The following is a 51,089-nucleotide window of genomic DNA, read 5'->3' as shown; positions in this document are numbered from 1 at the left end:
GCGATCGATGGTGCTTGCAGGTGGCTGCGCAGGGCTTCGGTGAAACCAGCCAGCTCCTCGGCACTTTCCTCCTTGTGCCGCAGCAGCATCAGGAAGGCGCCCAGTTGGGTGTCTTCGACTTTCCCTTCGAGCAGCAGTGTCATCGCCGCGCGCGCTTCCTCGCGGGTCAAGCCCCGTGCCCCTCGCTTGCCCTTGCCAAGAATGCGCACGAATTCGGCGAAGGGGTGTTCGGCCGGGGTTTCCAGGGTCAGGGGGGTTAGGCTGTCGGTCATCGGCTCGGTCATATGCAGTTGGTCGGCTTGGGCAGGCCCGCCAGCTTGGCGGCCAGTTTGGCGGGGGTGCCGTTGAACAGACGATTCAGGTGCGGGCTGTTGCCCTTGTCCGGGCCCAGCTTCAGGGCGGTGTACTTGATCAGCGGACGAGTCGCTGGCGAAAGTTGATATTCGTCGTAGAACTGACGCAGCAGTTCGAGGACTTCCCAGTGGTCCGGGGTCAAGGCGATCGCTTCACGGGCGGCCAGGGCTTGGGCGACCTCGTGGGACCAGTCCTGCAAGTCGACCAGGAAGCCGTCCTTGTCCAGGGCGATCGAGCGATCGCCGACAGTCAGGTTGCTCATAGCCAGGTGTTGACCTTGTCGTAGTGCAGCGAGAGCTCGACGAAGGCGGGATAGTCCACGGCCTTTGCCAACTCGCTGGGGATTGCGCGGGCCTGTAGGTCTTCTTCGAGGGCGAACAGGCGTTGCTCCAGGCCAGCAGCCTGCAACACCCGGTAAGGTTCGCTGCCAGGCTTGAGGGCGTAGGTTGCATCGCCGCACAGCAGCAGCGCGTCCTGGGTGCCCAGCAAACGCAGGCAACTGGCCAGGCGGTCGTCGCCGAAGGGCGAATGGCTGATTACATGCAGGGTCGTCATCAGAGGGTCACCACCTGGTCGAAACGGGCGATCAGTGCGCGCAGCGCTGCATCGTCGAGAACCTGTACCGACAGTTCCAGCGTGCTGCCGTCCAGCCCGCGTTGCTGGAGGCTGCGCGCGCAGGCGAACAGTTCCTCGACTCCGAACATCGGGAGCGCCTGCAGGTTGGCGGCAAGGTTCTTCTGCTGCAGCAGCGCCGGTTGTTGGCTGCTGGCGAGCTGGAAGACACCGTCGTCGAGAAACAGCATGCCCAGCGGCAGGTCGAAGGCGCCACCGGCAAGCGCGATATCCAGCGCTTCGCGGGCGGGTGGCCCATTCCAAGGCGCCTGACGGCTGATGATCAACAAGGATCTGGCCATTTCAATCGCCTCCGAAGCAGACCAGGCGGTCTGCCGTTTGCGCAGCTTCGTGCAGTTGCCCAAGGCCGGACAGTTCCCAGGGTTTGGGCAGGTTCACGGCAGGGCGCTGGTAACGGTTGGCTTCGGCCTCGTCGAGCACGCCCCGGCGCAATGCTGCGGCGATGCAGACCACGGCATCGAGCTGATGGTCGCTGATGAAGCTGCGCCATTGCGCCGCCACATCCTGTTCATCCTGCGGCGCGACGACGTTGGCCGAGGCGCTGTGCACCCCGTCCTGATAGAAGAACAGTCGGGTAATCTCGTGTCCGCCGGCCAGGGCCGCCTCGGCGAAGCGCAGCGCGCGGCGCGAGGAGGGCGCATGGGCCGGAGAAAACACCGCGATGGCGAATTTCATGGAAGGCTCGTGCAAAGAAATGCCGTCATGATAAAGCAAAAAGCCCGCACCTGTAGGCGCGGGCTTTTGTCTGCCTGCAACGGTGGTCAGGCGCGTTCCTGGCTCTCTGGCAGGAACCAGTTCAGCACCAGGGCGCAGATGCCGCCGGTGGCAACGCCCGACTCCAGTACGTTACGCAGCGCCGCCGGCATGTGCGCCAGGAACTCCGGCACCTGCGCCACGCCCAGCCCCAGGGCCAGCGACACGGCGATGATCAGCAGCGCCCGACGGTCCAGGCGGGTGCTGGCCAGGATATTGATCCCTGATGCCGCTACCGCACCGAACATCACCATCGCAGCGCCACCCAGTACAGGCTCCGGCACGGCCTGGATCACCCCGGCTACGCTCGGGAAAAGCCCCAGCAGTACCAGCATGAGCGCGATCCAGACACCGATATGACGGCTGGCGATGCCCGTCAGCTGGATCACACCATTGTTCTGCGCAAAGATCGAGCTGGGGAAGGTGTTGAACAGGCCCGCCAGCAGCGAGTTGGCACCATTGACCAGCACCCCGCCCTTGATCCGTTGCATCCACACCGGCCCCTCGACCGGCTGGCGCGACACTTTGCTGGTGGCTGTCACATCGCCGATGGCTTCCAGCGAGGTCACCAGATAGATCACCAGCATCGGAATGAACAGCGCCCAGGAGAAGCCGAGGCCGAAGTGCAGCGGGACCGGCACCTGGAACAGCGCGGCCTCGTGCATGCCAGTGAAGTCCAGGCGCCCCAGGTAGCCTGCCAGCGCATAGCCCACCGCCAGCGCGATGACGATGGCGCAACTGCGCATCCACACCACCGGAATCCGGTTGAGGACCACGATGATGGCCAGCACCACGCCCGACAGCAGCAGGTTCTCGCCATTGGCGAAGGTGCCGTTGCCCATGGCCGTAAAGCCACCACCCATGCTGATCAGGCCAACCTTGATCAGCGTGAGGCCGATCATCAGCACCACGATGCCGGTCACCAGCGGGGTGATCAGGCGCTTGATGAATGGCAGGATGCGCGAAACGCCCATCTCTACGAACGAGCCGGCGATCACTACCCCGAAGATCGCCCCCATCACGCCTTCGACCGGCGTGCCCTGCTTGACCATCAGCGCACCACCGGCAATCAGCGGCCCGACGAAGTTGAAGCTGGTGCCCTGGACGATCAGCAATCCCGCGCCGAATGGCCCGAAGCGCTTGCACTGGACGAAGGTGGCGATGCCCGAGATTACCAACGACATCGACACGATCAGGTTGGTGTCCCGCGGCGAAACGCCCAGCGCCTGGCAGATCAGCAGGCCAGGCGTGACGATCGGCACGATGATCGCCAACAAGTGCTGCAGTGCCGCCAGCAGGCCGATCAATGGCCGCGGCTTGTCCTCGAGGCCAAGGACCAGTTCGTTGACAGGCGCCGTCGCGCCCGGCTCGTGTTCGAGTGAACTCATGGGAAACCGCCCCGAAGAAAAAAAGGAGCGCATTCTACGGGGCCCGGCGGCTAAGGGGTAGAGGTACGTCCTGGCTGGGCTGCTCTTTGTTTCTTTATGGCGGGGAGGGGCGTGCAACCCCAAAAGCATCCGTCCACAAAAAAGCCCGCCGAAGCGGGCTTTCCTTAATCGTCCAATCGCTGACGATCAGTCGTCACGACCCATGATGCCGAACAGTTGCAGCAGGCTGACGAACAGGTTGTAGATCGATACATACAGGCTGATGGTCGCCATGATGTAGTTGCGCTCGCCGCCGTGGATGATGGCGCTGGTCTGGAACAGGATGCAGACCGACGAGAACAGCACGAAGCCAGCGCTGATCGCCAGTTGCAGGCCGCTGATCTGGAAGAAGAAGCTCGCGACCACGGCGCCCAGCAACACGAAGAAGCCCGCGGTGATGAAGCCGCTGAGGAAGCTCATGTCGCGGCGGGTGATCAGCACGTAGGCCGACAGGCCACCGAATACCAGTGCGGTCATGGCGAAGGCCGAGCTGACCACTTCAGCGCCACCGGCCATGCCGAGGTAGCGGTTGAGGATCGGGCCGAGGATGAAGCCCATGAAGCCGGTGAGGGCGAAGGTAGAAACCAGGCCCCAGACCGAATCACGCAGCTTGGCGGTGAGGAAGAACAGCCCGTAGAAGCCGATCAGCACCACGAAGATGTTCGGGTAACCGACTCGCATCTGTTGAGCGACGAAAGCCATCACGCCGCTGAAGGCAAGCGTGAGCGCCAGCAGGCTGTACGTGTTGCGCAGGACCTTGCTGACCTCCTGCTGCTCGACCTGCTGGCCGTGTTGTACGGCGTAATCCTGTTCGCGCATGGCGACACTCCTGTGGGTTTGAAACGTTCAGATGCAAAGATCATAACAGAGCCTCTGCAACGGGCGACAGAGAGAGTTTGACAGCGTGTTTCATTACGGTATGATTGCCGCCGCAAAACAAGCTGGAAGCGTGGCCGAGTGGTTTAAGGCAACGGTCTTGAAAACCGTCGATGGGCAACTATCCTAGAGTTCGAATCTCTACGCTTCCGCCATATTCAAAGCCCTGATTATTCAGGGCTTTTTGCGTTATGGGACCGTGGAAAATCCACCCGTGGGAATGCCCTTGGGAAGGGTATCGGTGCAATGGTATTAGGACGCGTCCTAAAACTTTGCTCATTTGGTCGGTTTTGCGAGTGCCCCGACGCGTCGGTAGACTCGCTCGGTAATGTCTCCTTTCGTGTGTCCGAGCAGCAGGCTGGCATGGTCGACGTCGGCAATTTCCGAAGCCGCCTTGGGTCGAATGTCGCGGAATTGGAATTGACTGATGCGGCTCGCCAGTACCTGGTCCCCGGCGGCGGCCGCTTCCTTCACTGCCTCCTCCCGAGCGTCGTCCCAACGGTGTCTGAGCATCGCCGCAGTAACCCGTTTACCGGTGTCGGTGAGTATCAAGTAAGGCGATCCGTGCGCCGCATTGCGCTTCAGGATCTCCTCGATGAGGACGCCAAGGCCGCTGGCCAGTCCGTCCACCTCCAGCAGGATCCGCAGCTTCTTGTGGGTCTTCTTCTGCTTCACGCCGAGGGCTTTGTCCTCGATGTCGTCCTTCCTCATCACCAGCACGTCCGCAGGACGCTGGCCCGTCAAGTACGCCAAATCCATGGCGACCTTCAACTCCTCAACCGCTTTTGCGTAAACCGCCTTCCATACCGCGTCATTGGCGTAGAAGTCTCGCGGCGTCTCCTTGTTCTTCCGCACACCCTGGCAGGGGTTTTCCTTTGTCGTTAGACCCCACTCTCGGGCCAGGTTGTAGACGTGTGAAAGGAGTGCGATCTCCCTGTTTGCCCGAACTGGTGCTGACCGGGCGTCGCGGTACTGAGCAACCAGCGCCGGTGTAATTGCATCAATGGGGGCTTCCTCGAAGAACGGGCGCAGCTGACGCAGTTCGGCGAGGTTGTCTTTCTGGGTGCGGGGTGCCTTCTTGGGGATGATGTCCCGCGCATAGCGGTCGAAGATCGACCTCATGAGCAACAGATCGCGCGGTTTGTCCTTCGCTTCCAGTTCGGCCCATTTCAACCTGGCCACGTTCAGGTCTGCTCCAAGGGCGATTTCCTTGCCTGACTTGTCAAGGTAGTAGTAGCTGACCCAGACCTTGCCACTCTTGCGCGTGCGCTTGCGTTCGTACAACCGGGGAGGAAGGTGGCGGTTTTCAGTCTTGCGTGGGCGCATATCACCTCACCTTTGAAAAGTCCGGCGTCCAGGCCGGTGCTTGCGCTGGTGGGGGCGGTGCCAGTGGCATCACCTCCAAAGTCACACCCAGCTTCATGCGGGCGTACTGACGGCCTACCAGAGGGCGACCGCCGCGGCTCTCTACGAAGTGCCAGCCGCGATCGTTGAGCCAACGGCGCTGCCAGCCCCTGGCTTTGTAGCCGGTCAGATCGGCCAGCTCTTCGTCCGAAAGGATCTCGGTTTCCATGGGATGGTCTCCACGCCGCCGGTGGCGGCAGTTTGGTGGTCAGGCGGGGATTTTTGTGAGCACCGCATCAGCCACCTTGATAGCGGCTTGGGCATTGTCGACGTAGGCAGGCGTGAAGCCTCCGGCGTAGTGGATTATGCGTTGGCAGGAATCCAGCTCCTTGCGCAGCAGGCGCACCGCCTGCACCAGTTCTTCCTGCAGTGCGCCCTCGGCGCGCCCGATATCCCAGAACTCCAGGCCCCAGTGATCGGCAGGCGGCGGGTTGTTGTTCTGTTTGCCCGTGGCAAGGGCGCCGATGATGACGTCGCAGATCCCGCGCTTGTAGGCGTTGTCGCCATCGAGGCTGAGGCCTCCGCGCCGGCGCAACGTGTTCACGGCCTCATCGACTACGAGGCCGCTGTCCTTCAGGACGATATCCAGCTCTGGCTTGCCTGCCGTGTAGATCACCAGCGCCAATTTGGCGCCTGGCTGCAGGTTCTCGCTGATCATCACCAGCGCATCGTTGGCGACCTGGTGGAATCGGTTGGTTGCGGACATAGGACATCCTCGCCCGCGCAGTCGGCGGGCTTGAGTTGTTGGGGGAGGGGTTAGGCTGAAGCTGGGCGCTTCATGAAGGTGATCCAGTGCGTCTTTTCGCGCTTGCCGGACTTGTGGCCAAACAGGGGCTTCTCATCTGTCAGGGCAAGCAGCTCGCTCACCAGCACCTGAGTTTCGTTCCACTTGAAGATCAGGATTCCCTCTGGCTCCAGCACGCGGAAGCACTCGGCGAATCCCTGGCGGATGTCCTCGCGCCAGTCGCTGGTGAGAACGCCGTACTTTGCCCTCATCCAGCTATCGACGCCTGCGCGGGTGAGGTGCGGTGGGTCGAATACGACCAGGCGGAAGGTCGAGGCCTCGAAGGGCAATTTCCGGAAATCCATCAGCACGTCTGGCTCAACCTTCAGCACCCTGCCATCGCAGAGCAGATGCTCCTCGTCACGAATGTCGCCGAACAGGGCGCGTTGGTCCTGCTTGTCGAACCACATCATGCGACTGGCGCTGCATGGATCGAGCACCTTGGCTACTGCGCTCATCGCGGCCCCCGATAGATCAGGTAGGCCATGTAGGCGAGGGCGATCATGGCGCCACCTGCTTGCGGTAGCCGGCGTCGTAGAGCTTGATACCCATACTGATCTGCCCGGGCGTTGGCGATTCATGCCCGGCATCCAGGCACATTTGTCGCGCAGCCCGCTGACGCTCTTCGGCGGCTCTCTGCTCTGGAGAGCTGAGTGGGCGAAAGTCGTATTCGCTGAGGTGGCCGCAGTTCTCGTCGCCGCCATCGCTGTACGTGACGAGGAACAGTTGCGTGCCCATGGCGGTGATGGTCACCTCATGGAATGCAGGCCGGGCCCATTCTTCCGTGGAGCGCTTGTGCTTCATCTCTATCTTCTGGCCGACTGGCGGTAGACCTTCACCATTCCACTGCACACCAGTCACACGACGCTCGATGGCTGCCCAGGTCGATTCATACTCTGGCCAGTCGGCCTCAACAACCACAGCGTCTGCGGTGGGAATGTCGTTCAGCCTGATAACGTCGCGAACCCAACCGAGCTTGTGCTCGCTCAGGTCATTCACCTTGAAGACGATGTAGCGCTCTTCGCGCTCGAATTTTTCGCTCACAGCTGGTACCTCTCATCAATCCAGCGCCCAGGCGCCAGTGCGGGTGTAGGTTCGGGTTGGGTTTCGTGCGGGGAGAGCTGGCGCTCGTTGCCGGCCTGCAGCTGTCTGTCGGGGATGCAGCTGATGCCGACGTGGTTGAGGATGTAGCAGGTGACGCCGCGCTGGCTGTCGTGCTGCACGTCGATGACGTTATCGGTTGCGCTGGCGCCGGTGGCCAGCAGCAGGAGGCAGAGGGCGAGGCGGGTCATTCCTTCACCTCAATCGTCACGTCGTCATGAATCCACTCGATGCCGAGTAGGTCGTCTTCGGTGATCTGGTCTTCCCGGGTGTCGTTCATGCTCACCAGGTCCTGCACCTCATCGTCAGGCACGTCTTTCATGACCTTGCGGAAGTTCACGACCGCCATGCCGGTCAGGATGATTGTTTTGCTCACGGCAGATCCTTGGCCGCTTGCTCGCGGCAGTGAATAGAGTGGAGAGGGGTTACATCTGGGTGGAATACAAATGTGCTCTTGCGGCGCTTCAGTCATCGGTGCCGGTGTAGGTGCGCCACGGCACCTTCACGCCATTGACCAGGAATCCCCAGTCGCCACGCCATTTGCTGGTGATGAAGAGGGTGTACACGCCGCCGGGTGATACCTGGTCGATTCGGTGATACTCGCCGTGCCGAAGCTGCGCGGTGTCACCCTGATCTCGTTTGATCCACTCGCAGGCGCCTCGTGTGATCCATTCAACTAACTTCGGGTCCGGATTTGGTACCAGGCATGACATGACCGACTCTTTCCATTCATCGCTCGCAGGCCGCTGCTCGTTGTACCAGCCACGCAAGATGATCGTTCTCGCATCCCATGGGTGGTCGTGCAGATCACGATCTTCATCCGGTCGCATTATGTGGTGAACCCGGATGGACCATGGGAACCACCACAGCGCTGGTTTATGGGTCTTTCGACAGTACGGGTTGAACAACCACCAGCGGCCCATGTACACGTCCTGGCCGTCGGCGGAGGTGATGTGCTGGTACGGCGTGCGCTGGGCGCGCTCGATGATCCAGGTGGCAATTGCGGGCTTGGCCAGAATCATGGCGGCCAGGTGCCAGAGCAGCGCGACGATGCGTGGCTCGGATCGGTTTTCTGTGGGCATGGGATACCTCGGCAGTAGTGGCCTATTGATACTTTTATAGAGGGCTGTTAGATTTGCTCTCGCTCAGCCTTCTGTGGAAAGCAACAGCTTTCCAGAGGTGGCAGAGCGGTCTATTGCACCGACCTGATAAGTCGGCGGTCAGGAAACTGGCCCACGGGTTCGAATCCCGTCCTCTCCGCAAAGCCCCCTCCAGCAATGGAGGGGGTTTTCTGGTTTAAGGGCCGCAGATTTAAGCGGCAATGGTCTGTTTTTCGGCAATCTTCCACGGATCGTTTGCTTTGGCCAGGGCGGCCATCGGCGGCGGGCTGACGCTGTTGCCGCACATGTGCACCTGCTGGGTCTTTGTAAACGGCTTACCATCGGCCCCCTTGTCGATGATGTAGCTGGCCGGGAAGCCCTGAGCGCGGTAGAGCTCGTGCGGTTTCAGCATGCGCAGGCAGATATCGACGATCACGTATGGGGTGCCCTTCACGAACACAGTGACGAGCCCCAGGCGATCCTTGGTGGTGATTGTCGGGGCTGGCGAGTCTGCTGCGCTGGTGTTCTCTGTGCCGTAGTAGCTGATCAGGAAGGCTGCAACGCGCAGGGCGCCGGCCTCGTGCTCGGGCGACAGCTTGTACTCGACCAGGCCGTGGTGGGTGCCGCCAGCGCTGATGGTATGCAGCGGCTCGTCAATAGCACGTGCATCGCAGTTGCCGCGAAGGTGAAGAAGATTCGCCCCCACCAGCGCATGGTGATCACCGGTCGTTACCGTGCGCAGTGGGTCTTCTGCCTGTTGCCCGATGCTGCCGTTGCGCAGGGTTGCCAGGTGCGCTGTCACCAGGCGCTGCTGGCTGCCCGTGTTTGTGACCGTGCTCATGGGGTCATCCATGCTGCGAGCCGGCGTCTCGTTGAATCCTCCGTTGGCCTGCTCAATGAGGGCGGTGCATACGCCCATGGCGTGGGCTGCACCGGCTGGACGCTTGTAGTTTCCGCCGCTGGTGATGGTCGGTACCGGATCGGTGATGGGCGCGCCTTCGCTGTTGAAACGGAACTTGACCAAGTGCGCAGCCGCCAAAGCGTGCTTCACTCCGCCAGCGACTATGGTTCCCAGCGGCTGATCCAGGCCAGGTACCCGTGGCTGTTGGCCTTCGCGCTCGCCGTATCCGCTCTGCACCAGGGTAGGGCTGATCAAGGTCAGCTCCCCGCGGTTTGCACAAGTGATGGTTGGCAACGGATCCAGTGCGTCGTTGATACGATCGCTGCCCTGATGGGTGGCTGGCGCAATGATGGGGCTTGCCATAGCGAACGATCCACCGCGGGGCCAGCTTGTGACTGTGCGCAGCGGCTCCTGCGCCGACTGGGCCAATTCGCCCGACCAGTTGGCGATCGGTACGATGAAGGGTTGCGGGTTGTCCAGTACGAATTTCTTCATGCCCTTGGCCACCCGGCGCAACGTTGCGGCCGCCAGGTCTTTCTTGCGCCCGAAGATGCTCTTGCTCGGTACGCTCCAATCGATACAGTCGGCGGCGGTGCGCCACTTCTGCTGGCCCTTGGCTGGGTTCTTGGCGTGGGTCGGTTCTGGCCAAACGATGGGCTGACCGTCGCAGCGAGCGATCATGAACAGGCGCTCGCGGCTGGTCGGCGCGCCGAAGTCGCAGGCCTTGATGATGCGCCACTCCACTTGGTAGCCCATGCCTTCGAGCAGATGCACGAAACGGCGCCAGGTGATGCCGCGGCGTTTCGGGTCTGGCACCAGGAACTGCTGCTGCACCGGTACGCGCTCACCAATAGCTGCCACGGTGCCGTCAAGCTTCATCACCCTGCCGGTAGCCTTATCGCGCTTGGCTATCAGCGGCCCCCACTGCAGGATCTGCTTCACGTTCTCCAGGCTGATCACCCGGGGCTTCTTCTTTCCGGCCCACTTGAGGCCGATCCACGACAGGTTGCGAATCTCGCGTTTGCGCGGCTGACCGCCGGCGGCCTGGCTGTGGTGGGTGCAGTCCGGGCTCATGTGGAACCAGCCCACGGCCCGGCCCTGGCATTCTTCGTCGGGATCGCCCTCGAATACGTCCGTGGTGAAGTGGCGCGCTGCTGGGTGGTTGGCGGTGTGCATGCTGATGGCCGCCGGGCTGTGGTTCTTGGCCACGGTCACCGGCCGGCCCAGGCCCATCTCCAGCCCGGTACCGGCACCACCGCCACCACAGAAGAAGTCGACCACGATCTCGTCGTCTTGAGGATCGAAGCCAAGGCCGTACTGGATTTTGAAGTCGAGGTGGTTCTTTTTCTGAAACGCAGACATGGGCGGTCCTCGCCTGGTTGGCGTTATTCGTTATCGTTTGAGAGGGGAAGGCGCTGGCGGGCAGCGCCGGGGTGGCGTGTTTTTGAGAAGTGGTTGATAGTGAAAGGCCATATCCAGCTTGGAGAAAGCCGTGACCTATCATCGGAACTTCCCTGATGCAGAACTTTTTGTGGAGCCTGTCGGAAGCAGCGACAGCTGTTTTGAGTGCGGAAAGCCCATCTCGGGCGCTGGCGTCGAATACCATGGGCACAATGCAAAAGGCTACATAGCAGCTATCTACCTGCACCCACAGTGCGCAACCGAAGTTGGGCAGCGGCTAATCTGTGATGGGTTCCCCAACCGCCGTGAAGTCTGACGATAACCCTCCGGCGCTTAGGGAAGCGCCGGAGGGTCAGGCGGAGTAGAGGCGATCGAGGTCGTTGGCCGGCATCTTGGGTTTGGCGCGGAATTCCTTGAGTGCCGCCTTGTAGCTCGCCTTGGCTTCCTTCAGGGTCGGAGCCCATTCACCCACGACCTCGAGCGTTTCGTAGGGTGACCACCGTGCGAAGTCGTAGTGCCGGCGGTACTGCCGGTACGCGCTCCCTCGGGGGTAGCGCACCATCCTGTACTCCCGTGCACCCCAATCGCCGCGCTGCTGGTACTGCGGCATGTTGATGCCGAGGAAGTGAGCGAAGCCGTCGTAGCACTCGCACTCGTCTAGGTACTCGTCGAACCTGGTGCGCTTGGCAGGTGGAGGGGGCGGTGGCAGCTTGTTCAGGGCGAACTGCTTGCCCTCGTCCGTTGCGCGATACACCACCTCGTCTGCGGAGCAGAAGGCCGGAGCCTTGCCGCGAGTCATAAGGCCGGCAGCCACCAGCACGTCCAGGTTGTTCGAGTCGTCGTAGCCTGGGCTGGTGAGGAAGTGGTTGCGGGTGATGCTGCGGCGGTCCGAGCGCTCAGCGCACAGGCCCAGGGTGTGCCAGAGCAGGCCGAGCTGCTTGTCGGTGGCTTCGATCATGGCTTTCTCCAAGCATGCGCCGCCCTCCGTGCTGGTGGCGGCATGGTGGCAATTTGAGGTGGGATGGAGTATTACGGGGACTGGCAGATGGCCAAACAAGGGAGATAGTTGCGCATGCTAATGTGGATTGGGTGGCCAGTAACGGCCATTTATATAATAGCTATACTCTATTTTTTCGGTGATGGGCTGTTAAACCTGCAAGAAAAACCAATTAACGAAGTTGGTGACTTTCTAGCTGGCGCGTTCAGCCCACTAGCCTTCCTATGGCTTGTGCTGGGGTTTATACAGCAAGGTAGAGAACTGAGTCTAAGCTCTCGTGCCTTGCAGCTGCAGGCAGAAGAGCTGAGATCTTCAGTTTACCAGCAAAGTCTCAGTGCTAAAGCTCTTGCTCTTCAGACTGAGGAATTGCGGAACTCAGTACAGCAACAGGTACACATTGTCGAAGCCCACAATGCGGAGCTTGAAAACTATGAACGTTCCCTTGAACCGTTGCTACTGATTGAAAGGGTTGCGGTAGAAGAGGTAGAAGGTTGCAGCTATAATGTATTCCAGATATTAAATTCTGGTGAGTATTGTGAGGATGTATCAGTAGTGCTGGATGGAGTGCTTGGTAGAGAACAGATTGCATTGCAACCCCTGTCTCGAGGAGCACACCAAAAATTTCGGGTTAGCCTGGGTATGGGGCAGCGGATAGATGTAATTGTTGAGTACACTCGGCGGAGCGGGAAAAGAGGAAGGCAAACTTTTTGTATGGATGCCCGTTATGAAGGAGTATCCCACTGGTACAAGGTTTCTAAGAATAACTTTATCTAAAATTGGCTAAGGGGCTCTTTGAATCCACGCTCCAGCCGATTGGAAGATGTCTGCCGCCAGAGCTTCATCAAGCGTTGTGTCGGTAGGGATGGCGATCCAGCCGGACGCCACCAGGTGCTTTGGATTTGCGGTGGCGCGCAACTCGGTGTAGGTGGCTTCGATCACATCGGTGAGGTGATCGGCTCGGTAGTTGCCTTGGGGCGAGACCTCAACCGATTTGTGGTAACGCTCGCCGAACTCCGTCCGACACAAGACGCTGAGGTAGATGGTCCACCGGTGCGGGATATCGCAAACCGCGTCGACGACCTGTCGCACGCGGATCTGCTTGAGGTTCTTCCAGTTGACCAGCACCTGCTGGCCGCTGGGGTCGATATTGACCACGGCCGCATGGTTGGCCGATACCAGGGCCCGACAAGTCCGCTCCACGCGCGCCCGCATGTTGTGGGGTTTGCGCTTGCTCATTGCCGCACGCCTTTGGTGGCGGCACCGGCCTCCATCGCATCAACAAATCGCATGGCCGCCTGGTGACTGAAGCAGAAGCCTTTGGTCTTGCCGGTGCCGATCTCAATGATGTGCCAGGCCTTGCCCTTGGCGACCGCCTGGTACAGAGGGCGAGCGGTAGGAGGGGGTAGGCCAACCAGCCCGTAGAACTCGGCAGTAGCCATGAGCGAGCGTGCACGCAGGGCGGCCAGGCCGTCCACGCGCTGTTGCATGGATTGGTGCATGGGATGTTCCTCGTGGGAATCAAGCGTGGTAGTCGAATGACTCTGCTTTGCGGAGAACGCGAACCTGGGCGATTCGGCGTTCGGGTACTCGGCGATCGCGGCGCACCGGGTCGCTGTCGCCGATTGCGGCGTGAGTGGCGACCAGAGCGGCGAGCAGGAAGCACATCGGGCTGATGATGTTGCGGCGCATGGCCTTGGTGACCGCCTCGATGCGGCGCCCGGCCTCAAGCTTGAAAAGCGCGTTCTCGATGCGGTTGGCCACGGTGCCGGGGCTTACCGCCATCTGGCGGGCGATTTCTTTGGTGGTGAGGCCTTGGGCCACCCACAGCAATGCTTCAAGCTCGCGGGGAGCCAGCGCCTTGCCGAGCTGGCCAATCCATGAGCCGCAGGTGATCGTTTCCATGATGGGTCCTGGGTAAGGCGGAGTTGTTTGATGGCCTGCGGCCAGCTCACCACTGCCCAGGTGACGGGCTTTGCGCTAGGCTGAGCGCTCTCACACAACACAGCCAGCAAAGGAGGGCGCAACCTTGGCAGTTTCCGTGGTTGCAAAATTCATCGCGGATGAATGGTTCAAAATCATGGCGGTTCTTTCTTTTGTGGCGCTCGTACTTTCAATGACCGTGGATTTGAAGGTCGACAACGGGGTCGTCGGGCTCTTCTCCCTGGCCGGCCTGCTTTGGGGTATTGGTGAGATGGCCAGCCGGCCGTTTATTTCAGGGATTGCACCTCACCCTTACCAGCTTGGGTCAGTGATCATCAGCGGAAGGCCTCGTCGGGTCACCAAGTCTGGCATCGCCTTCTTCATCCTCTCGGCGCTCGCCTCTCTGCTTGGGTGCCTCAAGGCATATCCCTTAATTGCAGAGGTTGTTCGAGCCGTTCAGCTCTGATTTCCCGTCTGGCCCTCGTTAGAAGGCCAGCCAGTGAAATCGAAGTGATCCAGGCGCCCATCGCTCTCTGGGCTACGCGCTTCCCCGCATTGGCATGCGCGCCACTTGGTTACCTGAACCCAGCTCACTGCATGAGGCAGCTGCTGCCCTCATGTGCCGCTGAGGGTGACGGGTGTCGAGTTGTGTAAAGAGCGGTGGCTGCCGTAGCTGCCCGCCGGTTCAGCGCGGCGATGAGCAAATTTAAGCAATCTGAAATCGGTAGGTCAAGCATGCTGAATAAATATTTTCAGCAAACTGAAATTTGCAGGCGAAAAAAAGCCCACCTCGGGGTGGGCTGATTGGCTCAGATCTCGCTGAAATCTCGCCAAGCTATGCGGATCACCCCGGAGTCCAGTCGATCGACACGAATGCCTGTAGTCTCCTCCAGATCATTGAGGATCCTGGCCCAATCCGCCATGCAATCGTCTGGTGAGGGGGTGAGCTCAATCATCTGTCGCTTCTGAACATGAGGTGACGCAACTGCCTGTTGGATTCGATATCCAAGCCGTTCGTACGAGCGAGACGGCGATTGGGTGAAAGCGAGAGGAAGCATGCATAAACTCCTTGTACTGTATATGCGTACAGTTATCCTTTGTCGTAGGATTTTTGCAAGGCCCTAGCCGTTCCATTCGCCGGAACCTGTAAAGAAAATGCGCATATCAGTTCTGTTCCAGACGAAAAAAACCCGGCTCATGGCCGGGCTTCGGTAGCTGGAATGGTCAAAGCTTCATCATTGCTCGAACGACGACCCCGACGATCCGACAACCATCCGCGCACATCTCGACCGGGTATGCCGGGTTGAGTGGCTTCAGGAATCGCCGCCCTCCGTCCTCTACTAGTTTTTTGAACGTGGCTTCATTGCTGTCGGCAAGCTTGGCGACCACCAGCTTCCCTGATATGACATCCGCTTCCGTGTCCACGAGGATCATCATGCCTTCGGTGATGCTGGTGCCTACAGGAGCAGTCATGGAGTCACCTTTGACCTCCAGCCAGAAAGCAACCCCTTTTGAGTCGTAGTCGGACACCTCATAGCGATCCGAGAAACCTGGCGGGAAGGGCTCAACGGCTTCGGACCAGGCCCCCGCCGCGACCCAGCTGATCACCGGGTAGCGGAACGACATCTTGGGCTGCGGGATGGTCTCGATGTTACTTTCTTCGACCTCTGGCCCCTCGCCGATGGCAAGCCACTCAGCACGGAAGCCAGTTGCTTTAGCCAGGGCGTAAAGGTTCTCAGGGCGGAGGCTCTTGCTTTCGCCTGAAATCCATTGGGTGACGGCAGAGTTTGCAACGCCGCATGCAGCCGCAATTTCGCCTTTCTTCTTGCCGCTGACCGCAATGGCCTTGGCTATTCGCTCGTGTCTTTCCATTCGCTGAGTTTAAGTTAACTGAATTTAAGTATGCAGTTCGCTGAACGGCGTCGTTGACTATGATCCTTCAGCATGCTGAAATTCACGGACGCACCATCGAGGAAGCGCAATGAAAACGCGTGACGCCGCAAACCATTTCGGCAGCAAGAAGAAGCTTGCCGACGCGCTGGGGATTCAGCCCAGCGCAGTGACGATGTGGGGTGAGGTCGTACCGATCTCTCGCCAGTACCAACTTCAGATCCTTTCGGGCGGCCAACTCATGGCGGATGCGAAGCCATCCGTGGAGGAATGCGTTAAGTCTGACAGGCCCACCCTTGAGCCAGTAGATGTCCAAAACACCTGCGAATCCATCCAGTAACGGATTTTCAGGCGAAAAAAAACCGCCTGGCAGGGCGGCTTTCTCTACAGCTTCAAACGAGATCAGAGCATGACAAACATCGTCCAAATTGACAAGTCCAGGGGGTTCACCCGGATGGACAACCAGCTCATGGATGGCCTGTTGGCTATCGATCTCCCAGCAAGGGAGATGAAGATTGTGCTGTACGTGGCCAAGGCCACCATCAACTTCGGCGCGGGCGCCCAGCGCATCCCGGCGACCGACATCGCAAAGGCCATCAACGCCCACCCTGATTCCGTATCCAAGGCGATCTCCAGTCTGTTGCGCCGCCGTGTGTTGTTCCGCGAGGGTGGTGCCCGGGGTGACATCGGCGTGAATGACCCGAAAGACTGGGTCTACGTCACTGAGCCGAAACAGACCAAATCAGCCGATTCGGCTCAAGTGGTCCGAATCGGAGAAGAGCCGAAACAGACCAAAACCGCCGACTCCCTTCTTTATTCTAAGAATCTAACCCCCTATGTATTTCTTCCTTCGGAAGAAAATACATGCCCCCCCAACGATGAGCAGCCGACTCCGGCCAAGGCTGACCGCAAGGCGCCATTCGGGAAGGCCGCCATGCTGGCCGACAACCCGCACGGCCTGGATGAGTCACTGATCGCTGACTACCTGACTGTCCGCAAGGCCGCAAAAGCCCCGGTGACTGCCCGGATCTGGTCCGGCCTGAATGCCAAGCTGGAGCAGTGCAAGGCATTCGGCATTCAGCCTGCCCAGGCCCTGGAGGTCGCCGTCGAGAACGGATGGCGCGGATTCGAGGTGGACTGGGTGACCAAGCGTCTCGCCGCCCAGCTGCCTGCTAACCCCAACAGCCGCCACCACGGCTTCAGTGACCGCGACTACACCGGCGGCCTGACCGAGCGCGAGGACGGTACCTATGCGATCTGAATCGGTGATCACCATGTCCGAGGTGCGAAACGCTGCCGGCTTCCGCGTCCAGCCTGCTCACTGCGAGCACCACGGCGACTTCGAACAGCGCGTGACCATGCTTATGGGCCGCGAAATCGTTGGCCGATGCCCTGAGTGCGAGAAGGCCGCCATTGCTGAGCGAGAGGCGAAGCAGCAGGCCGAGGAAACCCGCCTGAAGCGCGAGGCCATGACCCGCAAGCTGGGTTCGGCGCTGATCCCGAAGCGCTTCGCCGATCGCACCCTGGGCAACTACCGCGTCGAGCACGAAGGGCAGCGCAAGGCGCTTGCCTACTGCGCCCGCTACGTGGCCGCGTTCGAGGAGATTGAACGTACCGGGCGGTGCCTGATGCTGCTGGGCAAGGTCGGTACTGGCAAGACCCACCTGGGCGCTGGAATGGCCAACGAGCTCATGCGCAACACCTCGGCTACTGCCGTCTACCGGACGGTTGGGGCCGTCCTGCAATCCATCCGGGCGACCTACGATCGCCACAGCGAGCAGTCCGAGGCCGACATCCTGTCCAGCCTGGTCGAGCCATCGCTGCTGGTTCTGGACGAAGTCGGCGTGAGCAAGGAGCAGCCGAGCGAGTTCGAGCTGACAACCCTGTTTTCGATCATCAACGGGCGCTACGAGCAGATGCGCCCCACGGTGGTGATTTCCAACCTCGAGCCAGCCCAACTGCGCCACGCCATGGGTGAGCGGTGTTACGACCGTCTGCGCGAGGGCGGCGGGGTAGTGGTGCCCTTCGAGTGGGAGTCTCACCGTGGCAAGGAGGAGCTCTGACCATGCGACAAACCAAGTTGACCAGGGCTGCTCGCGGCAGGGAGTGCCAAGTGCGCATTCCGGGCGTGTGCAACGGCAATCCAGAGACCACCGTCCTTGCTCACTACCGCCTGGCCGGCACCTGCGGCGTGGGCAAGAAGCCGCACGACCTGCAGGGGGCATGGGCTTGCAGCGCCTGCCACGATGCCTGCGATGGCCGAAGCCGGGCCATTGATCGCGAGATCGCCCGTCAGTACCACGCCGAGGGCGTGATGCGCACCCAGTCGATTTTACTGGCCGAGTTCGTGGTGGTCGCATGAGTGGCTCTGTCCTTCGCCCGTTCAAGGCCAAACCGGCCCGCGCAAAGCCCGTCGACAGGGAAGGGCAGGAGCAGGCCGCGCTCATGCAGGAACTGCAACTGCGCTACCCGAAGGCCTACAAGCTGATCTACCACGTCCCGAACGGTGGGCACCGGCACAAGTTGGTCGCCGCAAAGCTGAAGGGGCAGGGCGTGAAGGCTGGTGTTCCCGATCTGGTGCTACCAATGGCTCGTGGCGGCTATTTCGGCCTGTACATCGAATTTAAGGCCAAGCCTCCCTTCGATGCTGAGGTTTCGCCCAGCCAGGATGCGTACATCCAGGAGCTGACCGCCCAAGGATACTTGGCGATCGTCTGCCGGGGCAGTATCGATGCCGTCGAGGCGATCCGCGCCTACCTGCTCCAGCCCGCGACGGTGGCCGCATGAGCGCCACCCGCGAAGTGAAGTTCAGCGAGGCTGAGGTGCGCCGTCAGGCCGCCGACCTGTCCGTGCGCGATCTGCGTGACCTCCGTCACCCTGGGTTGTACCTGCGCTTCTGGAGCAACCGCGAGCGGGGCACCTGGCACCTGGTGCGCGGCAAGAAGTGGGTGCCGGTCGCCCGCTGGCCGGAGCTGAGCGTCGCGGCGGTGCTGGCTGAGCTGCCCGCGCTTCGTCAGCGCCTGTTGCGCGACCCGGCCACTGCGCCCGTGGTTTCCGGTATGGCCACCGTGGGTCAGCTGCTGGACTGGTACGGCGACCGAATGGGGCGTGACCGCTCGCTGTCGGTGAAGCGCAAGGCCGGCGCCCGTTCGGCCATTGCTCAGCACCTGAAGCCGCGCCTGGATGACATGGTGCTGACCGACGTGACTGCCGACACGTTGGACAAGCAGCTGATGTGGCCTTCCCAAGCCGAAGTGTCGTTGTCCTACCTGCGCCAGATGTTCGCGCTGCTGCTGACCGCGTTCAAGCAAGCCAAACGCCTGGGACTGATCGAGTCTGACCCCATGGCCGGGATGCGCTTCAGCGACTTCACCAAGGCCAAGATCCTGCCGAAGTCGGCCCGCCTGCGTGCGGTGCACCTGGTTGATGTGATGCAGCAGCTGGGGCAGACCTTCGACGCGACTCCCGCCAAGGCCATGCTGGCACTGATGATGCTCACCCACGGCACCCGCATCGGGGAGACCAGAAAGGCCCGGTGGAGCGAGGTATCGGTCACGGCTGGCGAGTGGTTCATCCCGGCAGCAAATGCCAAGACCCGTACTGAGCACCGGCTGCCGCTGACCAACCAGATCTGCGCGCTTCTGACCCGGTACCGGGCAATCCAGCAGGCCGAAGGGTACGACGGCGTGTACCTGTTCCCAAGCCGTCGCGGCGGGTGCCTGAGCGAGAGCCAAGCCAGTGCCGTGTTCACCGAATTGGGCCGGGGCGAGTGGACCAGCCACGACCTGCGGAAAGTCTCTCGAAGCACCTGGACCGACCTCGGTATCGACGGGCACATCGGCGAGATGCTGCTGAACCACTCGCTTGGCAAGATCGCCAGCACCTACATCCACACCCAAGCGATGCAGCAGCGAAGGGCAGCCCTGGAGAAGTGGCACGCCTGGTTAGACGGCATCGGCTTTGGTGCCATTCACGGCCTTACAGAGGCCTTATCCGAAATCCCACAGATTCAGGCGCAGGCGGCAGAGGGCAAGGCCTCTAGCACCCATCCCGAATTTGTTACTAGCGAGGATTCGAAATGAATATTTCTCAGCACGGCGCCCTCGCTTTCTCGTGGGCGGTGACAGCGCTGAAGCCTGACGCGCCGGCCTTTGACCGCTCGAAAGTGTTCATGGTCTGCATCCAGAACTACGACGATCACCGGCGCCTCCGCGTGACCATGCTCGGCGGCGCTAGCTTCGAGGTGGACAGCCGCACGTTCCCTTACGACATCGACAAGGCTGCCGACTGGCTGGTGGGTGCCGAATGAAGAAAGTCCACGGCCCAGCGCTGCGCAAGGAGCGGGTCATCCTGACCAGGTGCCCGGAGTGCCAGGGGAGGGCAGTGGTGAAGGGCGTTTTCTATGACCTGCCCTGCGGTCGCTGCAACGCATCAGGGTGGTTGTCGGCGGTCACCGGCGAGCCGCTGCCGCTGGAAGAACTTGTGACGCAGTTGGGGCTGCGTGTGCGCGAGCTGGAACAGCAGGTTGATCGCCAGCGGCCACCGCGCACTGAAGGCCCATCTGCGCAGTACGAAACGAACAACCGCCGCGGCGCCGGCGGAACCAACTGCACCGGGGATTGAGGGGAAGGACATGAGCCATTTGGAAAGAAGTGCCGAGGAACTGCTCGAGCATTGGGGTAGGTGGGTTGTGCTGGGGTCGGGTGTGTCGTGCTGCGCATCGCGTGAGAACACGGTCCTGGACCCAATCATCACCGACGACGAGGCGCTGTTTGTTGATCGCCTGGTCGGTCGGTTGTTGCAGCGCTACGCCGAGTGCGGCGCCGTGATCATGAAGTACTACACCTCGCGGGACACTTCCTTGCGTGATGTGGGCAAGAAGCTTGGCTTCGGCGAGGAGAAAACGCGGCAGTTGTGGAAGGCTGGCGTGGCTTGGGTTGATGGTGCGTTGGATGTTCGACGTGAGGCCGCTTGACATCCCCGGTCCTCACCCGTATCTTTCGTGTTACTTTGCGGTAGGTGCGCGAGAGCAAACTCGGCATCACCGACATCCACCATAAGCCTCGGCATCTGCCGGGGCTTTTTCGTTTCTGCTCCCCGCAAAGGGAGGGATAGAGATGCCAAACATGCCTGAGAAAGATCCTGGCCTGTGGGCCGCTGTGCTCGCTTGGGTACTGGCCCACCAGCCCCAGCTGTATGCCGCTGGCCTGTCGGTCGCGATCGCTGCTCTTCGAGTGGTGTACGGCGGTGGCACGCGGCGGCAGATGATCTTGGAGGGCGCGCTGTGCGGCCTAATCACGCTGGCCCTCGTGCCGTTGCTGGAATGGATGGGCTTGCCGCAGGGCATGGCCACCTTCGCTGGTGGTGCTGTCGGCTTCATGGGAGTGGAGAAGCTTCGTGGCTACTCCGACCTGTTCTTGTCTCGCAAAGCGCAGGGATAACCATGAAGGCCGAACTGACTGATGCCGAAGCGAGGATTGCCCGGATGCTGGGTGATGCCTGGAACGCATACCTCGAATTGCCGGTGGAGCATCCGATGGACCGCGGCGAGTTCTGCACCTCCATCCACCGATGCCAGGACCAGGTGCTTGCGCGCGCCGGGCGCCGAGCGCTGAACCAACCAACCGAGAACAAGCCATGATCACGCTCACTGACATCAACCGCCGCCAGCTCTACGTGGCCCCGAGCGCCATCGCTCGCGTGCAGGAGGCTGGCACCAGCTCGCAGTGGCACGGCGTCTGCGCCATCGCCCATACGTTCGACGGCCAGGTGCTGGAGGTTCGCGAGCGTGCCGCCGATATCGCCCGCCAAGTCGGCATGTGCCGAGAGGAGTGAGCCATGAAGAGCTCCGAGCAATCCCGTCTCAACTACCTGCTGACCTCGCGTCCTCTCATTGTCAAGCGCAACGGGTTGCACTACTGCCTTCACGATGCCTTCAGCGGCGAGGTGCTGGCAGGGCAAGCCCAAGTTCGCCTGGTGCAGAACCCCAACGAAGTAGCGCGGCTTATCGTCGAGTTCAACTGTGATGGCACTCACGTCCGACTGGATGGTGAGTGATGGCCTGCAGTGGATGCGCCGCTCGGCGCGAATGGATCAACAAATGGATGAGGGTAGCCCGTGAGCGAGCAAGCAATCTCTTTGCTCCAGAAGATTCTGGAGCAGGAACAGAAGCAGACCGCTCTGCTGGAGACGATCGCAAGCCAGAACCTGGCACTGATCGAGGCGCTGGCCGACGGTGACGGCGAAGACCCAGACGCGCAGCCATCGACCTACCTGGACGGCTCGCCATGCCGTTGAGGCCGCAGCGTCCGTGTCGAGCCCAGGGGTGCAGGGCGCTGCACAGGAACGCCAACGGCTACTGCGATGCTCACGCTGACCAGGTGAAGAGCCACGTTCGAGAGAAGCCGCGCGAGAGCTCCACATCGCGGGGATACGGGTACAAGTGGCAGCAGGCCCGCGCTGGATATCTGGCCAAGCATCCGCTGTGTATTCGTTGTCAGGCTCGAGGCCTTGTAGTCGCGGCCACCGATGTTGACCACATCGTGCCACATAAGGGCGACATGACCGTCTTCTGGGATCGGTCGAACTGGCAGGCCTTGTGTGCCCGGTGCCACTCGGCCAAGACGGCAGGTGAGGACGGTGGGTTCGGCAACGCCCGCCAGAAATGATCAAAAATCGATCAGATTCGCCGTTGATGAGATTGATTCTCGCGATTGGGGAGGGGGAGGGTCGAAAGTTCAGGCCTTTTCGTTTCTAGACCGCGCCCTCAGTCTTTTTTTTACACCCGCGAAATATAAAGTTTAGTGGAGGCGCCGATGCCAGGGGTTGCCGGGCGCTCCGGCCGTCGCCCAAAACCCACGGCCCAGAAGGTGCTGGCCGGGAATCCCGGCAAGCGCAAGCTGAACACGGACGAGCCGGACTTCGCTCTGGTGACCAACGTTGATCCGCCGGATTGGTTGTGCGAACACGCCACTCGGGTTTGGCAAATGCTGGTGCCGGAACTGCTCCGCGCCAAGGTGCTCGCGCTCACTGACATGCACAACGTCGAGGCTTTCTGCACGGCCTACGGTAACTGGCGACTGGCTCAAGAGTCGGTGCGCGCCCACGGCATCGTGGTTGCGGGAGCCACCGGCGGCCCGGTGAAAAACCCGGCGCTTACAGCGGCGAACGAGGCGATGCGCCAGATGGTCACCTTCGGTTCGATGCTGGGGCTCGATCCCGCGAGCCGCACGCGCATCATCGGCGGCAACAAGCAGAAGACAACGAACCCATTCGCAGGATTGCTCGAGTGACCAATGGCCAGGACCAAGTACACCAACGTCGACAAGGCGATGGCGTGGGCAAGGTCCGTCCTGAAAGGCAAGTTCCCGGCCTGTCGCTACATCCACCAGGCGATCGAGCGTCACTTTGACGACGTAGCCGCCAGTCGCTCCAAGAACTACCCCTACAAGTTCGACCCGGCCAAGGCCGAGAAGAAGCTGCGGTTGATGCAGCTGCTGCCACACACGAAAGGTGAGTGGGCGTTCAAGCGGCAGCTGATCACCCTGGAGCCTTGGCAGCTGTTCGGTCTGGCCTGCACCTTCGGGTGGGTCCGGAAGAAGGGCGGATATCGGCGCTTCCGCGAAAGCTACTGGGAGGTGCCACGTAAGAACGGCAAGTCGGTGATCGCCGCTGGCGTGGGCATCAGCATGTTCACTGCCGACAACGAGTTCGGCGCCGAGGTCTACTCGGGCGCTACAACAGAGAAGCAGGCGTGGGAAGTGTTCCGCCCGGCGCGCCTGATGGTCAATCGCTCGCCAATGCTGATCGAGGCGGCAGGCATTGAGGTCAACGCCTCGAACCTGAACATCCCGTCCAACGGCAGCCGCTTCGAGCCGCTGATTGGCAACCCCGGTGATGGTGCGTCGCCGTCCTGCGCGATCATCGACGAATACCACGAGCACGACAGCGCGGCCCAGTACGACACGATGCTCACTGGCATGGGTGCACGCCGACAGCCGCTGATGTTCATCATCACCACTGCCGGAGCGAATATCGAGGGGCCGTGCTACGACAAGCGGCGCCAGGTCATCGAAATGCTCAACGGCACGGTGCCCGACGACGAACTGTTCGGCTACATCTGGACGCTAGACGAAGGTGACGACTGGACCGACCCGAAGAACCTGGCCAAGGCTAACCCCTGTATGGGGGTGTCGGTATTCCAAGAGTATCTGGAGAGTCAGCTGGCTCGGGCGATTCGCTCCGCCAGGTTCACCAACACCTTCAAGACCAAGCACCTCAACCTTTGGGTGAGCGCGAAGTCTGGCTTCTTCAACATGGAGAGATGGAAGGCGTGCGAGGACAAGACGCTCACGCTTGAGCAGTTCGAGGGCCAGGAGTGGATCGCCGGCTTTGACTTGGCGCGCAAGCTCGATATGAACTCCAGGGCCAGGCTGTTCTGGCGGGAGATCGACGGGAAGACCCATTACTACAGCGTGGCCCCGGCGTTCTGGGTGCCGGAAGACACGGCCAACGACGTGGACAATAAGCGCATGACCGAGCGCTTCCAGGCCTGGGTCAACACCGGTCACCTCACGGCCACGCCCGGCGCCGAGGTGGACTATCGGGAGATCCTCGAAGACACCAAGGAAGCCAACAAGCTTGCGCCGATCAGGGAGAGCCCGATCGACCCTCATGGCGCCACTGGTCTCAGCCACGACCTAGACGACGAAGGTTTCAACCCGATCACCATCACCCAGAACTACACCAACATGTCCGACGGCATGAAGGAGCTGGAGGCAGCCATCGAGGCTGGCCGTTTCCACCATGACGGAAACCCGATTATGACCTGGTGTATCGGCAACGTGATCGGCAAGAACCTGCCAGGTAACGACGACGTAGTCCGTCCGATCAAACAGGGCGACGACAACAAGATCGACGGCGCGGTCGCGCTGATCATGGCGGTCGGTCGGATTCTCGCAAATGCACACCCGGAGGAAACGCTCTCCGACCACCTAACCAAGCACGGAATCAGAACCCTATGACTCCTGAACAAGAGACGCCTCGTGAAGATGAGGTGTCGGGCCTCGATCGTCTGCGCGAAAGCCTGCCGGATGTAGTCGGCATGGTCGGCTTTGGCCTGCTCGCGCGCGGTCTATGGGTTGGATTTGGTGAGGCTGTGGCGCTGTCGGTATGCGGGGTAATCCTCATGTCACTGTCGGCCTATGCCGTAATCCGAGGAGGGAGCTGATGTTTAAGGCCCTGCTTGGGAGAAAGAACAATCCGCTGGCCATCGACACGCCGGAGAAACTTGCCCAGGCGATTGGCGCGGGCTACGAAACAGCGTCAGGGCAGCGCGTCACAACCTCGAGCGCTCTGCAGCAGTTGGTGGTCTTCAACTGCGTGCGCGTGCTGGCCGAGTCGATTGGCATGCTGCCGTGCCGTCTGATGAAACAGACGGGCAAGGTACGTTTGCCGGCCACCAGCCACCGGCTTTACCCGCTGCTGTCCATGGCGCCGAACGGGTACATGACCTCCCAGGAGTTCTGGGAAATGCTGGTCGCCTGCCTATGTTTGCGCGGTAACTTCTACGCCTACAAGGTCGAGGCCCTCGGTAATGTGATTGAGCTGCTACCACTCAATCCTGACATCGTCCAGCCGAAGCTCAACGACGACTGGACGGTTGAGTACAAGGTCGACTTCAAGACTGGGCAGAAGACCCTAACGCAAAAAGAGATCTGGCACGTCCGTCTGTTCACGCTGGACGGCCTTAATGGCCTGAACCCGATCGCCTACGCCCGCCAGACTCTCGGCCTGGGTCAGGCGATGGACGCTCACGCAGGGAAGCTGTTCACCAACGGTGCGGTAACGAGCGGTGTGCTGCGCACCGATGAGAAACTCACCGATGAGGCTTTCGCCAGGCTGAAGGAAGAGTTCCAGGGTGAGCACATGGGGGCGGCAAACGCCTACAAGCCCATGATCCTGGAGATGGGCCTGGACTGGAAACCGATCAGCCTGAACGCCCAGGACACACAGTTCATCGAGTCGAAGCGCATGACGGAGGCGCAGCTCTGCGGCCTCTTCCGCGTGCCGCCGCACCTAGTGGCGAACATGGACAAGATGACGCTCAACAACGTTGAGCAGATGGGCATGAACTTCGTGAACTACTCGCTGGTGCCGATCATCACGCGCATCGAGCACCGGATTCAGGTTGGCCTGCTCAACGAGAAAGATCGACTCACCCACTACGCCAAGTTCAACGCCGGCGCCTTGATGCGCGGCGACCTCAAGGGGCGCTACGACTCCTACGGCAAGGGCATTCAGTGGGGAATCCTGAGCCCGAACGACTGCCGAGAGCTGGAGGACGAGAACCCCCGTGAAGGCGGCGACATTTACCTGACCCCAATGAACATGACGACCAAACCAGAGGCTGACGACGATGCAGACAAAGCAGCGCCTTGACCTGCCGTTGACCATCAAGTCGGTCAGCGACAGCGGCGAGTTCGAGGGCTACGGCTCGGTGTTCGGTGTCGAGGACAGCTACGGCGACGTGGTTGTTCGTGGGGCCTTCGCAGCGAGCTTGACCAAGTGGAAGGAGAAGGGCCGGCTACCGGCCATGCTCTGGCAGCACAACATGAGCGAGCCGATCGGCGTCTACACCGAGATGCGCGAGGACGAGGTCGGCCTGTATGTGAAAGGCAACTTGCTTACTGAGGTCGATCCGCTGGCCAAGCGGGCGCACGGCCACATGAAGGCCGGCAGCCTGACCGGCATGTCGATCGGCTACATGCTCGACGACTACGAGTACGACAAGGAGAAGGGCATTTGGCTGCTGAAGGCAATCGACCTGTGGGAAGTCTCCCTGGTCACCTTCCCGGCCAACGACGTAGCCCGGATCACTGACGTGAAATCTCTGCTGGCCCGCGGCGAGACCCCGCCGCCCAGCAAAGTGGAGCGGGCCCTGCGAGAGGTAGGGTTTTCCGGCTCCCAAGCCAAGGCCTTCATGGCCAAAGGCTACGGCGCAGTTTCACCGCGAGAGGCGGGTGCCGATGACGCACTTCAATCACTGAAATCCCTTTTGGACAAAATGTAAGGAGCCTCTCATGGCTGTTGAAAAGAAAGACATCGACGACGTCGCCGAAGCGCTGGGCAAGAAGTTCGACGAGTTCAAGGAAAAGAACGACAAGCGCATCGACGGCCTGGAGGCCGAGAAGGGCAAGCTCTCCGGCCAGGTCGACACCCTGAACGAAAAGCTGGGCGAGCTCGACGCGCTCAAGACCTCGCTCGAGCAGGAGCTGGCCGCGCTGAAGCGTCCGGACGGCACCGGCACCAAGGCCGCCAGTGAGCACAAGGCTGCCTTCATGCAGTTCGTTCGCAAGGGCATCGACACCGGCCTGGGTGACCTGCAGGCCAAGGCGCTGCAGATCGGCAATGACGCTGACGGCGGCTACGCGGTCCCTGAAGAACTGGACCGCAGCATCATCGAGCTGCTGAAAGACACCTCGCCAATGCGCCAGGTGTGCAACCAGATCACTGTCGGCACGCCCGACTACAAGCGTCTGGTCAGCCTGGGCGGCGCTGGCTCCGGATGGGTTGGCGAAACTGCACCGCGCCCAGGAACGGGCACCCCGACCCTGGGCCAGATCTCGGCATTCATGGGCGAGATCTACGCCAACCCCCAGGCCACCCAGACCAGCCTCGACGATATCTTCTTCAATGCTGAGGCCTGGTTGAACGCCGAGGTAGCCCGCGAGTTCACGGAGAAGGAGGGCGCTGCCTTCACCAGCGGCGACGGCGTGAACAAGCCCAAAGGCTTTCTGGCCTACGACTTGGTGTTGGACGACGACAAAACCCGCGCGTTCGGCAAGCTGCAGAAGCTGATTTCCGGTACCGCCGGCGCTTTCAATGGCGACAAGATCATCGACTTGATCCACTCGCTGAAAGCCGGGTACCGCGCCAATGCCCGCTTCATGATGACCAACCTGACCGTGGCCTATGTCCGCAAGCTGAAGGACAGCCAGGGCAATTACCTCTGGCGCCCTGGCCTGGAGGCGGACAAGCCTTCCACCCTGCTGGGCTACGGCATCATTGAAAACGAGGATGTGCCGGACGTGGCGGCCGACGCCAACGCGATCTCGTTCGGTGACTTCCAGCGCGGCTACACCATCGTGGATCGCATCGGCACCCGTGTCCTGCGCGACCCCTACACCAACAAGCCATACGTTGGCTTCTACACCACCAAGCGCGTCGGCGGCATGCTCGTCGACTCCCAGGCGATCAAGGTTCTGACCCTGAGCGCTGCCTGATCGAGCGGGCGCCTTCGGGCGCCCACTTCTGGAGGATTTATGCCAATCATTTCCGTGAAGAAGGCGTTCCCGTTCGCAGTGGGCGGGAACCAGGTGGTGGATATCCAGGTGGGCGATCAGGATGTTTCTGACCGTTGCGCTCTGGTGGCAGTCGAGCACCTGGGCGTGGCCGAGTATCTCGACCAGAAGCGCATTCAAGTACTTCGTGAGGACGGTCCCACCGTGGCCGAATTTGTGGAAGCAGGCTACCTGGCGGCAAACTATCCGCCCGAAGGCTACTCCTCGCGCAGCTCACAGGAGGAGATCGACGCGGCGATCCTTTCGCAGAAGGGCGCCGAGAACGAAACCGATCCGCTGAAGATGACCGTCCCGAAGCTGAAGGAATGGCTCACAGCGAAGGGGATTGAGTTCGCCGCAGACGCGAAGAAGCCAGCGCTTCAGGCCCTGGTGCCAAAAAATGATTGACCTCGAAGTGGTGAAAGCGCACTTGCGGGTCGATGGCGACGACGAGGACATGCTGATCCAGGGCTACACCGACGCGGCCCTCAGCACCTTCGATCTGTGGACGAATCGCAAGTTGATTGCAGAGGGTGAGCCGTTGCCTGACCCCGTAGGCAATGCGTTGTCCTTCCGTAAGTCGATCCAGCAGGGTGCGCTATTGCTTATCGGGCACTGGTACGCAACCCGGGAGACCGTTGTTACCGGCACCATCGCGACCGAGCTTCCGATGGCTACCCAGGCCCTGTGGAGTCCTCACCGCTGGGTGAACGTATGAGGGCCGGCGATCTTCGGCATCGAATCGAAATCCAGCACAGGGTCACTCCACGCGACCCCGTCACATTGGAGATCGGCGAGCCCGAGTGGCAGTTGTTTGCCAAGGTGTGGGCACAGATTACGCCGCTGTCGGCACGAGACCTGATTGCCGCCCAGGCCGCACAGTCAGAGGCGACCGCCCGGATTGTCATACGTTACCGCTCAGGCGTGCTGCCCACCATGCGCATCGCCTATCGGGACGAGGTGTACAGCATTGTCGGTCGTCCTTTGGAAGACCCGAACTCTGGCCGTGAATACCTCACAATCCTCGTGGCGAAGGGGGTGAAGGATGGCTGAAACCATCGAGTTCAGCCTGATCGGGCTGGACAGCCTGCTCGGCAAGCTCGATGCAGTCAGCTACGACGTGAAGCGCAAAGGGGGAAGGGCGGCGCTGCGCAAGGCCGCCCAGGTCATCGTCGAAAAAGCCAAGGAAGGTGCCGAGCGGATCGACGACAAGGACACCGGCCGCTCGATCTCCGACAACATCGCTCTGCGCTGGAACGGCCGGTTGTTCCGGGCCTCTGGCGACCTGGGGTTCCGCATCGGTGTTCAGCACGGCGCCCTGCTCAAGGATGGCGGTGATCTCAGCCCGAACGCGCCGACGCCGCACTGGCGCCTGATCGAGTTTGGTACCGAGAAGATGGCGGCCGCGCCGTTCATGCGCCCGGCGCTGGCCGACAACATCAGCCAGGTCACCAACACGTTCATCTCCGAGTACGAGAAAGCTATCGACCGCGCAATCCGGCGCGCTGCGAAGAAGGCTACAACCCCATGACCCCACCCATTGAGCAAATCTGCGCGGCAGACCCAGCGGTGACCGCGCTGCTCGGTGCTGGCGTGAACTTACGCCTGTACCCGTTTGGCGAGGCTCCGGAGGGTGTGGCCAAGCCATATGCCGTATGGCAGTTGGTACGGGGAAGTCCGGAGAACTACTTGGCAGGCCGCCCTGATGTGGATGGCTTCACGCTGCAGGTGGATGTGTACGGCACAACCAGCGGCTCAGTGCGCAAAGTGCGCGATGTCATCCGCGATGCAATCGAATTGCGGGCGTACGTCACACGATGGGGTGGCGAGACCCGCGACCCGTCAACGAAGAGCTTCCGGACCAATTTCGACGTGGACTGGATTGTCCCCCGCTGAACCGCTGCAAAGAACCCGGCCCGCCTAGAGCGGGTTTTTTTATGCCCGACATTTGGAGAACGCTATGTCGATCCTTACCCAAGGAACCCAGATCTACGCCCTGGTGCCACCGCTTTCCGGTACCGGGCCATACACCGTCATGGAGGTGGAATGCGCCACCACCTTCGAGCCAGGTGGTTCGCCGTCCGAGCAGATCGAGGACAGCTGTCTCGTCGCCAAGGAGCGCAGCTACAAGAAGGGCCTGCGCACTCCTGGCCAGGCCTCGATGGGCTTGAACGCCGACCCAAACAGCCCGAGTCACATCCGCCTGCATCAGCTGTCCGAGGCCGACGGCGATACCACCCTGCGCTGGGCTGTTGGCTGGTCCGATGGTACTGCTGCCCCGACCGTTGTCGCTGCTGGCAGCTTGGCGCTGATCACCGTAACCAATGCCGGTAGCGGGTACACCAGTGCGCCAACCGTCAACATCACCGGTGGCGGCGGTACCGGTGCCACTGCGACCGCCGTGGTCGATGCCGGCGAGGTGGTGGGCATCAACATCACCAACCCAGGCAGCGGCTACACCAGCGCGCCGAACATAACCTTCACCGGAGGCGCCGGTACTGGTGCGGCTGGCGCGGCCGAGGTCAGCCAGGAATCGGACTTCGTTCTGCCGCCATCGCGCACCTGGTTCACATTCTCCGGCTACGTTGCCGACTTCCCGTTCAACTTCGCACTGAACGCCGTGGTGGCGTCCACTGTCGCGATCCAGCGTTCGGGCGGCTCCGCCTGGATTCGTAAGGTGGCCTGATGATGGAACTGAGCATCTCGAACCTGAAGAAATCCAAGGCCTTCACCGCCCGCCCGGTGGCCAAGGAAATCGAGTGGGACGGCAAGAAGTTCACCTGCTACGTTCGGCCGCTGTCCTACCAGACGGCGATTGGCGATATCGCCGCTCACCGCGGTGCCGACCCGCTGGCCTGCCGTATCGCCTCGAGTATCTGCGATGCCGAGGGCAGGCCGGTGTTCACCGTGAACGACATCACCGGCGAGGCCGATCCGGAGAAGGGCGCTCTCGATCCGGACCTGACCAACCTGCTGCTGATCGCCATCGGTGAGGTGCAGAACGGCACCGTTGCGGGAAAGAAGAAGCGCTAGAGCCGATCGACGAACTGTGGTGCGAGCTGGTGATGAACGGGATAGGCGGCCGCACCATTGCCGAGGCGCAGGAGAACATGTCCTATCCCGAGTTTCTGACCTGGGTGAAGTTCCGGCAGAAGCGCGGATCGCTTCACCCTGGGATGAGGCTAGAGGTCGCTCTGGCCCAGTTCCAGGCCATCTACTTCAACAGCAAGACCAGTGAGTCGGCGCCGAAGCTGTATCCGCAGGACTTCGCCCCGCACATGGACCCACGGGTCGAGACGCTGGAGGAGGCCATGGAAAGCTGGGTGTGATTTGGGTGGAGCTGCATGCAATGGTAGATTTGCACGTTTCTCTAGGAGCGAGGCCAATGAAGACATTGAAGTGCAGGAAGTGCTCTGCAATCTACCCCGCGTCAGATAAGAACTGTCCAAGTTGCAATGCGTCCTCGCGCGCATTACCGATCTCCTGGATCGTTGGCGCGTTAGTGGCGGTGGCAGCTGGTGTTTATTTTGTATCTACCCCTGATAGAGAGCCAACAGCCCCTGCTGGGCCGAGAGACTCGGAGGTGCTGTCCCTGGCATTCTCGTCTGTTCGCGCGAACATGAAAGATCCTAGCAGCGCAAAATTCGGTCAGGCGAAAAGGTATTCGGTCGGCGATGGTCGTAATGTCGCTTGCGGTTCAGTAAATGCCAAAAACTCATTCGGTGCTTATGCTGGCGAAAAGAGATTCGTATTCACGTACGAATCGGGGCTAGTGATGATCGACGATGGATCATCTGCCTTTTCCACCGCATGGGGCACGCTGTGTAGATAGTCCATAACGCGAACCCGCCACGGCGGGTTTTTTATTGCCTGGAGAATTTATGGCGGGCTCACTTGGCACCTTGACCCTCGATTTGATTGCTCGGATTGGTGGATTCACCGGGCCTATCGACCAGGCTGGCCGTGCAGCCAAGAAGTCCTCGAAGGAAATTGCAGAGGCGGCCAATCAAGCAAAGGTCGCCTGGAGCGCCCTGGGCGAGGTTGCTGCGGGCGTGGTTGCTGGTCTCTCCGTCGCTAGCATCTTTGGACGGTTCGTTACTGAAACACGAAACGCAGAGCAAGAGCAGTCTCAGCTCAGCGCGGTTCTACGGTCGACTGGAGAGTCGGCCGGATTTAATCGAGACCAGCTGAACGAAATGGCTGCGGCCATGGAGCGTGCCACGACCTTTTCGGGTGGTGACATTAACCAAGCGCAGACCGCATTGCTTGCCTTCACTGGGGTGGTTGGCAATCAGTTCAATAGGGCTCTGCAGTCTGCAGCGGATATGGCAGCGCGAACCGGCGTGACGGTAGTTTCTGCTGCAGAAACGATCGGCAGGGCGCTGGATGTACCATCCAAAGGCCTCACTGCTCTGAGCAAGCAGGGTTTTCGCTTCACGGAAGACCAGAAGAAAATGGCTATTGCCATGGAGTCGACCGGCAACATTGCAGGCGCTCAAGGCATCATACTGGCTGCCCTTGAGGAGTCATACTCGGGAGCTGCAGCGGCAGCCAGGGATACCTTTGGTGGCTCTCTGGACGCCCTGCAGAACACCATTTCCGGGCTTCTCACGGGCGAGGGTAGCCTCAATAGCGCGAAGGACGCCGTTAATGCGTTGAACGATGTTCTTTCATCGCCCGGGGCAAAGGACGCGATCGACCTTACTGCTAAGGCTGCCGTCGTTTTGGCTGGGGTGCTAACTGTTCGGCTAGCTGCTGCTGCGGCGAGTAGTGCCGTTTCATTCCTCGCCGCCCAAGTTGAAGCTGCTCGTTATCAGGCAACACTGGCCAGAATGGCCGGGGTTTCTGCCACTGCCGCTGCTGGAATCACTGCGGTGAGTCTTGCCGCTCGGGCAGCATCTGCAGCGATGGCGCTGCTTGGCGGACCTGCAGGAATCATCATTGCCGCCGGCGCAGCGCTTACCTACTTCGCCACAAAGACGAAGGATGCCAAGCAGTCCCTGGTCGATATCGGTACCCCACTGGACGAAATTGCCGAGAAGTTCAGAAATCTGGGGCGCGATCAGAAGGCGGCCCAGCTTGCTCAATACACGGCTGATTTCGAGAAGGCCACCCAGGACCAAGCAGACGCCTACAGTACGCTGATGAAGCGGGTGAACCGTGACCTGGGTAGTTCGTTGTTCCCCAGGATCAAGAAAGAGTTCGATGAGGCCTACGCTTCCGGGCAGCCATTGTCCTTGGTCATCGAAGATCTGTCGCGGCGGTTCCGGCTCAAGCCGGAGGCGCTCCAGGCATGGGTGGCGCAGTCTGGCGCTGTCGCCGAGGCTGGTGAGAAGGCGTCCTATGCCGCCAGCCTGGTCAAGCGCCTAACCGATGAGTTCAACGCCAACACTGCTGCAGCAGCGACGAACGCAAACACGGTCCCGGAAAGATCCAAGGTCTACACCGACCTGGCCAAAAAGATCGACGAGCAGATCGCTGTCGCGGGGAAGCGGACTGAAGCCGAGAAGCTTGCAGCAAGGATCAGCGGTGGATTCGTTGAGGGGCTGAAGGATGGCGAGGGTGAACTGCTTGTAGCGAAGCAGAAGAACCTGGACGCGATTGAAAAGGCCGCAGCGGCAACGAAGAAAGCCGAGGAAGACGCCAAGTCGCGTGCGAAATCAGCAGCCGAGGCGCTGAAAAAGCGCGGGGTGGACGCCGAAGAAAGCTACCGTCGGCAGATCGCCTTGATTGACGAGACCACCGGCAAGCAGGGCAAGGCTACCGAGGTGGCCAAGCTCGCCTTCGAACTGGAGACCGGCAAGCTCAAGGGTGTCAGCGCCGAGCGCCAGAAGGTGCTGGAAGGCCTGGCCGCCGAACTCGACGCCAAGATCAAGCTGCAGAAGCAGAACCAGGAAGACCTGAAGCTGGCGACCTACGCGGCCAACCTCAAGGACAGCAACACCATTGTTCGCCAGGGCTTCGAGCTGGAGATTGCTGGCGCTGGCCAGGGTGAGAAGCTGCGATCGCGCATGCGGGAAAACCTGGCGATCGAGCAGGACTTCGCCAAGCAGCGCAACGAGCTCTACAAGCAGTACAAGGAAGCGGACCTGCTGGGCGATCCCGATGCCAAGGCGCGCTACGACAAGGAAACGGCCCTGCTGCGTGATGCCATGGCCGAGCGGATGCAGATCCAGGAGGACTACTACCGCAAGCAGGATGAACTGCAGGGCGACTGGCTGAGCGGCGCCAAGGATGCTTGGCAGGACTATGCCGACAGCGCGATGGACCTGAACTCGCAGATGTACAGCGTCACCAGCAATGCCCTGGGCAGCCTGGAGGATGAGCTGGTCAACTTCGTGAAGACCGGCAAATTCAACTTCAACGATTTCGCTGAGGGTATCGCCAACGACCTGCTGCACATGCTTGTGAAGGTGGGCCTGCAGATGGCGGTCAACGCCGCGATCGGCGACACGGCGGCGGCTTCCTCGGCGGCGCTGGCGGCTGCGACCGGTACCGCGATGGCTGCAGCATATGCGCCGGCGGCTGCGATGGCGTCCCTGGCTTCCTTCGGTGCGAACGCCGCACCCGCATCAGCGGCGATCACCAGCACCACGGCGTTGGCCAGCAGCCTGTCGCTGGTCGGCATGGCGCATGATGGTATCGACAGTGTCCCGCGCGAAGGCACCTGGCTGCTGCAGAAGGGTGAGCGGGTCACCACCGCGAACACCAGCGCGAAGCTGGACCGCACCCTGAACGATATCCAGCAGAACAATGGCTCAGGGGGATGGAGCCAGATGCCTCCGATCCAGCAGCACTTCCAAATCCAAGGCTCCGCAGATGAGGCCACGCTGGCGCGGATCAGGGAGGCTGCCACCCAGGGAGCCAACGCCGGATATCAGATGGTCCTCAAGGACTTCAAGAGCAACGGCCCAGCGCGGCAGATGCTGCGCAAGGGGTAAGTGACCACCAGGAGATACCACATGGCAATCGCATGGCCGGATGGCCTGTGCCCGAATGAAATGACCTGGGGGGTCGTCTACAACAATCGGGCGTTCACCTCGACGCTCTCCAATGCTCAGCAGATCGTCGGCTACCCGGGTGCGTACTGGCAGTGCCAGCTGACCTTCTCGGCCCTGTCGCGCGAGCAGGAGCGTCTGCTGACGGCGTTCATTGGGCGCCTGCAGGGGATGTTCGGCACGTTCAACCTTCCGGCCTTCACGCGCACCCGCGCTGACTTCATAGGCGTGCCGGTGGTGGTCACCGCCAATGCGCAGTCGTCGGTGATGCGCATTGGGGGCGTGACCGCCAATGCCAAAGTCTTCTCGATGGGCGACTACATCACCATCGGTGGCGTCATGTTCGAAGTTGTCGATGACGCCGTATCCGGTGCCAATGGTCAGGTGCAGGTGACTGTGAACAAGCCGATCCGCAAAACGATCACCGCCGGCACGGCCATTGAGTACAAGGCGCCTTTCGCAGAAATGCGGTTGACCAGCGACAGCCATTCGCTTGCCCGGCGCCCGGTGATCTCGAACCTCACACTTGAACTTCGGGAGGCCTTCTGATGGCGGGTGCATTCCCCTTCAGTCAGCGGGTGGTGGACATCATCGCTCAAGGCAATTTCACCGCGGTGTGGGCCTGCCAGTTGGATTTTCCAGACGGCATGGTTTTCGCGCACACCGGCACCGGGGACATGGTGATCGATGGCGTCACTTACCTGGGTGTCGGCAACTTCGGCGAGATTGGCCAGGCCCAAGAAAGCAGTAGCTCCGGCTCGCCCATGAGCGTCGAGCTGACACTCAGCGGCCTCGACACCACGATCATCACCGAGACCAGCCTCAAGGGCTGCCGTGGCCGCAACGCCAAGTTGATGTTCGTGGTGTTCAGCCAGACGGGCGAGTACGCCGCCGACATTTTGTTCAGCGGGCGGATGGACGCTGCTCAGTTCGCCTACAGCGGCAACGGTAGCGACGGTAACCACATCAAGGTGCCGATCATCGATCGGATGGCCGAGTGGAGCCGCCTCGGCACCGAGCGCTGGACTGACGAGAACCACCGGGCTCGGTACCAGAACGACCGATTTTTCTACGCCGTCGCCCAAATGGCCGACTGGCCTATCTACTGGGGTGCCAGCAAGGACGCTCCTTCCTTCAGCTACGAGTAGCCCATGCGAAATCGAGACTGGACCACACAACTCGCGAACACGATCAAGGCCGCCACTGAGCGGCCTTTCTCATGGGGCGAATTCGACTGCTGCCTGTTCGCCGCTGACTGCGCGGTGGCGGTGTGCGGTACCGACCCGGCTGAGCTGTACCGAGGCCGGTACACGACCGAGACGGGTGCCAAGCGACTGCTGAAGAAACTGCACGGCTCGCTTGAGGCGGCCTGGGATACCTGCTTTCAGCGGGTCAATCCAGCGTTCATCCAGCGCGGGGACGTGGCTATGTACGACGGACCGAATGGCCGAGGCGTGGCGGTGTTCTGGGCTGGTGAGTTCTGGTCGGTGACCGAGGACGGGGTAGGGCGCATTGCCTGTGACCCGCTGGTGGTGTGGAGGGTTGAATGAGCAAGGCAGTCAGGAAGGTTGCGCTGGTCGCTGCTGGGGCGGCCCTGGGTTTCGTCACCGGCGGTGTTGGCTTCGCGCTGATCGGTGGCGCCGTGGGTCTGTTTGTCGGCAGCCAGCAGGATGCCGCGCTGAAAACTGGCCGTGCGGGAAATAGCGAGCCCTCTGCACAGACCGTCCGTTCTTCCAAGGCCCCGGCGCGCTTCATCCTGGGCCGCGTCAGCACCGGTGGTGTGCTGGTATGGGCGCAGGAGCAGGCTGGCGACCAGGCAGACGGTGAATGGGTGCACCTGGTGTACGTGCTGAGCGAGGGCACCGTCGATGCGCTCGAGGAGATCTACCTCGGCGAGGAACTGATCAACACCTTCGGTGCGTTTGCTTCCTACGAGCTAGTGGTAAATCCGACACAGGTGAACGCCTTCCTGCGTGGCAACTGCCCCGACTGGAAGGACACGCAGATTGGTCGTGGCCTGTCATTCGTGCGCCTGTCGCTGAAACACAACGCGGAGAAATTCCCTTCGGGCATCCCGAATGTCCGGTTCGTGGTGCGTGGCCGAAACGATCTGTACGACCCGCGCACCGGCATGACGGGCTACAGCGAAAACACGGCTCTGCACCTGCTCTGGTTCCTGCGCGCCCGCTGCAAGGTTCCAGATGACGAGATTGTCTTCGAGACCTTCGCCAGCGCAGCCAACGTCTGCGACGAGTCGGTTGGCAATCCAGATGGCTCTTCCGGGATTCGCTATCGCACGGGCTGCGTCATCGGCGCCGATGAGCAGCGCACGAATGTCATCCAGAAGCTGGAAGAGTCGTGCGCGGGACAACTGATCCGCGTCGGTGGGAAATGGATGCTGCAGGCCGGTGCCTACTACGGCCCGTGGGACTTCGAGATCACCGAGGACATGGTGATCGGCACCGTCTCTGGATCGACCGAGGTCGGCAATGATGCGGCAATCAACGTTGTCACCGGCACGTTCGTTGATCCCTCGCAGTCCTGGGCGGAAACGGACTTTCCCGAGGTACGGGTGCAGGCGTGGGTAGACCAGGACGGCGGAGAGTCTGCCGAATCGATGTCGCTCGGGTATGTGACCGACGCCTACCAAGGCCAGCGCCTGGCCAACATCAAGTTGCGCCGCGCGCGGGCCGCTGGCTCGCTGCAGATCCCGATGAACTTCGCGGGCTACAACTGCCGGCCTGGGCGGGTGGTTCGCGTTAACCTGCCGTCGTTGAACATCGTTGGCGAGTTCATCGTCACCGACTGGAACCTGGCCGCCGATAACGGCTGTACGGTCACGGTGTCGCAGTACGAGGCCGCAATCTTCGACGATGCAGTGGGGCAGCCCTACAACCCGATCGGCTTCATCAGCCTGCCGTCCGGCGGCCTGGGCAGTCCTACCGGCCTTGCTTGGGCAGTAGACGATACTGCCGAAGTGACCCAGGGAGTACTGAGCTGGGAGCGGCCATTTGGGATTGTGACTGGATTTGCGGTGACCGTGCGCCAGGCCGGCGTGGCCGTGCAGGCCCAGCAGGTGCCGGAGACCACGCTTCAGGTGCCGCTGGCCGGCCTGCCATCTGGCAACTACACGATGAGCGTAGCCGCGCTCGGGCCGCAAGCGCGGTCGGGCGAGGCGAGCATCACGGTCAACATCAACGGACCAGCGGTGCCGGAGGCATGTGTTGTTCAGCCATCCATTGACAGCATTACGCTGCTCCCGAGCAACGTCCAGCGCGGGCTCAACGGCGGCACCTACGAGTACTTCTTCAGCATGGACCCGCAGGCTACTGCGGCGCAGTCGGAGTACTTGGGGCAAGGCTTGAGCTTGACTCACACCGGGCTTTCCTTTTTCACCAACTACTACTATTTCATCCGCTCGAAGAACGCCTATGGCGTCAGCGGGTTTCTCAAAGTACCTGCGTCTACATCCACCGATGTCACGGCTTTTCTCGCAGCGCTTGCGGGAAAGATCGAGAAGAGCGAGCTGGGGCAGGAGCTTCTCAAGGAGATCGAGCTGATTTCGGGCGATGGTCCCGGGTCTGTCAACGATCGCCTGGAGCAGACCAAGGATGAGCTGTACGAGCGGATTGACCAGTTGACCGACGCCTTGGCGTACGATCCGGCCAAGCCCTATGCCAAGGGTGATGTCGTGCGGCAGGGACAGCGCCTGTTCCAGGCGATAGCACCGGTACCTGCTGGTGCGGCGCCGCCGGACAGCAACTACTGGGCCGATATCGGCACCATTCTCGAAACTGCGAACGCTCTCGCGCTCCAGGTGCAGCAGAACACCGCTGATATCGAGACCCTCGACGGCAAGGTCACGGCTTCGGCCAGCCAGATGACCGCCCTGCAGGCCGCCTGGCGCGATGACGATGGCGAAGGGGATCTTGCTGACGCTCTGCGCGGATGGGACAGCGCTGCAAAGTTCGCGCAGGAAGTCCGAGTCCGAGCGACTGAGAACGAAGCGACCGCAACACGCCTGACATCGCTTGATGCCCAAGTCGCGGGTAACAGTGCAGGCATCAGCACGCTCGAAGCCGTTGTTGCAACGAACGAGCAGGTGACAGCTTCTCGGTTGGATCAGCTCAAGTCCGAGTTCGACAGCAGCACTGCGGCCATCGGAACCGAACTGAATGCTCTAGCCGATGCAGACCATGCCCTGGGTCAACGTATCGCAACGAACGAAGTCGCGATCGGTGACAACGCGGTCAAGATTCAGGAGGTAGAGCAAGCCCAGGCTGATGCCGACAAGTCCATCGGGTCGTTGCGGACGACAGTTGAGGCAGTTTACTCGCAGGGCAGGGATGACAGTGGCGAGGGCGACCTGCTCGGGGCCCTGGACGCCTGGCGATCGAAAGCGAGCTTTGCGTCTGATGTTCGCACCCTTGCCAGCGCTGACCAGGCGCTGGCTAGAAAGTCGGAAACTCTCGAGGCATCGATCGGAGAGACCAGGGCATCCGTTCAGCAGGTAAGTGAAGCGGTTGTTGGGGTCGATGGTCGGGTGAGAGCGCAGACGACCATCAAGGCCCAGACCATCGCTGGTAATCGCAAGGTCATGGCAGGACTATCGGTCGGGGTTGATGGGGACACGTCGGAAATCCTTGCGTTTGCCCAACGGTTCGCCGTGGTCGATGAGGTGAGCGGCAGCTTGATTGCTCCCTTCGTGGTTCAGGGCGGTCAGGTTTTCATCAACCAAGCGGTGATCAACACTGCGTTCATTCAGCAGATCATCCTCGGCATGACGCTGCGTTCTCAGGCAGTCAACGCTCAAGGGCTACCGCTGATCGAGATCAACCTTGTCAACGGCTCCTTCATCGTTCGAGGCCAGGATGCAAGCGGATCAACTCTGCTGAACAACGGCGGCCTGTACGTCTACGACGCCAACGGTGTCGAGCGGACTGCCGTAGGGAGGCTCTACTGATGGCTGCCCAATACGGGCTCCGGACGCGCGATGCGTCCGGGGCGGTAACGCTCGACACAACGGTGACGCCAATCCGATCCCTGAAGATGATGCAAGTGGTGGGCAATGGGGCTTTCGATCAGTACATCGCCATACCTGAGATCAAGGCCGAATCGTTCGTCGTTGTAGACACGCTTGAAGATGCTGGACTCTTCACGTTCTCACCGCCGGCATTCTGGACAACAGGGCAACTACAACTCAGGCAGCCACAGGGAAAGACCTGGCAAGTCATGATCTTGTCAAAGGGTGGAGAGCCTTTTTCCGCAGGGGGGACGTACGGCATTCGCACGAGAAACGATGGCATCGCAACGCAGATCGACGCGGTGAACAAAGTCCTCAGCATTCGGTACGCCGGAAAATTCTCGTTCATTTTCGGGGGTGGTGATCAGCAGATCGAGGGCGATGATTACCGGGCGTTTCCGTCGCCGATCACGACCTACGAGCGGCCGCTGATTTTCATCAACGCGAACGACTACTTCATGGTCGGCCAGTTCAGCATCATTGGCGCGCCAGGTAACTGGACAGGGTTCCGATTGCGGGACTACAGGAATGAAGCCCACGGCCCGGGTTGGAACTTGCCGATTCGGATTTCCTGGTTCTGTGCCAGCTATATGACGGATGCGTCAGCTAGCGGTCAGTACGGTGCATCGGTGAAGGGGCCGGCCGGGGAGCGCTTGTTCGCATCAACAATGAATCTCGCGGTGCTGAATAGCCAGCCAACCGCGAACTCCTTCGTTACTGCAGGCAGTCCAATCGTCAGGCCAGGCTACTACGCGACAAGCCAGCAAATGGGATGGACCGGAAATTATGCCGATTACATTCTGGCAAATGCCTTGTTCACCCAGACAAACATCATGCAGACCTCACAGCCGATTCGCGTGAACTTCGGGGGCTTTCTTCCGGGAAACCGGAATGTCCTGCAGATGTATTGTGAAAGCAACGACGCCGTGAATCCCGTCCTTGCGAACGGCCGAACCTTGTTCGCCGCTCGCCCAATGAAACCAATCTGAAGGAATAACGCATGCCATGGTATAGACAGGGCACTGTGTCGATCACTGCTGGCCAGACCACGGTGACCGGCGCCGGCACGAACTTTCCGGCAAACTCGAGGGTGGGCGATGCTTTCCAGGGGCCGGACGGTCGCTGGTATGAGGTAACCAACATCGCCAGCAGTACGGTGCTCAGCATCCTCCCGGCGTATCAAGGCGCCACAGTAAGCGCAGGCGTCTATGGCCTGGCTCCGATGCAGGGCTACGTCAAAGAGTCAGCCGATCGCCTCCGGCAGGTTGTCGAGCAGTACGGCACCACACTCGCCTTGTTTGGTAATGCTGCTGACGTTGTCACGCTCCGGACGAATATCGGGGCTGCAAAGTCCGGTGCAAACAACGACATCACGTCGCTGACCGGCATGACAACGGCTTTGAGCATCGCCCAGGGCGGTACCGGCTCGACAACTGCCGCCGCTGCAAAGACCGCTCTCGGCGTCGGAGATGTCGGGGTGGGCCAGTCGTGGCAAAACATGCTGTCTCAGCGCTCGCTCGGTACGCTGTACACCAACACTACGGGCCGCCCAATTCAGGTGATCGTCCAAGCCGGACCTGCTTCATCGGTGAACACCGCGCTCAACATCACAATCGGTGGCACGGTGGTCTACTCGGCTTATGCGGGCGCGGCGGGAGTCTACATTGCGACCGCAACGGCCATCGTCCCGCCTGGGGCAACATACTCGGTCGGTGCCTCGAACGGTTCGGTCAACGCCCTTACTGGATGGAGTGAACTTCGATGATGCGATACTTCCGCAACCCCGCCGGCGGGCCAGTGATGGCGTTCGACCAGCGCGACCCAGTCGACGAATATCTGCCCGCCGGTTACATCGAAATGAACGCGGCCGAGGTCAGCGCATACCTGAATCCAGAGCCTGCATATTGGACTGATGGGGCTACGCTCGTGCTGAGCGCCCATGAAATACAAGGCTGGCGCAAGGCCTCTCAGATCGAGATCGACGCACTTCTTCCTGCGATGCAACTGCGCGATGCCCAGGCCGAGGTGACGCGCCGCCGCATCATCGCCGACTCAGCGATGGCACCGCTGCAAGATGCCGTCGAACTCGACGACGCAACCGAAGCTGAAGCCGCCCTGCTCAAGGAGTGGAAGCGGTACCGCATCGCACTGAACCGGCTGCCTGAGCTGGCCGGCTACCCGCACGCCATCGACTGGCCCGCGCCGCCCGCATAAATCTACACATCCGACAGACAGCCGCCGCATGGCGGTATTTTTTTGCCTGGAGAAAACCCATGTCGATCGACAACGACATCCAGCAGGGCCTGGCCCTGTTGCCGCCACAGATGTGCACTCGCCCGGCTCGAGTACTGCTGCATGCGATCAATCTTCAAGAGAACCCAAAGCGCCTCGAGCAGCAGGTGAACGGACCTGCCCGCGGCGACTACCAATTTGAAAAGGGCGGCGGTGTGGTCGGGGTTATGACCCACGGATCGGTAAAGGCGCGCACCCAGGAAGTTTGCCGAGCTCGGGGCGTGGGCTTCAGTGCCGAATCGATCTACCAGGCCATCGGCCTTGATCCGGTGTTGGCTGCCGCCCTGGCCCGCCTTCTGCTGTGGACTGACCCAAAGCCCATGCCGTCTGCTGACGATGAGCATGGCGCCTGGGAGCTGTACCTGCGTGTGTGGCGACCTGGGGCTTACACCCGTCAGCCGGAGGAACTGCGCGCCAAGTTCAAGAGAAATCACGCAGCAGCACTCAAGGCGGTGCCGGCATGAGCGCCTGGGCATTGCGCCTCGCCGGCGCCGGCCTGCTGATCCTGCTGGGTATCGCCGTCGGCACATGGACCACCAGCAGCCACTTTCGGCCGCTTCTCGATGCTGAGCAGGACCAGGTCACCCAGTGCGCCACAGCACGAGACAACCTCGCCGGGCTGGCGCGGGAGCAGGGCAAGGCCCTGGGCGACCTGGTCCTGGCCGCTAACGATCGCCAGGCCAGGGCAGAGCAAGCAGTGAAGGAGGCCAGGGCCAGCGCACAGGACGACTACGCGGCGGCGAACCGTCTGCAGCAGGAGCGCACCGGTGGCAATCAGTGTGCCGCCGCGACCTCGATCATCGACAAGGAGCTTGGGCTATGAGGATGCCGTTGATTGTGTGCGTGCTGGGGCTGGCTGGATGTGGCGGACAGATCCAGCCGAAGGTGCAGTACGTGCGTGTTGAGGTGCCAGTGCAAGTGCCGTGCCGCGCTCCTGATGTGGCGGTACCCTCCTGGGCTGCTGCCAGCCTTCGCAAGACCGACAGCCTGGAGGTGAAGGTGCGTGCGCTACTGGCTGAGCGGCGGCAGAGGGTCGGATACGAGAAGTTGTTAGAGGCAGCAGGGTCAGCGTGTCGTTGAGCTCCGCCTTTAATGCTAGAACTCCATTGACGCCCAGTGCTCGATAGATTTTTCGTCCACCTTTCTTGTGAGTCTATTGTAAATATCAGCTCGTATTCCGCCCCTCTGTCCCATTGTTTTGACGTTGCGAGCGTATTGCTGCAGCGCAAGTCTCATAAAGCCGTTGGTGCTCAAGCTCTTGAGGTGCAGCAAAGTTTTTTGGTCTGCAAATACCTCCGCGCCCACCAGGTCCATCTTCCGCATCTTGGTGTTGAAATTCTTCTGCTTGCTGAAGTCCAGAGCGTGCATCAACTCGTGGTGGAGGGAGTTATATTTCCAAAGCCAAATCGCGCCCTCGTGAGAGTCGGGGGGTAAGCAGTTTTCGTTTATGAATATGGCGCTTCGACCCTTGCCATTTAAGAGGAAATTTATGGTGACCCCGCCAGCCCCCTCTATTCCATAATCTTTGAGATCAGCAGTGTCGTCGTTAAAGTAAATCTTTTCGTCGTAACGAACGCCGCATAGATCCAGAAGGTCGGTGCCGTCATTCATTTCGTCAGGTGGAATAAGGTACACGTCGCTGGTCAGGCCCGCGTATCGACTGGCCAGTTCGTTGTATGCGGTTTCAAAAACCTCAGCTCCGAGCATAGCGTGACTCCATGGCGGCTATTGATTTTGCAAATAGCATTTTGCCATTTGTATAGCTGCTATAGCCAGCCGCCAGGCAGCCACCACACCGCCATGGTGCTCTCCGACCTGCTCGCACGGGCTGATGCTCGAGCGGGAGACCTGGCGGCAGCTTATGAAAAATCCCGAATAGCCGGCCTGGCCTGTGAAGCGTCCTATAATGCTTTGACGCTTCATTGAAATGGCATTTGCCAGAGGGAAAACATGAACTTGCGCATGAACGGATGGCAAAGGGCGTGGGTTGTATCCAGTGTTACTTTAGGTCTTGCGATCGGGCTATTGCTCTATGGAAACAGCTCGGCAGAGGGCGCAGAAGTGCTGTGGGGGCTGCTGTTGTGGGTGTTGATAGTGGGGATTCCACTTTACGCCTTAGGTTGGTCTGTTGCGTGGGTCATTAGGGGGTTCAAGGCGCATAGATGAAGCGATGCTTGCATAGCGGAACAAAGTGCTGGTTGATGGACGTTACTGTCAAACGACAGCACATCAGCTCATTGCCAGGGAGGCGCGCATGAAGGAAAAGCGCGAAGTCGTGATGCCAGACCATCAGGTCTACAAGGATGTTGAGGAGGCTATGAGGCGCCATCTTGAGGCGCAGGAGGCCGGTCTGCCTGCGGAGGAAGTGGAGCGCTTGCGGCTGATTTTGGAATCACAGATCAAGGCGGCCCGTCAGTACCATTCAAATGCCATGGGGCGAGCTCCGCTGAATCGTCACTGAAGTGGCGCTATAAGCTCAGGCCCCTGGTTCCGCACATTCCCTACGGTTGTGCTGACCTTGTACCACTCGAATGCCTCAGACGGCTCTCCCAGGTTCAGCACCATCTGTTCTGCGTGCTCGCTGGGCATCCCTGCTGTAATCCACTCTCGCGCCAGTTCCGGCTCAAACACAACTGGCCGGCGGTCGTGCACGTCAACAAGCCCGCCCTGGGCGTCGGCTGTGATGATAACGAAGCCGTCGTGCTCGTTGCCGGTGAATTGACCGATGCTGGCGCATAGCGCTGGCTGGCCGTCCCGCCGCCGGATGTAGTACGGCTGCTTCTTTGGGCCACCCTCATCAACCCACTCGTACCAGCCGTCGATAGGCGTAATAGCCCGATGCGGCCAGATGGCCCGGAAGAACGGGCCGTGAGCGACCTTCTCGACGCGGGCATTGATCGGCGCGGCGCGATCTGTCGCCCAGTGCGGCCGCCACCCCCATCTCACCAGGTCCGCCCGTGGGCCTCCCTCATCAACGCGCAGCACAGCAACGGGCGTAGTAGGCGCAACGTTGTACCGCTTCAGCGCTTGGTCACCGACGTTGTTCCTCCACACCTCCGGCATGCTGAGTACTTCAACGAAGTCGTGAATGCCTCTGTACTGTGTCAGCCGTCCACACATTTTCCGTCCCTCCTGCTCGAGCAAGCATAGTCCGCCAGGCGGTACTGGTGCTGGCTGCGCATGCAATGCTCAAATACTGTATCGATATACAGTATTGGTGCCGTATGTACTTTCTCCTTGTTCGTCGCCGAAATCTCGGTGTCGCAATCCCCAGCGCGCAACTCACGAAGATCCAGCCGATTCGCGCTGACGTTCACATCGAGTACGGACACAGTTCAGTGCTCGGTCGGCAGTGCCTGGGCGCCTGGGTGTTCAACCCAACCCCAGGGCCCGACGTTATCCCGCGGCTACACGACGCGTGCGTGACCGGGATGGCTCAAGGCGGAATGAACGTTACGGGTGTTGAAGAGGTGGATGGCGTGCTCTATGCGCAATCGTGGTGGTGCCGTGCTCAGTAGCGCTGCGGGCATACCGCAGCCTTGGATGGACGAGCTCAACGATCAGATGGCGATGATCACCGATCCAGACGGGCGCTCTGCAGTGATGGCGGAAATGGCCGTTTCCGCTCACCGCAGACAGGACGTTGATGCTGGGGCGCTGGCCGAGATGCTGGAGCTCGCCGAGGCGGCCAGGCTATGGGCTCATGCTGAGCGTGAAGCGGAGTGATAGTGACGCCAGCCAGGACGGCTGACGGGGTGGCAGAACGCCAAAGGAAGGGGTGAAAATCGGTTCCAAAACTGAAGCGGCGACCTTTATAGAATGCGGGCTGTAGCCGAGCCATTTCGCCTTTGTTTTGGAATCGATTTTGGTGTTTGCGCCCCATGATTAGGGCACTTGTACCACGGTCTTGAAAACCGTCGATGGGCAACTATCCTAGAGTTCGAATCTCTACGCTTCCGCCACTAATTCTCATTAAAGCCCTGATTTTTCGGGGCTTTTTTGTGCCTGTGTGTTTTTGGTCCCCCATCTGGTCCCCCATTTTTAGTGTGGCTTATGCTGGTTTGCTGCGGATTGTGATGGACATATGGCCTAGCAACTCACGTTTGGAAGGGAGCGATTTTTCCAAGGCAGCCTAGGTATGCTTGGCTCTTGCCGGCAGCTATCGACCCGGCGCCTGAATATTGGGGTCGCTTCGCGACACATCGCCGATACGCGCGGCTCTCACAGAGGCTGGCGCAGGTCTGGAAGCTGGTGATATTCCTATGGGAACCGGTTTGCCGCGATGAGGCCTGAACTGCTAAACACAAGGCCTTGGATCGATGCCGGCCATCAGACCGTCGCTATCGTCCTATGATGGATCAACGTAGCAGAATGGGCAGAGCATGAAGCGAACCTTGGAAGGCATGGCCAAAGCCGGCGAGCCGCTACTGCGCGAAGCCCTTGATGCGATAAGGGCGCATCAGGCCGCGCAAGATAACGGGGCATCTCCAGAGACAATCGAGCGGCTTAGAGTGTTGGCTGACTCCGTTTATCACGCGGTAGTGGATTTCCAGGTGCTTGAAGCCGGCAGTCTGTCTGAATCAATTCACTGATATCGAGGCACTGATGCCCAAACAGTCGAAGTTTTTGCCGCCCGACCACCCAGCCTACACCGAGGCAATTGAGGCAATGCGCCGTTACCACGAAGCTCAGGATACCGGCGCGCCTGCGATAGAGGTGGAAAGATTACGCCTGATAGCTGAGTCTCTGTTCCAAGCTGTAACCGACTATCAAATGAAAGCCTTTGGCCACGGCGGCGGAACTGTTCACTGATTGGCAGTTGCGCGGAAGATGAAGCGTCCTGCTGAGTGTCTGTTTTTGACCCCATTGCGGACTTCCGGATGTTAGCGCCGCTGCTCGGCCCATCGCCTGCAAGCGCGACTCCCACAGGTGTTTCGCGGATCTGGAAGCTGGGCGGCTAAAATCGGTTATGGCGCCTACGCTGACAACATGAAGTCTCTGATCAACATCTGCTTTGGGTCGGTTAACGCCTCTGGACCGGGCTGACCATCGTTGCCTTAACGAGCACCCGGGCTATCCACATCCGAAGTCCTGACTCGGTCTCACTTTTCGTGGGTTTCAGCTTTAGCTTTCAGTCCAGCCTCAGGGCTTCAGCATCAGTATTTGAAACGTAAGCCTGGAAATGGTCGCGGGCGAACTCCTCGCTGTTGCTTTAGGCTTTCGTTAAGCTTCGGCGAACTGCGCCGATTTACCTCGCTTTTGGCTAAGGTCCGTCCGTCACAACCGATCAACGCGTCGGCGAGGTAGAGGTATGGGGATCTAGGTACCCGGTCGAGACGCCTCTATAGGGGCCTAAGCAGTCTTGGAGGTAATGCATCAAAGCCTAAGCTGTGCCATCATTGTGCCCACCGGACCTGTAAATAGTAGGAAGCTATGAATCTCATTGATAGTGTGATGATTAAAGGTTTTTGGGGGAATCACGAAGTATCCTTCAAAGCAAGCGAGGATTTGAATTTCCTCATCGGTCCAAATGGTTCAGGTAAATCCACTACGCTCAAAATAATCTCTGGCGTTCTTCGCGCTGACAAAGATTACCTCTCTGAGCTTGACTTTGAGTCGGTTCGTATAAATTTGAAGGATCCACGCTCCAAGCGAAAACCATATATTGAAGTAGTTAAAAATCTTGGGGTGCCATTCTTTCATTGTGATTATAAGATTGTAGAGTCTTCTACTGAAAAACCCTATGCGTATGTTTTGAGTGATGTGGATGGTTATGATACGGTTAGCAAGGGCTCGTTTTTTATAAGAGCTCAGTTAGCTGGGAGTACTGCCGCGAGCCGTACTCTAGCAAAGCATCTCTCTGAAATGGTGTCTTTGACTTGGCTATCTGTTCAGCGAGCCGCTTCGCTGAAGGGGCCAGGTGGAAATGATCCGGTTGATTTGAGGTTGGATGATTTCTCGAATCGATTGGTTAGATACCTTTCCTCTTTGAGTAAGCAGGTGAATGCTCTGCATGAGCGTTTTCAAGAACATGTATTCTTATCTTTGCTGGTCAAGGAGAATGACAAGGTGGCAGCCCTTCCTGGGCGTGAGAAGGTCGACAGTGAAAAGCAGGCACTCCTACAAATATTTTCTGAATTTAAGTTGGACAAAAGAAGTTACCAAAAGAAGCTAGATGGACATTTTGGTATGCTGGAGGATCTCCGAGGGCGATGGGGTAAAAGTACAGATCTCAAACCGGCCGACTTTATGGCGATTTTCTCCCTGCACAGAATCGAAAGTACCGTGGATGTCTGGGAGGGTATCACCAAAGAGAAAAATCGGATTGTTTCTTCTCGGGATCTTTTCTTAGCTATACTGAATAAATTGCTTTTGAAGAAAACCATTTCGCTCAATGAGCGTAATGAGTTAGTGATTAAGACTGAATCTGGAAAAATTTTGAAGCCCTCCCAGCTTTCTTCTGGGGAAAAGCAGATCATCGTTATTCTTGGTGAGGCTTTGCTGCAGGAAGGTCAAAGCTTTATATATATGGCAGATGAGCCTGAGATTTCGCTTCACGTAGCTTGGCAAGAAAGTTTGGCAAAAAATATAAAAAGCCTTAATCCTGCCGCTCAGATTGTCTTCGCTACCCATTCCCCTGATGTGGTCGGGGCCAACCAAGATCGTTTGATTCACATGGATCGCTGCGTGAAATGACATTTACAAGAACTGTGTCAGGTCGATCGAATTTGCCTGCGTTTTTGGGCGTCAGTATGGTGGTCTATACAGAGGGTGGCGAGTTCAATAAAGAGAAAAAACAAAGCGACTGTTCAATTGATGCGGTTTTTTGGAAAGGATTTTTTTCACGATTTTTACCAGGTCTGAGTTATGAAATTAGACCTCTTGGCTCAAAGGATAATTTATTGCCTTATGCTCAAGATGTTGCCGCATCAAAAATATCCAATACCATAGTGGCTATGGATAGAGATCATGATCATCATCGCCATTGTTTGATTGATCATCCGTTTGTTCTCTATACATATGGTTACAGCTGGGAGAACGATGCTTGGCAAGCTGAAGCTATTATCTCTAAGCTTGAGAGAATTTCTGTGAAAGGCGTTAGTGCTGAAGCTGCAGAAGTGATTAGAGTTAAGTGTCGTAATTTTTTGGTGGATTTCAATAGGTTGATTTTTGTAGATGTGCTCTGCTCGCTAAAAAGGGTGCAGGGAATTCATCGTGAAAAATTCTGGGCGTATGTTGATGTTCGTGATTCTAATAGATATAGAGTCAAGAAAGAATCTTTTAGGAAGTTAATTGGCACCATTAAGTCGGGTAGAGTGGAAAAATTTCAGTTTAGTGGTTGCGATAGGGTTGTGGCAGCCCGCGACTGTTACGGTAAGTTGTGGGCAAAATTTTTGTATGGGATTTTTTGTGAGTGTTTTCGTGATGTTACAGGTCAAAAAAATCTGAATAGAGAAATGGCGGATGTATTGGTCGCTGAGCATTTTCAGTATACGGATCTAGACAAGGATCCGGATTTGAAAAATTATTATCAGGGTATGGCCTCGGCTTTGCGTGCACGAGTCGCTGATGCTACTCGAATATAGAGGTTGATCTGTGGGGTTGTCTGTGGTGATGTCTTTATTTTTTGATAATTTTGAATGCGTTTTTGTCATTCTCATGGCCTGGAGATAAGGCAATGCTAAAGTCCCCTTGTTGGATCTCGATAGTTTTGCGGGAGTCATTAGTTGCAATGACGATTCCATCGAGAATCCATAATTTTGGATCTGTTTAAGTGGCTAGATGCAGGTTGGAGTTACTTGACCAGTACGAGATGTGAATTATCCGCAGGCAGGGCAGCGAAAATATCTGTTGAGCTGTTCAGTAAGTATCCATTCAGAATGTTCGTTTTGCGAGGACCTCTCACAGTGCAAGCCCAAATGTTTTGCCCATTAGACCTTTTCCGATGAATGCCCAGTTTCTCAAATTGACGCTGAACGCGCCGCCAATGCTCGATCTGGTTGCTTCCATCAGACTGCTCCGGTTGCTCGGCAGCATAGCGCTGGAAAATGCCCGGTGTGACCAGGAAGAAAGTACCGTCCACCGTATGGACCTTGGCCTTACTGTCGTTGATCACTAAGCGATGACTGTTAACTCCCTCGCGCAGCCACTCGATAAAGGCCTGCCCCACGGAATACTGTGGTGGAGGAGTGGCAGATTGAGCCATCTCAACAGCTGATCCACTCTCGCGTTCGCCCTGCACTTGCAACATGTCCATAAGGTCGTCGAGGTAGTCGAATTCCTGATTCTGCAGCACGGCGCCGGCTTGTTTTGCTTCTGGTGTTGCAGGCGGCTGATCCGGGGCCGACTCGTTGGTTTCGCTGGTCGGTAGTGGGCCATCCATCATCGGCTCTACCGTGCCGCTAAAGTAATCTGGCCTCGGCTCATTGGCCCAGATCAGGCTCGGCTGCAGGCGAAGAAAGGTAAAGCGATGTTGCCAGTCATCCTCTGAAACGGTGGCGCTCCACACCGCTTTGCCCTCTGGTGTCACATCCACCAGTCCATGCGACTGCAGCTCATCGAACAAGGCAATGTTGGAGGAGGGGATGCCATCCACTGCCTGGGCGAGCAGGTAAGCGCGCAGTTTGTCGGTGGCGGTCTTGCTGACCAGCCACAGATGGTCTTGGGTAAGCCAGCCAGCCGCGCCGGGCTGGTTGAATTTGAACTCTTTTTTGGCCAGGTGACGCAGGCCTGTGAGTAGGTGATGCTGCAACGAATGTTTGGGTGCCTGCAGGGCTTTGGTGGGATTGGCGCCGATGTTCTGCGCGGTGGAGACCCGGTCAGCTTGTAGCACCAGTTCCCCGAGGGTGCCGGCGTGCTCGTAGTGATTGGCCAGCAGGAACAGTAGGTGTCCC

Annotated in this window: 74 protein-coding genes, 2 tRNA genes and 2 pseudogenes (1 of these 78 running past the window's edge); 53 read left to right on the top strand and 25 right to left on the bottom strand. The window is 59.7% G+C overall.

Translation table 11 applies throughout. The features are described 5' to 3' along the window. The 7 genes from APH44_RS08870 to APH44_RS08840 form a co-directional block, all read right to left on the bottom strand. On the bottom strand, positions 1-284 hold the beginning of the coding sequence (locus tag APH44_RS08870) for a glycosyl transferase family protein (RefSeq protein WP_054892322.1). Its footprint begins 727 nt before the window's first position; the window shows 284 of its 1,011 coding nt (coding positions 1-284); it begins with the start codon at positions 282-284; its stop codon lies off the left edge, out of view. Then, positions 281-616 (bottom strand): TusE/DsrC/DsvC family sulfur relay protein, encoded by a 336-nt coding sequence (locus tag APH44_RS08865; RefSeq protein WP_054892321.1) that lies wholly within the window; start codon positions 614-616, stop codon positions 281-283. The genes APH44_RS08870 and APH44_RS08865 overlap by 4 nt, the downstream gene beginning before the upstream one ends. Then, positions 613-909, bottom strand: a complete 297-nt coding sequence (tusB, locus tag APH44_RS08860) for a sulfurtransferase complex subunit TusB (protein ID WP_054892320.1) — start codon at positions 907-909, stop codon at positions 613-615. Before tusB ends, APH44_RS08865 begins: the two co-directional genes overlap by 4 nt. Continuing rightward, positions 909-1,268, bottom strand: coding sequence for a sulfurtransferase complex subunit TusC (tusC, locus tag APH44_RS08855; protein ID WP_054892319.1), 360 nt, complete (start codon positions 1,266-1,268; stop codon positions 909-911). Before tusC ends, tusB begins: the two co-directional genes overlap by 1 nt. Position 1,269: 1 nt before the next feature. Beyond that, a complete protein-coding gene (gene tusD / locus APH44_RS08850; protein ID WP_054892318.1) occupies positions 1,270-1,662 on the bottom strand; it encodes a sulfurtransferase complex subunit TusD in 393 nt (130 codons plus the stop codon). 86 nt (positions 1,663-1,748) lie between these two features. After that, on the bottom strand, positions 1,749-3,128 hold the full coding sequence (locus APH44_RS08845; protein WP_054892317.1) for a nucleobase:cation symporter-2 family protein: 1,380 nt from the start codon (positions 3,126-3,128) through the stop codon (positions 1,749-1,751). Positions 3,129-3,314: 186 nt separating this feature from the next. After that, positions 3,315-3,986 (bottom strand): Bax inhibitor-1/YccA family protein, encoded by a 672-nt coding sequence (locus tag APH44_RS08840; protein ID WP_054892316.1) that lies wholly within the window; start codon positions 3,984-3,986, stop codon positions 3,315-3,317. Between the two features lie 124 nt (positions 3,987-4,110). On the opposite strand from APH44_RS08840, the gene APH44_RS08835 reads away from it, so the two are divergent. Next, positions 4,111-4,198: transfer RNA gene (locus APH44_RS08835), tRNA-Ser, on the top strand. A 121-nt stretch (positions 4,199-4,319) separates the two neighbouring features. On the opposite strand, the gene APH44_RS08830 is transcribed toward APH44_RS08835, so the two are convergent. The 8 genes from APH44_RS08830 to APH44_RS08795 form a co-directional block, all read right to left on the bottom strand. Further along, the gene (locus tag APH44_RS08830) at positions 4,320-5,369 is read right to left on the bottom strand and encodes a tyrosine-type recombinase/integrase (protein ID WP_054892315.1); all 1,050 of its coding nucleotides are present in this window, start codon (positions 5,367-5,369) and stop codon (positions 4,320-4,322) included. 1 nt (position 5,370) lies between these two features. Next, positions 5,371-5,616: a DUF4224 domain-containing protein gene (locus APH44_RS08825; protein WP_054892314.1), complete on the bottom strand. Its 246-nt coding sequence runs from the start codon at positions 5,614-5,616 to the stop codon at positions 5,371-5,373. Between the two features lie 39 nt (positions 5,617-5,655). Continuing rightward, positions 5,656-6,153, bottom strand: a complete 498-nt coding sequence (locus APH44_RS08820) for a hypothetical protein (protein ID WP_054892313.1) — start codon at positions 6,151-6,153, stop codon at positions 5,656-5,658. Positions 6,154-6,203: 50 nt separating this feature from the next. After that, positions 6,204-6,689, bottom strand: a complete 486-nt coding sequence (locus APH44_RS08815; RefSeq protein ID WP_054892312.1) for a class I SAM-dependent methyltransferase — start codon at positions 6,687-6,689, stop codon at positions 6,204-6,206. 43 nt (positions 6,690-6,732) lie between these two features. Next, complete coding sequence (locus APH44_RS08810) at positions 6,733-7,275, bottom strand: hypothetical protein (protein ID WP_054892311.1); 543 nt, start codon at positions 7,273-7,275, stop codon at positions 6,733-6,735. After that, the gene (locus tag APH44_RS08805) at positions 7,272-7,523 is read right to left on the bottom strand and encodes a hypothetical protein (RefSeq protein ID WP_054892310.1); all 252 of its coding nucleotides are present in this window, start codon (positions 7,521-7,523) and stop codon (positions 7,272-7,274) included. Before APH44_RS08805 ends, APH44_RS08810 begins: the two co-directional genes overlap by 4 nt. Further along, on the bottom strand, positions 7,520-7,708 hold the full coding sequence (locus APH44_RS08800; protein ID WP_054892309.1) for a hypothetical protein: 189 nt from the start codon (positions 7,706-7,708) through the stop codon (positions 7,520-7,522). The genes APH44_RS08805 and APH44_RS08800 overlap by 4 nt, the downstream gene beginning before the upstream one ends. An 88-nt stretch (positions 7,709-7,796) precedes the next feature. Continuing rightward, the gene (locus APH44_RS08795) at positions 7,797-8,414 is read right to left on the bottom strand and encodes a hypothetical protein (protein ID WP_371264427.1); all 618 of its coding nucleotides are present in this window, start codon (positions 8,412-8,414) and stop codon (positions 7,797-7,799) included. A 93-nt stretch (positions 8,415-8,507) separates the two neighbouring features. Between APH44_RS08795 and APH44_RS08790 the strand changes: the two genes are divergently transcribed. Continuing rightward, positions 8,508-8,592: transfer RNA gene (locus tag APH44_RS08790), tRNA-Ile, on the top strand. 51 nt (positions 8,593-8,643) lie between these two features. Here APH44_RS08790 and APH44_RS08785 read toward each other — a convergent pair. Beyond that, complete coding sequence (locus tag APH44_RS08785) at positions 8,644-10,695, bottom strand: DNA cytosine methyltransferase (protein WP_054892308.1); 2,052 nt, start codon at positions 10,693-10,695, stop codon at positions 8,644-8,646. 391 nt (positions 10,696-11,086) lie between these two features. Beyond that, on the bottom strand, positions 11,087-11,692 hold the full coding sequence (locus APH44_RS08780) for a hypothetical protein (RefSeq protein WP_054892307.1): 606 nt from the start codon (positions 11,690-11,692) through the stop codon (positions 11,087-11,089). Between the two features lie 114 nt (positions 11,693-11,806). On the opposite strand from APH44_RS08780, the gene APH44_RS29700 reads away from it, so the two are divergent. Further along, on the top strand, positions 11,807-12,505 hold the full coding sequence (locus tag APH44_RS29700; RefSeq protein ID WP_156343738.1) for a hypothetical protein: 699 nt from the start codon (positions 11,807-11,809) through the stop codon (positions 12,503-12,505). Between the two features lie 6 nt (positions 12,506-12,511). On the opposite strand, the gene APH44_RS08775 is transcribed toward APH44_RS29700, so the two are convergent. The 3 genes from APH44_RS08775 to APH44_RS08765 are packed head-to-tail and all read right to left on the bottom strand — an operon-like array spanning position 12,512 to position 13,633. Beyond that, the gene (locus tag APH44_RS08775) at positions 12,512-12,967 is read right to left on the bottom strand and encodes a hypothetical protein (protein WP_054892306.1); all 456 of its coding nucleotides are present in this window, start codon (positions 12,965-12,967) and stop codon (positions 12,512-12,514) included. Continuing rightward, entirely contained in the window at positions 12,964-13,230 is a 267-nt protein-coding gene (locus APH44_RS08770) for a hypothetical protein (RefSeq protein WP_054892305.1), read from the bottom strand. The genes APH44_RS08775 and APH44_RS08770 overlap by 4 nt, the downstream gene beginning before the upstream one ends. A 19-nt stretch (positions 13,231-13,249) precedes the next feature. Next, positions 13,250-13,633 (bottom strand): response regulator transcription factor, encoded by a 384-nt coding sequence (locus tag APH44_RS08765; RefSeq protein ID WP_054892304.1) that lies wholly within the window; start codon positions 13,631-13,633, stop codon positions 13,250-13,252. 124 nt (positions 13,634-13,757) lie between these two features. Here APH44_RS08765 and APH44_RS08760 point away from each other — a divergent pair, with 124 nt between their 5' ends. Beyond that, a complete protein-coding gene (locus APH44_RS08760) occupies positions 13,758-14,117 on the top strand; it encodes a hypothetical protein (protein WP_054892303.1) in 360 nt (119 codons plus the stop codon). Between the two features lie 343 nt (positions 14,118-14,460). Here APH44_RS08760 and APH44_RS08755 read toward each other — a convergent pair whose 3' ends face one another. Both APH44_RS08755 and APH44_RS08750 read right to left on the bottom strand, forming a co-directional pair. Further along, entirely contained in the window at positions 14,461-14,709 is a 249-nt protein-coding gene (locus APH44_RS08755) for a DUF1654 domain-containing protein (protein WP_054892302.1), read from the bottom strand. Between the two features lie 166 nt (positions 14,710-14,875). Beyond that, positions 14,876-15,523, bottom strand: a complete 648-nt coding sequence (locus APH44_RS08750; protein WP_054892301.1) for a LexA family transcriptional regulator — start codon at positions 15,521-15,523, stop codon at positions 14,876-14,878. Positions 15,524-15,632: 109 nt separating this feature from the next. Here APH44_RS08750 and APH44_RS29045 point away from each other — a divergent pair, with 109 nt between their 5' ends. The 41 genes and pseudogenes from APH44_RS29045 to APH44_RS30345 all read left to right on the top strand — a co-directional run bounded on the left by APH44_RS29045 (position 15,633) and on the right by APH44_RS30345 (position 43,275). Continuing rightward, a complete protein-coding gene (locus APH44_RS29045) occupies positions 15,633-15,881 on the top strand; it encodes a Cro/CI family transcriptional regulator (protein WP_082420997.1) in 249 nt (82 codons plus the stop codon). 69 nt (positions 15,882-15,950) lie between these two features. Continuing rightward, positions 15,951-16,802 carry a replication protein gene (locus APH44_RS08740; protein WP_082430643.1) on the top strand — a complete coding sequence of 284 codons (852 nt, stop codon included), beginning with the start codon at positions 15,951-15,953 and terminating at the stop codon, positions 16,800-16,802. Then, on the top strand, positions 16,792-17,604 hold the full coding sequence (locus APH44_RS08735; RefSeq protein ID WP_054892299.1) for an ATP-binding protein: 813 nt from the start codon (positions 16,792-16,794) through the stop codon (positions 17,602-17,604). The genes APH44_RS08740 and APH44_RS08735 overlap by 11 nt, the downstream gene beginning before the upstream one ends. A 2-nt stretch (positions 17,605-17,606) precedes the next feature. Beyond that, complete coding sequence (locus APH44_RS08730) at positions 17,607-17,903, top strand: DUF1364 domain-containing protein (RefSeq protein ID WP_054892298.1); 297 nt, start codon at positions 17,607-17,609, stop codon at positions 17,901-17,903. Next, a complete protein-coding gene (locus tag APH44_RS08725) occupies positions 17,900-18,328 on the top strand; it encodes a VRR-NUC domain-containing protein (protein WP_054892297.1) in 429 nt (142 codons plus the stop codon). The genes APH44_RS08730 and APH44_RS08725 overlap by 4 nt, the downstream gene beginning before the upstream one ends. After that, the gene (locus tag APH44_RS08720; protein ID WP_054892296.1) at positions 18,325-19,623 is read left to right on the top strand and encodes a site-specific integrase; all 1,299 of its coding nucleotides are present in this window, start codon (positions 18,325-18,327) and stop codon (positions 19,621-19,623) included. Before APH44_RS08725 ends, APH44_RS08720 begins: the two co-directional genes overlap by 4 nt. Further along, positions 19,620-19,850, top strand: coding sequence for a hypothetical protein (locus tag APH44_RS08715; protein ID WP_054892295.1), 231 nt, complete (start codon positions 19,620-19,622; stop codon positions 19,848-19,850). Before APH44_RS08720 ends, APH44_RS08715 begins: the two co-directional genes overlap by 4 nt. Beyond that, positions 19,847-20,164, top strand: coding sequence for a hypothetical protein (locus tag APH44_RS08710; protein WP_054892294.1), 318 nt, complete (start codon positions 19,847-19,849; stop codon positions 20,162-20,164). Before APH44_RS08715 ends, APH44_RS08710 begins: the two co-directional genes overlap by 4 nt. A 10-nt stretch (positions 20,165-20,174) precedes the next feature. Further along, complete coding sequence (locus APH44_RS08705) at positions 20,175-20,516, top strand: antiterminator Q family protein (protein ID WP_054892293.1); 342 nt, start codon at positions 20,175-20,177, stop codon at positions 20,514-20,516. A 142-nt stretch (positions 20,517-20,658) separates the two neighbouring features. Next, complete coding sequence (locus tag APH44_RS08700; RefSeq protein ID WP_054892292.1) at positions 20,659-20,982, top strand: phage holin, lambda family; 324 nt, start codon at positions 20,659-20,661, stop codon at positions 20,980-20,982. A gap of 2 nt (positions 20,983-20,984) precedes the next feature. Next, the gene (locus tag APH44_RS08695; RefSeq protein WP_054892291.1) at positions 20,985-21,182 is read left to right on the top strand and encodes a hypothetical protein; all 198 of its coding nucleotides are present in this window, start codon (positions 20,985-20,987) and stop codon (positions 21,180-21,182) included. Next, positions 21,179-21,376, top strand: coding sequence for a hypothetical protein (locus APH44_RS08690; protein WP_054892290.1), 198 nt, complete (start codon positions 21,179-21,181; stop codon positions 21,374-21,376). Before APH44_RS08695 ends, APH44_RS08690 begins: the two co-directional genes overlap by 4 nt. Before the next feature lie 3 nt (positions 21,377-21,379). Then, entirely contained in the window at positions 21,380-21,598 is a 219-nt protein-coding gene (locus APH44_RS08685) for a hypothetical protein (protein WP_054892289.1), read from the top strand. Between the two features lie 60 nt (positions 21,599-21,658). Then, positions 21,659-21,838 (top strand): hypothetical protein, encoded by a 180-nt coding sequence (locus tag APH44_RS08680; protein WP_054892288.1) that lies wholly within the window; start codon positions 21,659-21,661, stop codon positions 21,836-21,838. Then, positions 21,829-22,209, top strand: a complete 381-nt coding sequence (locus APH44_RS08675; RefSeq protein WP_054892287.1) for an HNH endonuclease — start codon at positions 21,829-21,831, stop codon at positions 22,207-22,209. The genes APH44_RS08680 and APH44_RS08675 overlap by 10 nt, the downstream gene beginning before the upstream one ends. A 147-nt stretch (positions 22,210-22,356) precedes the next feature. Further along, positions 22,357-22,833, top strand: coding sequence for a phage terminase small subunit P27 family (locus APH44_RS08670; RefSeq protein WP_054892286.1), 477 nt, complete (start codon positions 22,357-22,359; stop codon positions 22,831-22,833). A gap of 3 nt (positions 22,834-22,836) precedes the next feature. Next, complete coding sequence (locus tag APH44_RS08665) at positions 22,837-24,564, top strand: terminase large subunit (protein WP_054892285.1); 1,728 nt, start codon at positions 22,837-22,839, stop codon at positions 24,562-24,564. After that, complete coding sequence (locus APH44_RS08660; protein ID WP_054892284.1) at positions 24,561-24,770, top strand: hypothetical protein; 210 nt, start codon at positions 24,561-24,563, stop codon at positions 24,768-24,770. The genes APH44_RS08665 and APH44_RS08660 overlap by 4 nt, the downstream gene beginning before the upstream one ends. Then, complete coding sequence (locus APH44_RS08655; RefSeq protein WP_054892283.1) at positions 24,770-25,981, top strand: phage portal protein; 1,212 nt, start codon at positions 24,770-24,772, stop codon at positions 25,979-25,981. The genes APH44_RS08660 and APH44_RS08655 overlap by 1 nt, the downstream gene beginning before the upstream one ends. Further along, entirely contained in the window at positions 25,959-26,612 is a 654-nt protein-coding gene (locus APH44_RS08650) for an HK97 family phage prohead protease (protein WP_054892282.1), read from the top strand. Before APH44_RS08655 ends, APH44_RS08650 begins: the two co-directional genes overlap by 23 nt. Positions 26,613-26,622: 10 nt before the next feature. Next, positions 26,623-27,825: a phage major capsid protein gene (locus APH44_RS08645; protein WP_054892281.1), complete on the top strand. Its 1,203-nt coding sequence runs from the start codon at positions 26,623-26,625 to the stop codon at positions 27,823-27,825. 39 nt (positions 27,826-27,864) lie between these two features. After that, positions 27,865-28,290, top strand: coding sequence for a HeH/LEM domain-containing protein (locus tag APH44_RS08640; protein WP_054892280.1), 426 nt, complete (start codon positions 27,865-27,867; stop codon positions 28,288-28,290). Then, positions 28,283-28,600, top strand: coding sequence for a head-tail connector protein (locus APH44_RS08635; protein ID WP_054892279.1), 318 nt, complete (start codon positions 28,283-28,285; stop codon positions 28,598-28,600). The genes APH44_RS08640 and APH44_RS08635 overlap by 8 nt, the downstream gene beginning before the upstream one ends. Next, positions 28,597-28,935: a phage head closure protein gene (locus APH44_RS08630; protein WP_054892278.1), complete on the top strand. Its 339-nt coding sequence runs from the start codon at positions 28,597-28,599 to the stop codon at positions 28,933-28,935. The genes APH44_RS08635 and APH44_RS08630 overlap by 4 nt, the downstream gene beginning before the upstream one ends. Beyond that, a complete protein-coding gene (locus tag APH44_RS08625; protein ID WP_054892277.1) occupies positions 28,928-29,413 on the top strand; it encodes an HK97-gp10 family putative phage morphogenesis protein in 486 nt (161 codons plus the stop codon). The genes APH44_RS08630 and APH44_RS08625 overlap by 8 nt, the downstream gene beginning before the upstream one ends. Then, positions 29,410-29,778 carry a DUF3168 domain-containing protein gene (locus APH44_RS08620; RefSeq protein WP_054892276.1) on the top strand — a complete coding sequence of 123 codons (369 nt, stop codon included), beginning with the start codon at positions 29,410-29,412 and terminating at the stop codon, positions 29,776-29,778. The genes APH44_RS08625 and APH44_RS08620 overlap by 4 nt, the downstream gene beginning before the upstream one ends. Before the next feature lie 64 nt (positions 29,779-29,842). After that, positions 29,843-30,155: pseudogene (locus APH44_RS30360) on the top strand (phage tail tube protein); the annotation flags it as partial. 128 nt (positions 30,156-30,283) lie between these two features. Beyond that, a complete protein-coding gene (locus tag APH44_RS30355; protein WP_256216603.1) occupies positions 30,284-30,568 on the top strand; it encodes a phage tail tube protein in 285 nt (94 codons plus the stop codon). Beyond that, the gene (locus APH44_RS08610; protein WP_256216602.1) at positions 30,568-30,915 is read left to right on the top strand and encodes a phage tail assembly chaperone family protein, TAC; all 348 of its coding nucleotides are present in this window, start codon (positions 30,568-30,570) and stop codon (positions 30,913-30,915) included. The genes APH44_RS30355 and APH44_RS08610 overlap by 1 nt, the downstream gene beginning before the upstream one ends. A 32-nt stretch (positions 30,916-30,947) precedes the next feature. Further along, positions 30,948-31,211 carry a hypothetical protein gene (locus APH44_RS08605; protein ID WP_054892273.1) on the top strand — a complete coding sequence of 88 codons (264 nt, stop codon included), beginning with the start codon at positions 30,948-30,950 and terminating at the stop codon, positions 31,209-31,211. 552 nt (positions 31,212-31,763) lie between these two features. Continuing rightward, positions 31,764-34,823, top strand: a complete 3,060-nt coding sequence (locus tag APH44_RS08600) for a phage tail tape measure protein (RefSeq protein WP_082420952.1) — start codon at positions 31,764-31,766, stop codon at positions 34,821-34,823. Between the two features lie 21 nt (positions 34,824-34,844). Beyond that, entirely contained in the window at positions 34,845-35,429 is a 585-nt protein-coding gene (locus APH44_RS08595) for a hypothetical protein (RefSeq protein WP_054892271.1), read from the top strand. Then, on the top strand, positions 35,429-36,028 hold the full coding sequence (locus tag APH44_RS30055) for a hypothetical protein (RefSeq protein ID WP_054892270.1): 600 nt from the start codon (positions 35,429-35,431) through the stop codon (positions 36,026-36,028). The genes APH44_RS08595 and APH44_RS30055 overlap by 1 nt, the downstream gene beginning before the upstream one ends. Positions 36,029-36,031: 3 nt before the next feature. Further along, positions 36,032-36,430, top strand: coding sequence for a hypothetical protein (locus APH44_RS08585; RefSeq protein WP_054892269.1), 399 nt, complete (start codon positions 36,032-36,034; stop codon positions 36,428-36,430). Then, entirely contained in the window at positions 36,427-39,843 is a 3,417-nt protein-coding gene (locus tag APH44_RS08580) for a DUF1983 domain-containing protein (RefSeq protein WP_054892268.1), read from the top strand. Before APH44_RS08585 ends, APH44_RS08580 begins: the two co-directional genes overlap by 4 nt. Beyond that, the gene (locus APH44_RS08575; protein WP_054892267.1) at positions 39,843-40,892 is read left to right on the top strand and encodes a hypothetical protein; all 1,050 of its coding nucleotides are present in this window, start codon (positions 39,843-39,845) and stop codon (positions 40,890-40,892) included. The genes APH44_RS08580 and APH44_RS08575 overlap by 1 nt, the downstream gene beginning before the upstream one ends. 11 nt (positions 40,893-40,903) lie before the next feature. Further along, positions 40,904-41,668 (top strand): hypothetical protein, encoded by a 765-nt coding sequence (locus APH44_RS30655; RefSeq protein ID WP_054892266.1) that lies wholly within the window; start codon positions 40,904-40,906, stop codon positions 41,666-41,668. After that, positions 41,665-42,117: a tail fiber assembly protein gene (locus APH44_RS29035; RefSeq protein WP_082420951.1), complete on the top strand. Its 453-nt coding sequence runs from the start codon at positions 41,665-41,667 to the stop codon at positions 42,115-42,117. The genes APH44_RS30655 and APH44_RS29035 overlap by 4 nt, the downstream gene beginning before the upstream one ends. A gap of 59 nt (positions 42,118-42,176) precedes the next feature. Further along, the gene (locus APH44_RS08560) at positions 42,177-42,659 is read left to right on the top strand and encodes a hypothetical protein (RefSeq protein ID WP_082420950.1); all 483 of its coding nucleotides are present in this window, start codon (positions 42,177-42,179) and stop codon (positions 42,657-42,659) included. After that, positions 42,656-43,018 (top strand): hypothetical protein, encoded by a 363-nt coding sequence (locus APH44_RS08555; RefSeq protein WP_054892265.1) that lies wholly within the window; start codon positions 42,656-42,658, stop codon positions 43,016-43,018. Before APH44_RS08560 ends, APH44_RS08555 begins: the two co-directional genes overlap by 4 nt. Then, entirely contained in the window at positions 43,015-43,275 is a 261-nt protein-coding gene (locus tag APH44_RS30345; protein WP_054892264.1) for a hypothetical protein, read from the top strand. The genes APH44_RS08555 and APH44_RS30345 overlap by 4 nt, the downstream gene beginning before the upstream one ends. Positions 43,276-43,290: 15 nt before the next feature. Here the strand turns inward: APH44_RS30345 and APH44_RS08545 are convergent, their stop codons facing one another. Next, positions 43,291-43,902, bottom strand: coding sequence for a hypothetical protein (locus tag APH44_RS08545; protein ID WP_054892263.1), 612 nt, complete (start codon positions 43,900-43,902; stop codon positions 43,291-43,293). A 90-nt stretch (positions 43,903-43,992) separates the two neighbouring features. Between APH44_RS08545 and APH44_RS29030 the strand changes: the two are divergent. Continuing rightward, positions 43,993-44,121 (top strand): annotated as a pseudogene (locus APH44_RS29030) (DUF2514 family protein); the annotation flags it as partial. Positions 44,122-44,449: 328 nt separating this feature from the next. Next, positions 44,450-44,656 (top strand): hypothetical protein, encoded by a 207-nt coding sequence (locus APH44_RS08540; protein WP_054892262.1) that lies wholly within the window; start codon positions 44,450-44,452, stop codon positions 44,654-44,656. Here APH44_RS08540 and APH44_RS08535 read toward each other — a convergent pair. Then, positions 44,650-45,315 carry an SOS response-associated peptidase gene (locus APH44_RS08535; protein ID WP_054892261.1) on the bottom strand — a complete coding sequence of 222 codons (666 nt, stop codon included), beginning with the start codon at positions 45,313-45,315 and terminating at the stop codon, positions 44,650-44,652. The two genes, APH44_RS08540 and APH44_RS08535, sit on opposite strands and share 7 nt — an antisense overlap. Before the next feature lie 104 nt (positions 45,316-45,419). Between APH44_RS08535 and APH44_RS30340 the strand changes: the two genes are divergently transcribed. From APH44_RS30340 to APH44_RS29690, 6 genes are all read left to right on the top strand, one after another. Then, positions 45,420-45,713, top strand: a complete 294-nt coding sequence (locus APH44_RS30340; protein ID WP_054892369.1) for a hypothetical protein — start codon at positions 45,420-45,422, stop codon at positions 45,711-45,713. 25 nt (positions 45,714-45,738) lie between these two features. Continuing rightward, entirely contained in the window at positions 45,739-45,921 is a 183-nt protein-coding gene (locus APH44_RS08525) for a hypothetical protein (protein ID WP_371105666.1), read from the top strand. 656 nt (positions 45,922-46,577) lie between these two features. Beyond that, positions 46,578-46,787 (top strand): hypothetical protein, encoded by a 210-nt coding sequence (locus tag APH44_RS08520; RefSeq protein ID WP_016488107.1) that lies wholly within the window; start codon positions 46,578-46,580, stop codon positions 46,785-46,787. A gap of 13 nt (positions 46,788-46,800) precedes the next feature. Then, the gene (locus APH44_RS08515; RefSeq protein ID WP_054892259.1) at positions 46,801-47,007 is read left to right on the top strand and encodes a hypothetical protein; all 207 of its coding nucleotides are present in this window, start codon (positions 46,801-46,803) and stop codon (positions 47,005-47,007) included. Between the two features lie 621 nt (positions 47,008-47,628). Next, entirely contained in the window at positions 47,629-48,891 is a 1,263-nt protein-coding gene (locus APH44_RS29025) for an AAA family ATPase (RefSeq protein WP_060477766.1), read from the top strand. Beyond that, on the top strand, positions 48,888-49,781 hold the full coding sequence (locus tag APH44_RS29690; RefSeq protein ID WP_139139546.1) for a DUF4435 domain-containing protein: 894 nt from the start codon (positions 48,888-48,890) through the stop codon (positions 49,779-49,781). Before APH44_RS29025 ends, APH44_RS29690 begins: the two co-directional genes overlap by 4 nt. Positions 49,782-49,990: 209 nt before the next feature. Here APH44_RS29690 and APH44_RS08505 read toward each other — a convergent pair. Then, positions 49,991-51,089, bottom strand: a 1,099-nt coding sequence (locus tag APH44_RS08505) for a helicase/relaxase domain-containing protein (RefSeq protein WP_177342471.1), incomplete at its 5' end; no start/stop codon positions are given.

It is taken from the genome of Pseudomonas sp. NBRC 111143 (assembly GCF_001320965.1).
GTDB classification, from domain to species: domain Bacteria; phylum Pseudomonadota; class Gammaproteobacteria; order Pseudomonadales; family Pseudomonadaceae; genus Aquipseudomonas; species Aquipseudomonas machongensis.
Note: the sequence above shows the minus strand (reverse complement) of the source record. Positions and strands in the feature narration are given on the sequence as shown.

What these genes read in the sequence shown, in the direction of transcription:
- APH44_RS08865 (WP_054892321.1), bottom strand. Translation starts at nt 616, where the DNA reads ATGAGCAACCTGACTGTCGGCGATCGCTCGATCGCCCTGGACAAGGAC.
- tusB (WP_054892320.1), bottom strand. Translation starts at nt 909, where the DNA reads ATGACGACCCTGCATGTAATCAGCCATTCGCCCTTCGGCGACGACCGC.
- tusC (WP_054892319.1), bottom strand. Translation starts at nt 1,268, where the DNA reads ATGGCCAGATCCTTGTTGATCATCAGCCGTCAGGCGCCTTGGAATGGG.
- tusD (WP_054892318.1), bottom strand. Translation starts at nt 1,662, where the DNA reads ATGAAATTCGCCATCGCGGTGTTTTCTCCGGCCCATGCGCCCTCCTCG.
- APH44_RS08845 (WP_054892317.1), bottom strand. Translation starts at nt 3,128, where the DNA reads ATGAGTTCACTCGAACACGAGCCGGGCGCGACGGCGCCTGTCAACGAA.
- APH44_RS08840 (WP_054892316.1), bottom strand. Translation starts at nt 3,986, where the DNA reads ATGCGCGAACAGGATTACGCCGTACAACACGGCCAGCAGGTCGAGCAG.
- APH44_RS08830 (WP_054892315.1), bottom strand. Translation starts at nt 5,369, where the DNA reads ATGCGCCCACGCAAGACTGAAAACCGCCACCTTCCTCCCCGGTTGTAC.
- APH44_RS08825 (WP_054892314.1), bottom strand. Translation starts at nt 5,616, where the DNA reads ATGGAAACCGAGATCCTTTCGGACGAAGAGCTGGCCGATCTGACCGGC.
- APH44_RS08820 (WP_054892313.1), bottom strand. Translation starts at nt 6,153, where the DNA reads ATGTCCGCAACCAACCGATTCCACCAGGTCGCCAACGATGCGCTGGTG.
- APH44_RS08815 (WP_054892312.1), bottom strand. Translation starts at nt 6,689, where the DNA reads ATGAGCGCAGTAGCCAAGGTGCTCGATCCATGCAGCGCCAGTCGCATG.
- APH44_RS08805 (WP_054892310.1), bottom strand. Translation starts at nt 7,523, where the DNA reads ATGACCCGCCTCGCCCTCTGCCTCCTGCTGCTGGCCACCGGCGCCAGC.
- APH44_RS08795 (WP_371264427.1), bottom strand. Translation starts at nt 8,414, where the DNA reads ATGCCCACAGAAAACCGATCCGAGCCACGCATCGTCGCGCTGCTCTGG.
- APH44_RS08785 (WP_054892308.1), bottom strand. Translation starts at nt 10,695, where the DNA reads ATGTCTGCGTTTCAGAAAAAGAACCACCTCGACTTCAAAATCCAGTAC.
- APH44_RS08780 (WP_054892307.1), bottom strand. Translation starts at nt 11,692, where the DNA reads ATGATCGAAGCCACCGACAAGCAGCTCGGCCTGCTCTGGCACACCCTG.
- APH44_RS29700 (WP_156343738.1), top strand. Translation starts at nt 11,807, where the DNA reads ATGCTAATGTGGATTGGGTGGCCAGTAACGGCCATTTATATAATAGCT.
- APH44_RS08775 (WP_054892306.1), bottom strand. Translation starts at nt 12,967, where the DNA reads ATGAGCAAGCGCAAACCCCACAACATGCGGGCGCGCGTGGAGCGGACT.
- APH44_RS08770 (WP_054892305.1), bottom strand. Translation starts at nt 13,230, where the DNA reads ATGCACCAATCCATGCAACAGCGCGTGGACGGCCTGGCCGCCCTGCGT.
- APH44_RS08765 (WP_054892304.1), bottom strand. Translation starts at nt 13,633, where the DNA reads ATGGAAACGATCACCTGCGGCTCATGGATTGGCCAGCTCGGCAAGGCG.
- APH44_RS08755 (WP_054892302.1), bottom strand. Translation starts at nt 14,709, where the DNA reads ATGCTTCCTCTCGCTTTCACCCAATCGCCGTCTCGCTCGTACGAACGG.
- APH44_RS08750 (WP_054892301.1), bottom strand. Translation starts at nt 15,523, where the DNA reads ATGGAAAGACACGAGCGAATAGCCAAGGCCATTGCGGTCAGCGGCAAG.
- APH44_RS29045 (WP_082420997.1), top strand. Translation starts at nt 15,633, where the DNA reads ATGAAAACGCGTGACGCCGCAAACCATTTCGGCAGCAAGAAGAAGCTT.
- APH44_RS08740 (WP_082430643.1), top strand. Translation starts at nt 15,951, where the DNA reads ATGACAAACATCGTCCAAATTGACAAGTCCAGGGGGTTCACCCGGATG.
- APH44_RS08735 (WP_054892299.1), top strand. Translation starts at nt 16,792, where the DNA reads ATGCGATCTGAATCGGTGATCACCATGTCCGAGGTGCGAAACGCTGCC.
- APH44_RS08730 (WP_054892298.1), top strand. Translation starts at nt 17,607, where the DNA reads ATGCGACAAACCAAGTTGACCAGGGCTGCTCGCGGCAGGGAGTGCCAA.
- APH44_RS08725 (WP_054892297.1), top strand. Translation starts at nt 17,900, where the DNA reads ATGAGTGGCTCTGTCCTTCGCCCGTTCAAGGCCAAACCGGCCCGCGCA.
- APH44_RS08720 (WP_054892296.1), top strand. Translation starts at nt 18,325, where the DNA reads ATGAGCGCCACCCGCGAAGTGAAGTTCAGCGAGGCTGAGGTGCGCCGT.
- APH44_RS08715 (WP_054892295.1), top strand. Translation starts at nt 19,620, where the DNA reads ATGAATATTTCTCAGCACGGCGCCCTCGCTTTCTCGTGGGCGGTGACA.
- APH44_RS08710 (WP_054892294.1), top strand. Translation starts at nt 19,847, where the DNA reads ATGAAGAAAGTCCACGGCCCAGCGCTGCGCAAGGAGCGGGTCATCCTG.
- APH44_RS08705 (WP_054892293.1), top strand. Translation starts at nt 20,175, where the DNA reads ATGAGCCATTTGGAAAGAAGTGCCGAGGAACTGCTCGAGCATTGGGGT.
- APH44_RS08700 (WP_054892292.1), top strand. Translation starts at nt 20,659, where the DNA reads ATGCCAAACATGCCTGAGAAAGATCCTGGCCTGTGGGCCGCTGTGCTC.
- APH44_RS08695 (WP_054892291.1), top strand. Translation starts at nt 20,985, where the DNA reads ATGAAGGCCGAACTGACTGATGCCGAAGCGAGGATTGCCCGGATGCTG.
- APH44_RS08690 (WP_054892290.1), top strand. Translation starts at nt 21,179, where the DNA reads ATGATCACGCTCACTGACATCAACCGCCGCCAGCTCTACGTGGCCCCG.
- APH44_RS08685 (WP_054892289.1), top strand. Translation starts at nt 21,380, where the DNA reads ATGAAGAGCTCCGAGCAATCCCGTCTCAACTACCTGCTGACCTCGCGT.
- APH44_RS08675 (WP_054892287.1), top strand. Translation starts at nt 21,829, where the DNA reads ATGCCGTTGAGGCCGCAGCGTCCGTGTCGAGCCCAGGGGTGCAGGGCG.
- APH44_RS08670 (WP_054892286.1), top strand. Translation starts at nt 22,357, where the DNA reads ATGCCAGGGGTTGCCGGGCGCTCCGGCCGTCGCCCAAAACCCACGGCC.
- APH44_RS08665 (WP_054892285.1), top strand. Translation starts at nt 22,837, where the DNA reads ATGGCCAGGACCAAGTACACCAACGTCGACAAGGCGATGGCGTGGGCA.
- APH44_RS08660 (WP_054892284.1), top strand. Translation starts at nt 24,561, where the DNA reads ATGACTCCTGAACAAGAGACGCCTCGTGAAGATGAGGTGTCGGGCCTC.
- APH44_RS08655 (WP_054892283.1), top strand. Translation starts at nt 24,770, where the DNA reads ATGTTTAAGGCCCTGCTTGGGAGAAAGAACAATCCGCTGGCCATCGAC.
- APH44_RS08650 (WP_054892282.1), top strand. Translation starts at nt 25,959, where the DNA reads ATGCAGACAAAGCAGCGCCTTGACCTGCCGTTGACCATCAAGTCGGTC.
- APH44_RS08645 (WP_054892281.1), top strand. Translation starts at nt 26,623, where the DNA reads ATGGCTGTTGAAAAGAAAGACATCGACGACGTCGCCGAAGCGCTGGGC.
- APH44_RS08640 (WP_054892280.1), top strand. Translation starts at nt 27,865, where the DNA reads ATGCCAATCATTTCCGTGAAGAAGGCGTTCCCGTTCGCAGTGGGCGGG.
- APH44_RS08635 (WP_054892279.1), top strand. Translation starts at nt 28,283, where the DNA reads ATGATTGACCTCGAAGTGGTGAAAGCGCACTTGCGGGTCGATGGCGAC.
- APH44_RS08630 (WP_054892278.1), top strand. Translation starts at nt 28,597, where the DNA reads ATGAGGGCCGGCGATCTTCGGCATCGAATCGAAATCCAGCACAGGGTC.
- APH44_RS08625 (WP_054892277.1), top strand. Translation starts at nt 28,928, where the DNA reads ATGGCTGAAACCATCGAGTTCAGCCTGATCGGGCTGGACAGCCTGCTC.
- APH44_RS08620 (WP_054892276.1), top strand. Translation starts at nt 29,410, where the DNA reads ATGACCCCACCCATTGAGCAAATCTGCGCGGCAGACCCAGCGGTGACC.
- APH44_RS08610 (WP_256216602.1), top strand. Translation starts at nt 30,568, where the DNA reads ATGATGGAACTGAGCATCTCGAACCTGAAGAAATCCAAGGCCTTCACC.
- APH44_RS08605 (WP_054892273.1), top strand. Translation starts at nt 30,948, where the DNA reads ATGAACGGGATAGGCGGCCGCACCATTGCCGAGGCGCAGGAGAACATG.
- APH44_RS08600 (WP_082420952.1), top strand. Translation starts at nt 31,764, where the DNA reads ATGGCGGGCTCACTTGGCACCTTGACCCTCGATTTGATTGCTCGGATT.
- APH44_RS08595 (WP_054892271.1), top strand. Translation starts at nt 34,845, where the DNA reads ATGGCAATCGCATGGCCGGATGGCCTGTGCCCGAATGAAATGACCTGG.
- APH44_RS30055 (WP_054892270.1), top strand. Translation starts at nt 35,429, where the DNA reads ATGGCGGGTGCATTCCCCTTCAGTCAGCGGGTGGTGGACATCATCGCT.
- APH44_RS08585 (WP_054892269.1), top strand. Translation starts at nt 36,032, where the DNA reads ATGCGAAATCGAGACTGGACCACACAACTCGCGAACACGATCAAGGCC.
- APH44_RS08580 (WP_054892268.1), top strand. Translation starts at nt 36,427, where the DNA reads ATGAGCAAGGCAGTCAGGAAGGTTGCGCTGGTCGCTGCTGGGGCGGCC.
- APH44_RS08575 (WP_054892267.1), top strand. Translation starts at nt 39,843, where the DNA reads ATGGCTGCCCAATACGGGCTCCGGACGCGCGATGCGTCCGGGGCGGTA.
- APH44_RS30655 (WP_054892266.1), top strand. Translation starts at nt 40,904, where the DNA reads ATGCCATGGTATAGACAGGGCACTGTGTCGATCACTGCTGGCCAGACC.
- APH44_RS29035 (WP_082420951.1), top strand. Translation starts at nt 41,665, where the DNA reads ATGATGCGATACTTCCGCAACCCCGCCGGCGGGCCAGTGATGGCGTTC.
- APH44_RS08560 (WP_082420950.1), top strand. Translation starts at nt 42,177, where the DNA reads ATGTCGATCGACAACGACATCCAGCAGGGCCTGGCCCTGTTGCCGCCA.
- APH44_RS08555 (WP_054892265.1), top strand. Translation starts at nt 42,656, where the DNA reads ATGAGCGCCTGGGCATTGCGCCTCGCCGGCGCCGGCCTGCTGATCCTG.
- APH44_RS30345 (WP_054892264.1), top strand. Translation starts at nt 43,015, where the DNA reads ATGAGGATGCCGTTGATTGTGTGCGTGCTGGGGCTGGCTGGATGTGGC.
- APH44_RS08545 (WP_054892263.1), bottom strand. Translation starts at nt 43,902, where the DNA reads ATGCTCGGAGCTGAGGTTTTTGAAACCGCATACAACGAACTGGCCAGT.
- APH44_RS08540 (WP_054892262.1), top strand. Translation starts at nt 44,450, where the DNA reads ATGAAGGAAAAGCGCGAAGTCGTGATGCCAGACCATCAGGTCTACAAG.
- APH44_RS08535 (WP_054892261.1), bottom strand. Translation starts at nt 45,315, where the DNA reads ATGTGTGGACGGCTGACACAGTACAGAGGCATTCACGACTTCGTTGAA.
- APH44_RS30340 (WP_054892369.1), top strand. Translation starts at nt 45,420, where the DNA reads ATGTACTTTCTCCTTGTTCGTCGCCGAAATCTCGGTGTCGCAATCCCC.
- APH44_RS08525 (WP_371105666.1), top strand. Translation starts at nt 45,739, where the DNA reads ATGGACGAGCTCAACGATCAGATGGCGATGATCACCGATCCAGACGGG.
- APH44_RS08520 (WP_016488107.1), top strand. Translation starts at nt 46,578, where the DNA reads ATGAAGCGAACCTTGGAAGGCATGGCCAAAGCCGGCGAGCCGCTACTG.
- APH44_RS08515 (WP_054892259.1), top strand. Translation starts at nt 46,801, where the DNA reads ATGCCCAAACAGTCGAAGTTTTTGCCGCCCGACCACCCAGCCTACACC.
- APH44_RS29025 (WP_060477766.1), top strand. Translation starts at nt 47,629, where the DNA reads ATGAATCTCATTGATAGTGTGATGATTAAAGGTTTTTGGGGGAATCAC.
- APH44_RS29690 (WP_139139546.1), top strand. Translation starts at nt 48,888, where the DNA reads ATGACATTTACAAGAACTGTGTCAGGTCGATCGAATTTGCCTGCGTTT.